This window comes from Leptospira terpstrae serovar Hualin str. LT 11-33 = ATCC 700639 (assembly GCF_000332495.1).
Taxonomy (GTDB): domain Bacteria; phylum Spirochaetota; class Leptospiria; order Leptospirales; family Leptospiraceae; genus Leptospira_A; species Leptospira_A terpstrae.
Genome location: NZ_AOGW02000008.1, coordinates 180344 through 238014, shown reverse-complemented (window position 1 = coordinate 238014; position 57671 = coordinate 180344). Strand labels below are relative to the sequence as shown.

The 57671-nt window shown below is 39.3% G+C and carries 55 protein-coding genes and 1 tRNA gene (2 of these 56 running past the window's edge); 34 read left to right on the top strand and 22 right to left on the bottom strand.

Annotation, left to right across the window (positions count from 1 at the left end; translation table 11 throughout):
- From LEP1GSC203_RS06610 to LEP1GSC203_RS06570, 9 genes are all read right to left on the bottom strand, one after another.
- Window positions 1-87 carry the beginning of a response regulator gene (locus LEP1GSC203_RS06610; protein WP_039937386.1) on the bottom strand. The gene continues 294 nt to the left of window position 1, outside the view, so the window shows 87 of its 381 coding nt (coding positions 1-87); its start codon is at window positions 85-87; its stop codon lies beyond the left edge, outside the window.
- A gap of 1 nt (window position 88) precedes the next feature.
- A complete protein-coding gene (locus tag LEP1GSC203_RS06605; RefSeq protein ID WP_002973136.1) occupies window positions 89-454 on the bottom strand; it encodes a response regulator in 366 nt (121 codons plus the stop codon).
- 1 nt (window position 455) lies between these two features.
- Window positions 456-1712, bottom strand: coding sequence for a hybrid sensor histidine kinase/response regulator (locus LEP1GSC203_RS06600; protein ID WP_002972975.1), 1257 nt, complete (start codon window positions 1710-1712; stop codon window positions 456-458).
- Window positions 1709-2752, bottom strand: a complete 1044-nt coding sequence (locus tag LEP1GSC203_RS06595; protein WP_002973127.1) for a protein-glutamate methylesterase/protein-glutamine glutaminase — start codon at window positions 2750-2752, stop codon at window positions 1709-1711. The genes LEP1GSC203_RS06600 and LEP1GSC203_RS06595 overlap by 4 nt, the downstream gene beginning before the upstream one ends.
- Window positions 2749-4629 (bottom strand): chemotaxis protein CheA, encoded by a 1881-nt coding sequence (locus tag LEP1GSC203_RS06590; RefSeq protein ID WP_002973105.1) that lies wholly within the window; start codon window positions 4627-4629, stop codon window positions 2749-2751. The genes LEP1GSC203_RS06595 and LEP1GSC203_RS06590 overlap by 4 nt, the downstream gene beginning before the upstream one ends.
- A gap of 3 nt (window positions 4630-4632) precedes the next feature.
- Entirely contained in the window at window positions 4633-5136 is a 504-nt protein-coding gene (locus tag LEP1GSC203_RS06585) for a chemotaxis protein CheW (protein WP_002973054.1), read from the bottom strand.
- A gap of 7 nt (window positions 5137-5143) precedes the next feature.
- Window positions 5144-6892: a HAMP domain-containing methyl-accepting chemotaxis protein gene (locus LEP1GSC203_RS06580; protein WP_002973050.1), complete on the bottom strand. Its 1749-nt coding sequence runs from the start codon at window positions 6890-6892 to the stop codon at window positions 5144-5146.
- A gap of 100 nt (window positions 6893-6992) precedes the next feature.
- A complete protein-coding gene (locus tag LEP1GSC203_RS06575; RefSeq protein WP_002973109.1) occupies window positions 6993-8267 on the bottom strand; it encodes a hypothetical protein in 1275 nt (424 codons plus the stop codon).
- A gap of 13 nt (window positions 8268-8280) precedes the next feature.
- Complete coding sequence (locus tag LEP1GSC203_RS06570; RefSeq protein WP_002972993.1) at window positions 8281-9306, bottom strand: hypothetical protein; 1026 nt, start codon at window positions 9304-9306, stop codon at window positions 8281-8283.
- Between the two features lie 19 nt (window positions 9307-9325).
- On the opposite strand from LEP1GSC203_RS06570, the gene LEP1GSC203_RS06565 reads away from it, so the two are divergent.
- The 8 genes from LEP1GSC203_RS06565 to LEP1GSC203_RS06530 are packed head-to-tail and all read left to right on the top strand — an operon-like array spanning window position 9326 to window position 16925.
- Complete coding sequence (locus tag LEP1GSC203_RS06565) at window positions 9326-9667, top strand: hypothetical protein (RefSeq protein WP_002973156.1); 342 nt, start codon at window positions 9326-9328, stop codon at window positions 9665-9667.
- Complete coding sequence (locus LEP1GSC203_RS06560) at window positions 9668-11035, top strand: PP2C family protein-serine/threonine phosphatase (RefSeq protein WP_002973046.1); 1368 nt, start codon at window positions 9668-9670, stop codon at window positions 11033-11035. It begins immediately after the preceding gene.
- A gap of 11 nt (window positions 11036-11046) precedes the next feature.
- The gene (locus tag LEP1GSC203_RS06555) at window positions 11047-11817 is read left to right on the top strand and encodes an enoyl-CoA hydratase-related protein (protein ID WP_002973166.1); all 771 of its coding nucleotides are present in this window, start codon (window positions 11047-11049) and stop codon (window positions 11815-11817) included.
- 4 nt (window positions 11818-11821) lie between these two features.
- Window positions 11822-12286, top strand: a complete 465-nt coding sequence (locus tag LEP1GSC203_RS06550; RefSeq protein ID WP_002973006.1) for a DUF192 domain-containing protein — start codon at window positions 11822-11824, stop codon at window positions 12284-12286.
- 51 nt (window positions 12287-12337) lie between these two features.
- Window positions 12338-14851 carry a glycogen/starch/alpha-glucan phosphorylase gene (locus tag LEP1GSC203_RS06545; protein ID WP_002973115.1) on the top strand — a complete coding sequence of 838 codons (2514 nt, stop codon included), beginning with the start codon at window positions 12338-12340 and terminating at the stop codon, window positions 14849-14851.
- A 49-nt stretch (window positions 14852-14900) separates the two neighbouring features.
- Window positions 14901-15371, top strand: a complete 471-nt coding sequence (locus LEP1GSC203_RS06540) for a response regulator (RefSeq protein WP_002972966.1) — start codon at window positions 14901-14903, stop codon at window positions 15369-15371.
- A gap of 46 nt (window positions 15372-15417) precedes the next feature.
- A complete protein-coding gene (locus tag LEP1GSC203_RS06535) occupies window positions 15418-16431 on the top strand; it encodes a HEAT repeat domain-containing protein (protein ID WP_002972960.1) in 1014 nt (337 codons plus the stop codon).
- Window positions 16428-16925, top strand: coding sequence for an LIC_11959 family protein (locus LEP1GSC203_RS06530; RefSeq protein ID WP_002973186.1), 498 nt, complete (start codon window positions 16428-16430; stop codon window positions 16923-16925). The genes LEP1GSC203_RS06535 and LEP1GSC203_RS06530 overlap by 4 nt, the downstream gene beginning before the upstream one ends.
- On the opposite strand, the gene LEP1GSC203_RS06525 is transcribed toward LEP1GSC203_RS06530, so the two are convergent.
- The gene (locus LEP1GSC203_RS06525; RefSeq protein ID WP_002973116.1) at window positions 16922-18463 is read right to left on the bottom strand and encodes a hypothetical protein; all 1542 of its coding nucleotides are present in this window, start codon (window positions 18461-18463) and stop codon (window positions 16922-16924) included. The two genes, LEP1GSC203_RS06530 and LEP1GSC203_RS06525, sit on opposite strands and share 4 nt — an antisense overlap.
- Window positions 18464-18766: 303 nt before the next feature.
- On the opposite strand from LEP1GSC203_RS06525, the gene LEP1GSC203_RS06520 reads away from it, so the two are divergent.
- Genes LEP1GSC203_RS06520 through LEP1GSC203_RS06505 form a run of 4 tightly spaced genes read left to right on the top strand, consistent with a single transcriptional unit; the run spans window position 18767 to window position 22346 of the window.
- The gene (locus LEP1GSC203_RS06520) at window positions 18767-18982 is read left to right on the top strand and encodes an LIC12298 family protein (RefSeq protein ID WP_002973003.1); all 216 of its coding nucleotides are present in this window, start codon (window positions 18767-18769) and stop codon (window positions 18980-18982) included.
- A gap of 56 nt (window positions 18983-19038) precedes the next feature.
- Window positions 19039-19788: an ABC transporter permease gene (locus LEP1GSC203_RS06515; protein ID WP_002973120.1), complete on the top strand. Its 750-nt coding sequence runs from the start codon at window positions 19039-19041 to the stop codon at window positions 19786-19788.
- A 5-nt stretch (window positions 19789-19793) separates the two neighbouring features.
- Window positions 19794-20996 (top strand): ABC transporter ATP-binding protein, encoded by a 1203-nt coding sequence (locus LEP1GSC203_RS06510; protein ID WP_002973084.1) that lies wholly within the window; start codon window positions 19794-19796, stop codon window positions 20994-20996.
- A 45-nt stretch (window positions 20997-21041) separates the two neighbouring features.
- Window positions 21042-22346, top strand: coding sequence for a UDP-glucose dehydrogenase family protein (locus LEP1GSC203_RS06505; protein WP_002973028.1), 1305 nt, complete (start codon window positions 21042-21044; stop codon window positions 22344-22346).
- 35 nt (window positions 22347-22381) lie between these two features.
- Here LEP1GSC203_RS06505 and LEP1GSC203_RS06500 read toward each other — a convergent pair whose 3' ends face one another.
- A complete protein-coding gene (locus LEP1GSC203_RS06500) occupies window positions 22382-23203 on the bottom strand; it encodes a thioredoxin fold domain-containing protein (RefSeq protein WP_002973106.1) in 822 nt (273 codons plus the stop codon).
- Window positions 23204-23300: 97 nt separating this feature from the next.
- On the opposite strand from LEP1GSC203_RS06500, the gene hisE reads away from it, so the two are divergent.
- Window positions 23301-23579, top strand: a complete 279-nt coding sequence (hisE, locus tag LEP1GSC203_RS06495) for a phosphoribosyl-ATP diphosphatase (protein WP_002972983.1) — start codon at window positions 23301-23303, stop codon at window positions 23577-23579.
- A 26-nt stretch (window positions 23580-23605) separates the two neighbouring features.
- The gene (gene lpxK, locus LEP1GSC203_RS06490) at window positions 23606-24700 is read left to right on the top strand and encodes a tetraacyldisaccharide 4'-kinase (protein ID WP_039937379.1); all 1095 of its coding nucleotides are present in this window, start codon (window positions 23606-23608) and stop codon (window positions 24698-24700) included.
- Here lpxK and mnmC read toward each other — a convergent pair.
- Both mnmC and mnmD read right to left on the bottom strand, forming a co-directional pair.
- On the bottom strand, window positions 24639-25832 hold the full coding sequence (gene mnmC, locus LEP1GSC203_RS06485; RefSeq protein WP_002973157.1) for an FAD-dependent 5-carboxymethylaminomethyl-2-thiouridine(34) oxidoreductase MnmC: 1194 nt from the start codon (window positions 25830-25832) through the stop codon (window positions 24639-24641). The genes lpxK and mnmC overlap by 62 nt on opposite strands.
- A gap of 4 nt (window positions 25833-25836) precedes the next feature.
- Window positions 25837-26583, bottom strand: coding sequence for a tRNA (5-methylaminomethyl-2-thiouridine)(34)-methyltransferase MnmD (gene mnmD, locus LEP1GSC203_RS06480; RefSeq protein WP_002973150.1), 747 nt, complete (start codon window positions 26581-26583; stop codon window positions 25837-25839).
- 257 nt (window positions 26584-26840) lie between these two features.
- Here mnmD and LEP1GSC203_RS06475 point away from each other — a divergent pair, with 257 nt between their 5' ends.
- The 9 genes from LEP1GSC203_RS06475 (at window position 26841) to LEP1GSC203_RS06435 (ending at window position 34598) form a co-directional block, all read left to right on the top strand.
- Window positions 26841-28184 carry an AAA family ATPase gene (locus LEP1GSC203_RS06475; RefSeq protein WP_002973196.1) on the top strand — a complete coding sequence of 448 codons (1344 nt, stop codon included), beginning with the start codon at window positions 26841-26843 and terminating at the stop codon, window positions 28182-28184.
- Window positions 28185-28219: 35 nt separating this feature from the next.
- Window positions 28220-29143, top strand: a complete 924-nt coding sequence (locus tag LEP1GSC203_RS06470) for a MinD/ParA family protein (RefSeq protein ID WP_002973070.1) — start codon at window positions 28220-28222, stop codon at window positions 29141-29143.
- The gene (locus LEP1GSC203_RS06465; RefSeq protein ID WP_002972982.1) at window positions 29144-29617 is read left to right on the top strand and encodes a hypothetical protein; all 474 of its coding nucleotides are present in this window, start codon (window positions 29144-29146) and stop codon (window positions 29615-29617) included.
- Window positions 29618-29719: 102 nt separating this feature from the next.
- On the top strand, window positions 29720-30520 hold the full coding sequence (whiG, locus tag LEP1GSC203_RS06460; RefSeq protein ID WP_039937376.1) for an RNA polymerase sigma factor WhiG: 801 nt from the start codon (window positions 29720-29722) through the stop codon (window positions 30518-30520).
- A 6-nt stretch (window positions 30521-30526) separates the two neighbouring features.
- A complete protein-coding gene (locus tag LEP1GSC203_RS06455) occupies window positions 30527-32518 on the top strand; it encodes a FapA family protein (protein ID WP_002973037.1) in 1992 nt (663 codons plus the stop codon).
- 12 nt (window positions 32519-32530) lie between these two features.
- A complete protein-coding gene (locus LEP1GSC203_RS06450) occupies window positions 32531-32821 on the top strand; it encodes a hypothetical protein (RefSeq protein ID WP_002973164.1) in 291 nt (96 codons plus the stop codon).
- A 47-nt stretch (window positions 32822-32868) separates the two neighbouring features.
- Window positions 32869-33741: a hypothetical protein gene (locus LEP1GSC203_RS06445; protein WP_002973044.1), complete on the top strand. Its 873-nt coding sequence runs from the start codon at window positions 32869-32871 to the stop codon at window positions 33739-33741.
- 12 nt (window positions 33742-33753) lie between these two features.
- On the top strand, window positions 33754-34038 hold the full coding sequence (locus LEP1GSC203_RS06440) for a DUF370 domain-containing protein (RefSeq protein WP_002973197.1): 285 nt from the start codon (window positions 33754-33756) through the stop codon (window positions 34036-34038).
- Complete coding sequence (locus LEP1GSC203_RS06435; RefSeq protein WP_002973143.1) at window positions 34035-34598, top strand: guanylate kinase; 564 nt, start codon at window positions 34035-34037, stop codon at window positions 34596-34598. The genes LEP1GSC203_RS06440 and LEP1GSC203_RS06435 overlap by 4 nt, the downstream gene beginning before the upstream one ends.
- 12 nt (window positions 34599-34610) lie before the next feature.
- Here LEP1GSC203_RS06435 and LEP1GSC203_RS06430 read toward each other — a convergent pair whose 3' ends face one another.
- Together LEP1GSC203_RS06430 and LEP1GSC203_RS06425 are read right to left on the bottom strand one after the other, a co-directional pair.
- Window positions 34611-35261: a periplasmic-type flagellar collar protein FlbB gene (locus tag LEP1GSC203_RS06430; RefSeq protein WP_002973060.1), complete on the bottom strand. Its 651-nt coding sequence runs from the start codon at window positions 35259-35261 to the stop codon at window positions 34611-34613.
- The gene (locus LEP1GSC203_RS06425; protein WP_002973189.1) at window positions 35261-35860 is read right to left on the bottom strand and encodes a flagellar export protein FliJ; all 600 of its coding nucleotides are present in this window, start codon (window positions 35858-35860) and stop codon (window positions 35261-35263) included. Before LEP1GSC203_RS06425 ends, LEP1GSC203_RS06430 begins: the two co-directional genes overlap by 1 nt.
- Window positions 35861-35942: 82 nt before the next feature.
- Between LEP1GSC203_RS06425 and LEP1GSC203_RS06420 the strand changes: the two genes are divergently transcribed.
- Window positions 35943-39089 carry a SpoIIE family protein phosphatase gene (locus LEP1GSC203_RS06420; protein ID WP_002973062.1) on the top strand — a complete coding sequence of 1049 codons (3147 nt, stop codon included), beginning with the start codon at window positions 35943-35945 and terminating at the stop codon, window positions 39087-39089.
- Here LEP1GSC203_RS06420 and LEP1GSC203_RS06415 read toward each other — a convergent pair.
- The 5 genes from LEP1GSC203_RS06415 to murA form a co-directional block, all read right to left on the bottom strand.
- Entirely contained in the window at window positions 39086-40450 is a 1365-nt protein-coding gene (locus LEP1GSC203_RS06415) for a FliI/YscN family ATPase (protein ID WP_002973123.1), read from the bottom strand. The two genes, LEP1GSC203_RS06420 and LEP1GSC203_RS06415, sit on opposite strands and share 4 nt — an antisense overlap.
- 201 nt (window positions 40451-40651) lie before the next feature.
- Window positions 40652-41431 (bottom strand): hypothetical protein, encoded by a 780-nt coding sequence (locus LEP1GSC203_RS06410; RefSeq protein WP_002973013.1) that lies wholly within the window; start codon window positions 41429-41431, stop codon window positions 40652-40654.
- A 137-nt stretch (window positions 41432-41568) separates the two neighbouring features.
- Complete coding sequence (locus LEP1GSC203_RS06405; protein ID WP_002973161.1) at window positions 41569-41883, bottom strand: LIC10235 family protein; 315 nt, start codon at window positions 41881-41883, stop codon at window positions 41569-41571.
- A gap of 178 nt (window positions 41884-42061) precedes the next feature.
- On the bottom strand, window positions 42062-42736 hold the full coding sequence (locus LEP1GSC203_RS06400) for a 4Fe-4S dicluster domain-containing protein (RefSeq protein WP_002973097.1): 675 nt from the start codon (window positions 42734-42736) through the stop codon (window positions 42062-42064).
- Window positions 42737-44041 (bottom strand): UDP-N-acetylglucosamine 1-carboxyvinyltransferase, encoded by a 1305-nt coding sequence (gene murA, locus LEP1GSC203_RS06395; protein ID WP_002973023.1) that lies wholly within the window; start codon window positions 44039-44041, stop codon window positions 42737-42739.
- Window positions 44042-44085: 44 nt separating this feature from the next.
- On the opposite strand from murA, the gene LEP1GSC203_RS06390 reads away from it, so the two are divergent.
- Window positions 44086-45231 (top strand): hypothetical protein, encoded by a 1146-nt coding sequence (locus LEP1GSC203_RS06390; RefSeq protein WP_002973031.1) that lies wholly within the window; start codon window positions 44086-44088, stop codon window positions 45229-45231.
- Between the two features lie 6 nt (window positions 45232-45237).
- On the opposite strand, the gene LEP1GSC203_RS06385 is transcribed toward LEP1GSC203_RS06390, so the two are convergent.
- Window positions 45238-47004, bottom strand: coding sequence for a glycoside hydrolase family 3 protein (locus LEP1GSC203_RS06385; protein ID WP_002973178.1), 1767 nt, complete (start codon window positions 47002-47004; stop codon window positions 45238-45240).
- A 90-nt stretch (window positions 47005-47094) separates the two neighbouring features.
- Here LEP1GSC203_RS06385 and LEP1GSC203_RS06380 point away from each other — a divergent pair, with 90 nt between their 5' ends.
- On the top strand, window positions 47095-48267 hold the full coding sequence (locus LEP1GSC203_RS06380) for a DUF3095 domain-containing protein (protein ID WP_002973038.1): 1173 nt from the start codon (window positions 47095-47097) through the stop codon (window positions 48265-48267).
- Window positions 48268-48274: 7 nt separating this feature from the next.
- On the opposite strand, the gene LEP1GSC203_RS06375 is transcribed toward LEP1GSC203_RS06380, so the two are convergent.
- Window positions 48275-51037 carry a hypothetical protein gene (locus tag LEP1GSC203_RS06375; RefSeq protein ID WP_002973187.1) on the bottom strand — a complete coding sequence of 921 codons (2763 nt, stop codon included), beginning with the start codon at window positions 51035-51037 and terminating at the stop codon, window positions 48275-48277.
- A 302-nt stretch (window positions 51038-51339) separates the two neighbouring features.
- Here LEP1GSC203_RS06375 and LEP1GSC203_RS06370 point away from each other — a divergent pair, with 302 nt between their 5' ends.
- From LEP1GSC203_RS06370 to clpX, 8 genes are all read left to right on the top strand, one after another.
- On the top strand, window positions 51340-52044 hold the full coding sequence (locus tag LEP1GSC203_RS06370; RefSeq protein WP_002973051.1) for an OmpA family protein: 705 nt from the start codon (window positions 51340-51342) through the stop codon (window positions 52042-52044).
- Window position 52045: 1 nt separating this feature from the next.
- A complete protein-coding gene (locus LEP1GSC203_RS06365; protein WP_198008565.1) occupies window positions 52046-53263 on the top strand; it encodes a hypothetical protein in 1218 nt (405 codons plus the stop codon).
- A 117-nt stretch (window positions 53264-53380) separates the two neighbouring features.
- Window positions 53381-54040, top strand: a complete 660-nt coding sequence (locus LEP1GSC203_RS06360; protein WP_002972970.1) for an arylesterase — start codon at window positions 53381-53383, stop codon at window positions 54038-54040.
- A gap of 16 nt (window positions 54041-54056) precedes the next feature.
- On the top strand, window positions 54057-54752 hold the full coding sequence (locus tag LEP1GSC203_RS06355) for a TenA family protein (protein WP_002972961.1): 696 nt from the start codon (window positions 54057-54059) through the stop codon (window positions 54750-54752).
- A 150-nt stretch (window positions 54753-54902) separates the two neighbouring features.
- Window positions 54903-54974, top strand: a tRNA-Gly gene (locus tag LEP1GSC203_RS06350).
- Window positions 54975-55036: 62 nt separating this feature from the next.
- The gene (gene tig, locus LEP1GSC203_RS06345; protein ID WP_002972981.1) at window positions 55037-56383 is read left to right on the top strand and encodes a trigger factor; all 1347 of its coding nucleotides are present in this window, start codon (window positions 55037-55039) and stop codon (window positions 56381-56383) included.
- A gap of 3 nt (window positions 56384-56386) precedes the next feature.
- Window positions 56387-56989: an ATP-dependent Clp endopeptidase proteolytic subunit ClpP gene (gene clpP, locus LEP1GSC203_RS06340; protein ID WP_002972986.1), complete on the top strand. Its 603-nt coding sequence runs from the start codon at window positions 56387-56389 to the stop codon at window positions 56987-56989.
- Between the two features lie 15 nt (window positions 56990-57004).
- Window positions 57005-57671: the 5' portion of an ATP-dependent Clp protease ATP-binding subunit ClpX gene (clpX, locus tag LEP1GSC203_RS06335; protein ID WP_002973065.1), read on the top strand. 614 nt of this gene lie beyond the right edge of the window; 667 of the gene's 1281 nt are visible here — the first part of the coding sequence; it begins with the start codon at window positions 57005-57007; the stop codon falls past the right edge of the window.

The window sequence follows — 57671 nt, the reverse complement described above, 5'->3', positions numbered from 1 at the left end:
GATTACAGTGTGTCCCTGGCTACTTAAAGCTAACCTTACTATCTTTAAAACAGCAGACGAATCATCTACTACAAGAATCGCAGCCATTTTACATTGATACTAGTTGGGAAATCAATTTGATTAGTGATTCATTTGCAAATGGTTTTACGAGCCATCCTACAGCACCAGCTGCCTTACCTTTGTTTTTCATTTCATCACTAGATTCAGTAGTCAACATGACTATTTTCATTGACTTGCCATTCTCTGATTTTAGAGTTTTTTCCGTTAACTCAATCCCTGTCATTCCCGGCATATTCACGTCGAAGATTCCAATGTCGAAACTTGATGTTTCCAACCTTTGGAGTGCTTCCATTCCGTTGGTAGCTGAAGTCACTTCGTGACCTTCTGTTGTTAGCACCAAATTTAAAATCTTTAAAACTGCAGGTGCATCGTCTACTGTTAGTATTCTTGCCATTTTATTTTTCCTCTTCTAGTAATGGGAATCGAATTGTTAAACATACGTCTTTTGTATTTTCATTTCTAAAGTTATTTTCAATATTATAGATTTGAACGTTTGATTGATGTTGGTCCATAATCTTTTTAACAAGTGGTAACCCAAGTCCAAACCTAAATTGTTCAAATTTTGCATAACTATCATCGACTACAGATGAAATTCTGAAAAAAGGTTCAAATACAAAGGATTCAAATTTTTCAGGGATACCGCTAGTTCCATCGTTGTTTTGGTAAGCAGGGTTAATTACTTTTAATTCTAAAAAATTTTCCTTATGGAAGAAGATTAAATAAATTACATCTTTCTCTTTTGAATATTTAATTGCGTTTAAAAATATTTCGCGAATTACGTAGGAAAGTTTTGTTTCATGAAAGCGAATTTTTTTACCCGCAGCAGATGCAGGGATTTGGCTTAGGTTTACTTTTTGAGATTTGATATTGAGCGCTTCGTTCAGAGTTTCCAATTCTTGTTTTATGAGGTCAAGAAGTTTTGTAGGTGATTCTTTATAGTCAATAATAGTTTCGTCGTCTATCACTGATTGTGATATGGACATACTATCGAACATACTTTTTGCAGCCTCATAGTTTTCCGATAAAAGGTCCATTACTGGTTTTGCAACGGAATAATTTTTTCCCTCTTGATCCAATTTACTTTTTGAAATTAAAATACTAACAACACTCATAAGTGTGCCTATCCCACTTCCTTGGAATAAATTAATATTCATTTGGTGGATGATGTCTGCGGCAATATTTTCGTTTTCTTTATGTAAAAGAGATTTTTTCCAATCGAAGATTTCTACCATTCTTTTATATAAATGATTTTCTGCTTCGTTTATGAATTGGGACTTAAGCTTTGTAAGTAAATATTGGAGGGAACGATTTAAAGTGAATTGAAGATGACTTGAGTCTAGCGGTGTTTGTATATAGTCGTAAACGGAATGTTGTTTTAATAAAGAAGCAGTGGTTTCCCATTTCGATGTGTCGGTAATGATGATAATAAGAGTATATGGAAAATTTTTGGTCCATTCGGAAAGGCTTTTTCGAGCGTCCAAATGTTCTATATCGTTTACATGTAAAATTAGAAAATGAAATTTACCATCTTCTAATGTTTTGTGTATTTCCTCTAAAAGGCTAACCCTTTCAAAGGTATAATCTATTTCTTTAAGTAATTCTGCTATTAGTTTTGTGTTTTTACTTTCCAGAATTAAACAATGCGGAATCATAATGCTGCAATTTCCTTGATTTTATCTACCATTTCGTTTAAGGGAACTTGGTAAGTTAATGCTCCTATTTCGTAAGCTACTTTTGGCATTCCATACACAACGCAGGTTTCTTTATTTTGGCCAATGGTAAGGCTACCTTGGTTCTTAAGTTTCAAAAGTCCAGATGCACCATCACTACCCATCCCTGTAAGGATAATTCCTATACTATTTCCGCCTATATCCTGTTCTGTTGCGGATTCAAATAAAACATCAACAGAAGGCCTGTGCCCATTTTTTTTATCGGTTTGGAAGATACGGGTATAATAGTCGGAACCGATTTTTTGAATTCCTAGATGGTAATTCCCTGGTGCAATGTAGACATGTCCAGTTTGTAGTATTTCTTTATCCTTAGCTTCTTTTACCTGGATTTTTAAATCGGAGTTTAGCCTTTGAGCAAACAAGGAGGTAAAGTTTTCTGGCATATGTTGTGCAATAAGAATAGGGGGAAAGGTTTCATCTACTTCATCCAGTAGTTTTCGTAACGCAGTTGTTCCACCGGTTGAAGAGCCAATTAATATAAATTTTCGTTTGAATGTAGTTTTCGAAATTTTTTTGTTAGGTGAATTTGTCTCCTTTTTTGTTGTTAAGTTTAATTTTGTAAGATTGTAATTTAGACTTTCGTATAGTTTTGAAAGTAAATCCTCTTTTGCTTCGATTAAACTTTCTGGAGTTCCGGTGGGTTTGGATACATAGTCAAATGCGCCAGCTTCTAAGGCCTCAAATGTAATATGTGCACCTTCTGTAGTTGAGGAACTAAACATAATGACTGGCATTGGATACTGTGGAAGGAGTTTTTTTAAAAAAACAATTCCATCCATACCAGGCATATGAACATCTAAGGTCATTACCTCTGGTTGTTTTTCCACAATCAAGTCACGTGCTTCATACGGATTGGCTGCTTCCCCAATCACCTCCCAATTTGGATCGGATTCAATCCAACGTTTGATCATACTTCTCACAGATTTTTGGTCATCGACAACAATTACAGTGTGTTTTTTCATATTGTAACCGAGGAAAGGTGTTGGCCGATCAATTTACGTACGTCAAGAATTAAACCCGCATGACCATTTCCTAATATGGTGCAACCAGCAAGTCCATTGATGTTTTTAAAAATAGGTGATATAGGTTTGATCACAATCGATTGATTCCCTAAAATTTCATCGAATACAATCCCCATTTGTTTTTCATGTGATTCGGTAACAATAAGGTATTTTTCTTTTAATGTTCTTTGATTATTTAAATCAGAATCTTTTCCAAATAATAAATTGATATCAACAATTGATATTTGATTGGTTCTATATTGGATACTATGATTATTTTTATACAATTCATTGATAGGTTCATTGGATAAATACATAGATTCTTTTACATCGATAGACGGCAGAATAAAATAAGTTTCTTCTTTTCGAACCACAAGACCTTCGATGATGGCGAGAGTTAAAGGAACACGAATTAAAAATGTTGTTCCTTGGCCAAAAACAGAAAATACATCCACAAATCCTTTTAAAGTAGTGACATTTTTTCTCACAACATCTAATCCAACTCCTCTTCCTGAGAGGTCTGTAACTTCCTTTGCTGTAGAAAATCCTGGATGGAAAAGAAATTCCCATACATCTTTGTCCTCAAGAGACTCAGCATCAGAATGAACAATTAGTCCTAAGGAAACTGCTTTATTTAAAATTCTTTCTCTACTCAACCCTTTCCCGTCATCCCGCACTTCAATCCATACCTCTTTACCCGATTGGTTTGCAGTAAGTTGGATAGTTCCTTGGGGTTGTTTTCCTGCTTCTTTTCTTTCTTCTGGAGTTTCTAAACCATGATCGATGGCATTGCGGATGATGTGGACAAGAGGATCATACATTTCTTCAATGATTGATTTGTCGATTTCTGTATCTTCACCAGAGATGATGAGTTTTACTTGTTTCCCTGTTTTTTTAGCTGTGTCTCTCACGAGGCGTTCCATACGAGAAAAGATTCCCGCAATCGGAACCATACGAAGACTCAATGTTATCTCTTGAAGGTTTCTAATTAGTTTTTTTAATTGTAAGGCAGTTTTATGGAAATTTTCTAACTTGAGTTTACTGATATCTTGATGGTCTGTCACCATCGGTTCGGTGATGACAATTTCCCCAACGATGTCGAGTAGGGAATCTAACTTATCTGTATCAATGCGAATGTCTTTTTTTATGATTGTTTTCTTTTCGTTTTTTAAATTCTCTTCTGGTTTTTGGATTTTTTCCTTTTCTGAAATTACATCCAGTTTATGAAATAATCCGAATTCTTCGTTTGTCTTGGGAATGGAGGCATTATTAAAAAGTCCAAATTCTGTTGTATCTGCTGCTTTCGGTGTATTCGTAAACAATCCAAATTCTTCTTTAGGTTCTGCAGTTTTTGGATCATCACCAAACAAACCAAATTCGACACTTACCTGAGTGGTAGTTGGTTCTTCGGGAGTATTTAACCTATGAACTCGAATAAACTCATTCTTTTGGTTCAATTTGTTTAAAAATTGGATTTGTTCCTCGGAAAAAAAGTCACCTCCCGATGGAGAGGATTCCTCATGTTCTACTAATTCATTTAGGTAATCCAGTGCAGTAATTAATAACTCTAAAGTATCTTCATCTTGGTCCTCTGGATTTTTTCGTAAATAGTCTAGAAGATTTTCCGCAGAATGTGCAATTTTTACTATAGCAGTAAGACCAAAAAACCCCGAACTGCCTTTGATGGTATGGAAATGTCTGAACAGGGTATCAAGGAGATCTCTGTCTACTAAGCTACCATCTAACGTTGATTTTTCGAAATGAAGTAAATCCTTTTCGATGTTTTCAAGTGTTTCTCGTGCTTCTAGTAGGTATTCTAATACATCATCTCTTTCCATGGATTAATTTCCGGGAATGTCCTTAATTAAATGTGTTTCTTCTTCTGTGAGTAATCTTTGTAAGTTGATAAGGATTTTTACCGTATCTCCCACTCTCCCTGTCGCATAGATAAATCTTGAAGATTTTGATTCGCCGATTTTAGGAGCTAAATCAATGTTTTCTGAAGGAATCCTTAATACATCGTTTACTGTATCAACAATCAAACCGAGAGGTAATCCGTCTAATTCAACCAGTAAAACACAAGTTCTTTCGTGATAAGATTTAAATGGCATATCGAATCTCAGACGAACATCCATTACTGGAATGATTTTTCCTCGGATATTGATCACTCCTTTTAAAAAAGCAGCCGTGCCTGGTATCGTTGTGATTGCAGGAAGTGCTAAAATTTCTGTTAGGTGACGGACTTCAAATGCATAGTCTCTATCTTCGAGACTAAAACAAAGATACAAATCTTTCATGGTATCTTCGTCTGCATCCACATCCCATGATTTTAAATGTTGGCTCATTTTTTGCCTACAATACGATTCTTGGTCTTTCTACTCGAGTGAGGGCGGTTGATTTAGAACCGTCTTCTTTCAGTTTGAAACCCATGATGATCGAGCGCATAATTTCTACTTGGCGCTTTAAAGTTTCACTTGATGCGGCAACTTCTTCTGCGGAAGCTGCCGTTGTAGAAGTAACAGTCGTTACCTGGTCTATTCCTTGAGTAATTTGGAGTACAGCTGATTTTTGTTCGTGGATAGAAAGAGCTAGATCTTTGGTTAGGCTGCTAACGTTGTCGGCACTTTCTGAGATTTTTCCGAGCACCTCAGCCGTTTTTTCTGTGGCTTCATTTCCTGATTTTACTTTTTTCATAGAAGATTCAATCAAGAGAGTTGTTTCATCGGCTGCACTCGCACTTTTTTGTGCAAGGTTTCTTACTTCTTCCGCTACAACAGCAAATCCTTTTCCATGTTGACCAGCCCTTGCCGCTTCAACTGCTGCATTCAGTGCTAAGATATTAGTCTGGAAAGCAATGTCATTTATGACTTTGTTGATTTTGGAAATTTGATCAAAGGAATTGCTGATTTCTCCCATAGCAGAAACCAAATCTTTCATTTTAGAATTTCCCTCTATAGCTTGTTTGGCGGTTGATTCTGAAAATTCAGTCATCCTTTCTGCATTTTCTGCATTCGCTAAGAAACTATTGCTGATTTCAGTGAGGGTAGCCGAAATTTCTTCAACTGCGCTTGCTTGTTCACTGGCAGCTTCCGATAAGGAAGTGCTGGCATCGGCTAGTTGTTGAGCACCTAGGTCTACTTCTTGTGATGAGAAATATAACTTTTCCACAACATCGGATAAGTTGATGAGCATTCGTCGTAAACTTAAACCCAGTTGGTCACGTTCTGATTTGAGGGTGACATCAGCGCTAAGATCAGAATTTGCAATACGTTCTAAATGTTCTGCCCGTTCTTTGATAAAAGAGACAAGCTCCATAAACGCTTGTGAAAGTTGTTGGATTTCATTTCCTTCTAAATTTTTAGCATTTGCAGATTTTTTATGTTTAGTATCTAAGTCTACATCCAAATCACCAATAGAGACAGTTTGTGCTACTTCCACAATTTTTTTCATTGGAGCTGCAATGGAATCAGAGAAGAAAATGGCGATGAGAAATACCATAACAAAAGCAAGAATGACAACCCCAGAAACAATCACTAAGGAACTTTTAAATTGTGCTTCTGATTTGTGGTATTCTTCTTTGGCAACCTTCAATTGCACTCGGATCAAATCGTCCAAGTGGTGGGTAAGTGGTTCGAAGATAGGATACATGTCGACTGTGACAAACTTTTCTAGTTCTACTTCGTTTCTAGTTTCTAAAATGATGCGAAGTTGTTTGACTCCAGCTTTCAGTGGAGGAAATTCTTTTTCCATCTGATCAATGATCGCTTTTTCTTCGGGGACAAGATAGGTTCCTAAATACACTTTCCAAACAGCATCAGCTTTCGTTTCTGATTCACGAATGGATTCGAGAGCTTCTTCTATCGTAATTTTTTTTGCACGGACTTTATTGGCTGAATCGACAATTCCAATAAGATAAGCGTCAGATACTTCTTTGATTTGGCTAATCGGTACCACACGGTCTTCAAACACAGTGTGAAGTGAAGCTAAAATTTGACGTGCCGAATAGAAACTGGCACCAGCAACCACTATCATCAAGAGAATGGTTACCATAAACGCTAAAAGTAATTTGACCCGAATCTTTAAATCATGAATCCATTTCATAGTTTTCCCCTAGAGGTGGACGGAAATATATTCAATGCATTAGGTAAGTCAAGTCTTTCCTAATATTAAAATGCAAAAAACCAAATTGATTTTACTTGGTTTAAAAAACTTTGGAATAACCTAAGCTAACATAAAATAAATGGGAAGGGATTTTTTGTAAGGTATAAGCTTCTCTTAGCCAAGTTTTTGCGATGGAATCACCTAGGGAATTCCCAGTGTTGATTTGTTCGATAGCATTTAGAATTGAGGTATTGTACGCACCATAAATCCGAGATGGGTCGGTTACCTTTCCATCCTCGGAACTCCGGTTCCAATGCGCTTTGTTTGGATCTCCCCCTGCATATCCATAATAATTATTTGTATCCCAGAGGTATAAGTCTGGTCGAAAGATATGAGCGAACTTAATAAAAAAATCACCAAAGAAGAATGAAGTTGATGTTGTGATGTCTTGGATTCCGTTCCGATTGTCCACTGCATTGTTTCCCATGGCATAACCAAGATTGAAATGAGGCATAATTCGAAAAAACTGGTCTTCTCTAAAAGTATAGGAACCGCTAAGAGAAAGATAATTTTTACCAGCCAGTAGTCCTCCGTTTTCTGTAGAATATTGTGTGTAATAGGAGATGGTCGGTTTTACTATTTTTAAAAATGGAAGTTTCCAGTGTAAAAAGTATTCATGCCAAACTAGTCTAGTGATTGCATCTGGATTGTTCGCATTGAACGTGTTATTTGGTCCTCCTGATGCATAAGAATTTTGTTTTTGAGTGCCTGGACTCAAAAGAGTGTTTGGAGTTTTTTGAAAAGTATTATAAAACCAAATCCCAACAGCAAAATCTCCAAACTTGCTGGGATCAAAATGATAACTCATGGAAAAAAACATTCCATCCGCTCGTTTGTTTCCGTTTGGCTCTTTTTTTGGACCCAATCCTTGGTTGGGGCTGTAACCTAAACAAGGGTCTGAACCTTCGTTGCCAGTAGCAATTCGATCGTGAAGGGAGCGGACACAGGGGTCTTGGTCATAAGGATCAAAAAACTTTGTTTGTTCTCCCAAGTAGGAAGGGCCCACACCGCCGGGACTTGATTGTAATAGTCGGCGGTCGGAATCCCTATCGTCTCGATTGGTTAGTTGGAAATTTCCAAAAAGAGAAAACTGGAATTTTTTTTCGGGTGACCAGACATTGATGGATGGTTGTAAGGCGGGAGCATAAGTGAAACTTTGGTATGCTGCACCATTCCTTCGACTTTGTCCTTCTCCTGCAAATGAATTTCCTCGCCATAGAAAGTCCGATACAATTTCTGTATTGGTTTCAATGATGATAGGTTTTGGAACTTCTGTTTGTGTTTGTGAACGTAACGGAAAGGAAAATAGAACCAATCCCAGCAGAATCCTAAGGTTTTGCAGGGTAAAAAATGTTTTGAAATAACTCACGAAATCTTCTGCCTCCTTCCTTTCGAATGGGATCTTGTAATATGGTTTCTGAACTCCCGCTTGAAGTTAGGATGACTTTGTATTCTTTACCCATTAAAAAGACATGAACGTATTGTGCAAAAGCTTCTGCATAAGTATCGTCCGCATTGGTTGCTGCATATAATGAAACAAACCCAGTGTTGGTTAGTTTTTTATATAGAAACTTTCCTTCGGGAAATAAAGAGATAGTGGGAGATCCTTGGTAAAATTTGATTTTGTTTCTTTCGGGAAAAAAAGTGGCTTCATATGGTGAATAGGTTTCCGACCACCAGATTCCATCAAAGAGAGGATAGTTTCGAAAGTCTCTATGTGTTTCCGAAAAATCAGGAGCATGTCCTTTTGTTACGGATAAAATATGACCTAATTCATGTAATATGATAAAACAAATCGCAGTTTCTTTCGAGTTCGTACCATCCAAATGAATTTTAATATTATGTTCCTGGGAAGACCGAAAGGCTGTGGATTCTTTTTTGGAAGCCCAATCATTTCCTCCATCGTTTAGTAAATCGGAATCTAAAAATAAAATCCCACCGATGGGTTTGCCTAACTCGTCGCGCACAATTCCAGTAAGCCCTGTGGAACCTAAGTTTGTCACAAAGTAAATTCCATACACTAACGAGTCTGCGAGTGCATTTACTTCCTTAGGTAACGATTTATAAATTTTGTTTAGTTCTATTTTCCAAGGAGAAAGATCCTTAGTGGGGCCCGGAAGATCGCTAATTCCATCAATGGCATTGATTGCAATTAAGGTATCCAGTCGTTTGGAATCTAAAGGATACACTCGCGTATTCCATGTACTTTGTTTGGTAGGATGGTTCTTTGATTGTAATCCAATACTTTCTTTGGCCCATCCTGCGTACGGGTTTTCCGGTATTGAAAACGAATTGGGTGTACAGGCCCAAAAAAGGAAAAGAAGTAAAGATATGAGGTAAGGATTCAATCGCATTTGCCGATTGTATTTCTATATGAAAGGACTTGTCGGTCTATGCTTTTTTTTGCCAGGGATTCTTTTCGCTGAAATCAATCCGTGGAATTTACGACCCGATGTCCGTATTTTAACTAGAAAAGAAGTGTCCCATATTGTTTTAGAAAGAAGGCCCGACCATTTTCGTGTGACTCTCCTTGTTTGTGAACGATTCCCCTACAATTACAAGGCACTTTCTTACCCTTTTTTCTTTCGAATGGAAGACGAGAAAAAAGCATTCGAACTTGCGAATCAAATGGACAAGTATTTGGATACTGGAAAAGCTTTCACCATCACCTTGAATGGATCAGAGATCCAAACTTTGGTATGGGGAGAACCCTGATTGACACGTTCCTTTTATTTATACTTCAAAGAAATCTTTCGAAAACCTACAAGATCAGAATGGGAAATTTTAAAATTAGTAGAAGCCCGTTATGATAAAGAATACACATATTATATTTTTATCACACATATCATTGTATATTCCTTACTGATAGCTCCACCGTTTTCAGAAATCCGAATGCAAATTTTGCCTTACCTACTCGGGGTTTCCATTGCTCGTCTGATCTTACTTTTGCAATTTTATACAAAGAATGTTCCCATTCAAAGAGTGATTTACTTCAGCGGATTTGTTGCTGATGGGCTTGTTTACGTAGTTTTTATTCTGGGAATCCATTCCTTCCCCTCCCTTGGAAGTTTTTATCTATTAAATTCCTATTTGATGTCTTTTATTTTTCCCATTCTTTTGTATAGCACAAGGCTTGACCCAAAAGCTTGTATTACGAGTGCATTTTATTTTTCAGTTTTACATATCCTTTATATTTTGAATCTTCCTACAGTAGTTTCAGATCAGTTTTCTTTTTTTAGTAAATATTTTTTAATCTTAGTGTATTGGGGAAGTGCAGCTCTTGGAACTGTATTTGTTCTCAATAAAAGAAAAGACACTACGGATATGTACAATCTGTCCGAAGAAAAACGGTATATGTTACATGAGTTGGAGCTTGCAAAAAAAGTACAAGATGCACTCTTCCCAGGGAATATCAAAATACCAAGCCTTGCTTTTACTTATTACAGAAAAAGCCCTAATGTCATCGGTGGAGACTTCTTTGATTTCGTACAACTCCGGGAAGGAAACGTAGGTGTGTTTTTAACTGATGTTGCTGGGCATGGAATTTCTTCCGCCATGGTTGCTTCCATCATGAAGGTACTTGTATCTACCATTCCTTATCGTTTTAAAACAGCACCGGCAAAACTTATGGATTATTTAGATGATCGTTTGACAAATGATCTAAATAAATACCACGCTTCGGCAATTTATTTATTCTTTGATTTCATTGAGAAAAAACTGACTTTAGGAAATGCAGGACATCCTTATTTAATTTTAGCACACAAAGACGAAGACTACCAAGAGTTAGAAACTCAAGGTGCCATCCTAGGATTTAATATAAAGATTCCACCCATTACTGAAAAAACAATGCCCATTGCACCAGGAGATCGTTTTTTTATTTATACTGACGGACTCATTGAATCCACAGATTCGGATGGGAATTGCCTCGGAACCGAAGGATTACTCGCGCTCCTTAATCGGCATAGACAAAGTGCAAACATCAAAGAATTAGAAATGAATCTACTCACTGAGCTAAAATCCAACTACGGACTTGATAGTTTTTCTGATGACACCATGTTTCTAATATTGGAAGTAGAAGAATAAGGAGAAATCATTTGTCTTTTTTAGAGATTCAAATTAAATCCAATTTTGCGCTGGTCACCATCAAAAGACCAGAAGCCCTCAATGCACTGAACGATGTAGTCATCACTGAAATTGGAGCCATGGTGGACGAACTGGAATCCAACCCGTCCGTGCGTGGATTCATTTTGACTGGCGAAGGGAAAGCATTTGTCGCTGGTGCGGACATTGCCAAAATGAAAGAGTTCAATGTCCGGGAAGGTCAGGCATTTTCAGAACTGGGCCAGACTGTTTTTCGTAAGATGGAATTATCTAGTCTCATCTCTATCGCTGCCATCAATGGGTTTTGTTTGGGCGGAGGAATGGAATTGGCTATGGCGTGTGATATTCGTTATGCGGTTGCTTCTGCCAAATTAGGACTTCCAGAAGTTACTTTGGGTTTACTGCCTGGATTTGGCGGGTCACAAAGACTTCCAAGACTGATTGGAGTAGGACGTGCCACGGAACTCATTTTGTCTGGTGATATGATTTCCGCTGATGAGGGATTTCGTTTGGGACTTATCAACAAAGTCACAGATCCTGCGGAGTTATTAAACGAATCTGAAAAAACTTTAACTACGATCCTTTCCAGAGGACCTAATGCGATTAAGGCGGCAAAAACTGCCATTCGTCAAGGATTGGAAACCAATATGGAAGGTGGTTTGGAGTGGGAAAAACAACTATTTGGTGGCCGGTTTGCAGACGAAGAAACCAAAGAAGGTCTTTCTGCCTTTTTAGAAAAAAGAAAACCAAATTTTAAAGGTTAATGCAATGAAAACACGGATTGGAATTCTTCTTGTTCTTTTTTCTCTTTCTGTTTGTAAACAAGCAGAATCCTTTCCGTCCCAAACCAACACTCCTGAGATTTTATTTGGGAGTGTAGCCGACCGTGCTTTAAAACTGGAAATTGCCAACTCACCTTCCACAAGAGCCACGGGACTAATGTACCGAACGAAACTCGGAGAAGATGAGGGGATGCTTTTTGTTTTTCCTCGCCCTGATTATTTGAGTTTTTGGATGAAGAACACTCTCATCCCTTTGTCGATTGGTTATTTTTCAGAAGATATGCGACTTTTAGAATCATTCGACATGAAACCAAACCAAACAGAAGAAGTTTATAATGCAAGAAAACCTGCGATGTATGCTTTGGAAGTCAACCAAGGATGGTTTGCAAAACACAAAATCGGTAAAGATGCCGTTCTTACTTTGGAAAGAAAGGTCTCAGCAAGAGATTAAAAAATTTCTTTTTACTTGAATCTATAACTACTTTGATTACCATTTTTTACCATGGTCGTCACAAATCCTCGTTTAATTTCCCTTTTATCTGAAGAACAAAAAGCCGACTTGGCTTCGATGGAAAAACAATTTGCTCACCATCTAGAATATACCATTGGTAAAAACAGGTTCAATCTTAAAAACGAAGATATATACAAAGCTCTCGGTCATACCATACGCGACTTTCTCATCGATCGATTGAATGTCACGCACGAACGCTACAGAAATGAAAATCCAAAGCGTGTGTTTTATTTTTCCTTAGAGTTCCTTATGGGACGAACCCTTATGAATGCCCTCATCAATCTCGGGTTATACGAGACCATCCAAGTGATGTTACGGGGGATTGGATTTGAGTTAACCGATGTTTTAGAATTTGAAACGGATGCAGGACTTGGAAACGGGGGACTTGGCCGACTGGCGGCTTGTTTTTTAGATTCCATGGCCACTCTCAATGTTCCTGGGTTTGGATATGGAATCCGTTATGATTATGGAATCTTCAACCAAATCATTGCCAACGGAAGCCAATTAGAAATGCCCGACCATTGGGATGCGGATGGGGTTCCTTACGAAGTGGTGCGTTCTGATATTTCGTTTTCCGTTGGATTTTTTGGCCATACGGAAACTCGGGTCTCTGGAAAAGGAAAAATCCAACACGATTGGGTTCCCGATGAAACAGTGCTAGCTTCTGCACATGACTATCCAATTCCAGGATTTAACACGAGTACGGTGAACTATCTAAGACTCTGGGCCGCCAAATCCTCAGAAGAGTTCAATTTGGATTATTTTAATCACGGTGACTATATGAAAGCCGTGCAGGATAAATCCATTTCCGAAAATATTTCTAAAGTATTGTATCCCAATGACACCACCGAACAAGGAAAGGTGCTGAGACTCAAACAACAATACTTTATGGTTTGTGCTTCTCTCCAAGACATCTTAACACAATATCGGGAATCCACTTACAATTTGAAAGAACTTCCCAGTTACGTTGCCATCCAATTGAATGATACCCATCCAAGCATTGGGATTGCGGAACTTATGCGAATTTTTATGGATAATGAGGAAATGGATTGGGAACCCGCTTGGGATATCGTAACAAAAGTGTTTTCGTATACCAACCATACCGTTTTGCCGGAGGCGTTGGAAACATGGAGGGTTGAGCTCTTTGAAAAACTATTACCTAGGCATTTAGAAATCATTTATGAAATCAATCATCGGTTTTTGTCTGAGGTTAGAAACAAAGGGATTTTATCTGAGGCCGAGATCCAAGAAGTCAGTATCATCGAAGAAGGTAATGAAAAAAGAATCCGAATGGCAAACCTTGCGGTCATTGGATCCTTCCGGGTGAATGGTGTAGCTGAACTTCATTCGGAACTCATTAAAAAAACTATCTTCCAAGCCTTTACCAAAGTTTTCCCTGAAAAATTTAATAACAAAACCAATGGAATCACACCACGCCGCTGGTTACTCCAATCAAACCCTAGTTTGGCGAATTTGATCTCCAAACGAATTGGAAATGATTTTACCACTGATTTATACAAACTAAAAGCTTTAGAATCATTTGTAGATGATGCGGATTTTCATAATGATTGGAAAATTGTTAAACAAACTGCCAAAGAGGAATTGGCAAAACTCATCAAAAGTGAAACGGGAATCGCCATTGATCCAAAGTCTTTGATTGATGTACAAATCAAACGGTTTCATGAATACAAACGCCAACTTTTAAATATCCTGCGAGTGATTGCATTGTACAGAAGGATCAAAGAAAATCCATCTCGTGTGGTCACACCAAGAACCGTGATTTTTGGTGGAAAAGCCGCACCCGGATACTACATGGCAAAACTCATCATCAAACTAATCAATAATGTAGCTTGGGTAGTGAACCGTGATCCCGATGTAGCCGACAGGTTGAAAGTGGTTTTTTTACCCAACTACCGTGTGAGCCTTGCGGAAAAAATCATTCCTGGAAGTAATTTATCCGAACAAATTTCGACAGCAGGAACCGAAGCCTCCGGAACCAGCAATATGAAGTTTATGTTAAACGGTGCATTGACTATTGGAACCTTGGACGGTGCCAATGTAGAAATTTTAGAAGAGGTGGGAGCGGAAAACATTTATATTTTTGGTCTCCATACAGAAGAAGTTTATCGTTTGAAAGAGGCGGGATACCAGCCAGCGGATTTCATTCGTCGCAATGAAGACCTCCACCGCGTTTTACTCATGATCCGTGAAAATTTATTCTCTATGGGGGAACCAGGAATTTTTGGTCCTATTTACGATAGTCTCTATTATACAGACAATTACCTTCTGATGGCTGATTTTGATGCCTATGACGAGACCCAAAACCTTGTGGCGAAGGATTATTTGGACGAAACCACTTGGACCAAAAAATCCATTTTGAATGTGGCTAGGTCAGGTAAATTTTCATCCGATCGCACCATCAGGGAATATGCGAAGGACATCTGGAAGGTTCCCCTTCTTGACACAGTTCCTCCCAAAACTATCTATAAATTGCCACAAAACTGAATCGACATAAAAGAACTAAGGTTGTATCGTTCCAAGGAAAGGGTCCCAAATGAGTAAAGGTTATATTATATGTGTCGATGATGAAGTATCGGTATTGGAAACGCTTGCAGAACAACTTCTGGCTCGATTTGGCGAATCTCATATCATCGAGACCGCAAGTAGTGCCGAAGAAGCACTTTCCCTCATCGACGAAATCATCAGTAGCAACGACATCGTAGAGTTGATTGTTTCTGACCAAGTGATGCCTGGAATGAAAGGGGATCGATTTTTGGAGCAGGTACACCACCGACTTCCGGATGCGATCAAAATCCTACTCACCGGTCAGGCGGGACTTGATTCTGCAATCTATGCCATTAATAACGGGGGACTCAGTCGGTATGTCGAAAAACCTTGGAACATTGACGAACTATCCAAAGACATCAAAGACCTACTTGATAAGTTTCGGCAGAATTTGGAAAACCAACACCTCATCCAGGCTCTCAACCGTCGCATCATCGAATTGGAATCTCAGCAGCAGTAAAAACCTTTCTATCTTCCTAATACTGATTTTTCTTTCTCTTTCTCCAGTGTTTGGAAAAGAGAAAGAACTCACTCCCGAACAAATTTCCAAAAAAAAAGATGTTCTTTCCAAAATCATTCGTTATGGCACAAGCCAAGAGAGAAAACAAGCGTTAGGTGAGCTAACTCGTTTTCCCAAAGAGAGTGCGGGTGAACTCTATATACTCATTGGGGAACAATTAAAATCAGAAAAAGATATGGGGATGAAAATTGTCCTCTTAAAAACCATAGGTGATTTGGATCTAAAGGAAAACAAAGAAACCATCATCACACTTTTTGAAGATTCGAATGAAGATGTCGCCAAACAAGCAGTTACTTCTGCCAAAAAAATGAAATTAGCGGAAGCGACAAATCCCTTATTGGAAAAAGTAAAAAAGGAAGATTTCACAAAAAATTCCAATTCCCTCAGTTTGTACATCACGGCCTTAGCCGACTTACCGGAAGGAAAAGTGGCAGCACCTTTTTTAGAAACCAAATTTCGGGAAAAGTTCAATAATGCAGATATGCGTGGACAAATTGCCTTATACTTTGGAACCGTTTTGTATTCTGAGGCAGAATCGGCCCTTATGGAAGTTGCCTTTGATGAAATCCAACCCACAACTTTAAGATGTTATTCGATGAATACACTTGGTAAGTTGAAGTCTGAAAACGCCAAACCAAAGTTATATGAACTTTTGGACTCCCTAAAAAAAACTGCCGGCAAGTTGGATGCCAAAAAAGCCCAGTCATTGAAGATTTATGCGATTGGTGCCCTTGTGACTATGGGTGACAAAGAAGTATTCCAGGAATTGAATGAATTTGCCCGTGACGATGATAGTATGGTGCGACTTCGTGCGATTGAATTTATGGGCAGTTTAAAAGATCCCAAAGCATTAGAACTTTTAGAATACAAACGTGACCGTGACCCAAGTCCCAAAGTACAGAAAGCTGCCAAAAAAGCCATCGACCAAATCAATGGAAAAGACAGTCCTGTGGAAGAGGAAAAGTCTACTGAGGAAAAACCAGAAGAAGAACCCAAATGAATTTTAAGGTTTTTGTTTCCATCCTCCTCTTTTGCTCTATTTTTGTTACCATATCCCTTTTTTCAGAAGAGGACGGAAGATACACAGGCCCCCTTCCTCGTTCCGAAAAACGAATCTTAGACGGGAAATCAGAATTTCAAAAATCAGGAATCTTTCCTTTAGAATGGAAGTTGTTTTATAAAGGGAAACAGGGGGATTTTGTTGTTTTTTATGACTTAAATGGAGATGAAATCCATTACCGGTATAGAAGGAATAAATTTGATTTGGATGCTGAATTTTTTGTAAAAGATTTGTTTCCTGGAAATCCTTACCGTGTGAAAGGTGAGTGGATAGGATATTATTTTTATTCTATAGATGAAAGAGGAAAACGATCTTCTCTACCCACTCCCAAAAAACTTCCAGCAGAGCCCAAAGAATTTGTAGATAAACAATCGGTTCCTATTTTTAAATTAAAAGAATACATAGAAGTTCGAACAGATGATCTCCTCTACTAAAAATCAATTTTTTGTAATAACTGAAAATTAATAAATAAAATGGGATTTGGATCATTTTCTTTTTCCGAATAACTTACGTTTAATGAGATAAAGGGACTTACCCATTTCAGTTTGATGATTTCCGCTCTATCGGTTAGGTTGATATTAAAGTCAGTTGCATAGGTCCAGTTTTCAAACCAAGCCCTGGTTTTTGGTTGGCCTTCTCGGAAAATCGCACTGAATTCGAGTAAGTTTCCATTATCTATGGGGATGGCAAGTTTCCCTTCCCACTGTCCTCCATTCTCTCTAGCTTCAAATCCAAAAGACACAACGGCTTTTTCCTTTCTCCATTCATAAAAGGCGGCTCGACCAATTTCATTCCATTGGTAATTCCCCGATTCGTTGTACTCTCGATAACGGTAGAGTAGGTTCCCCCATTCGGATAGAAAGAAAGGAAAAAATCCCGACCTTCCACTTTCCTTTCGATGGCCTTCTAAGGAATTTAAATATTCAAAACCAAGGAAGTGTTTAAAACTTCCACGAGTGTAACCTAAAATTTGTGGAATTTCTGGCCGCACTTCTGAAGGCGAAACCACTCCATATAACAAAGGGGAGTCTCTGTAAACAGTTGCATCTAAAAAGTATTTGGATTCGGGAGATTCTGATTTTAAATAAAAAAAACCAACAGATTCCTTTTGATTCAATATGGACTCTGACTGAACTCTATGGTTTCCCCAGTCTTTGGAATTCCAATTGTCATTGATATAGAAGCTGGACTTGTTTTCTCCTGCTGACCAAACTGCCGAATAAGATTTGTTTGGTGATACAAAGTAAATTCCAGGATAGACAGAAAATGCATTCGCATGATAGATTCCCCATTCGTATTCCTTTCCTTCTTTAAGAAACCTGTAGCCAAAAAAATGGGATTGTAAAATGGGTTGGGGGAGGGGTGAATCCGTTCTTTCAAGTTGTGAATAGAAATTTGGATCTTTGGCAAAATAAAAATGGGGGATGGGTTTGTAACGACTCCCGGAAGTAAATCGAAACTGTTGGGAGGTGAGATTGGCTCCGTAGGAGAGGTCTTCATCACGTTTTTCCAAAATCCAAATTTGCCCTTTTCCCCTCCCACCGATAAACAGAGAGGAATGGTTTTTTTCCTTCCTTGGCAAATACCTGACATCCAAGTTTTGGTAACTCATTCCCAAAAATAGTTCATACAGTGAATCGGAACCTTCTAGAGACTTGGTTGGGATGTCTTTGGATTTTATATCTTTTGCATATTTAAAGGATTTTGAATTTGGTGAATCATTGCCATGAAACCGTTGTTTGCTGGTATATAAGTTAATTTCCTGTTCTTTCCAAACTCTCGAAACAAGGTTTGCTTCTTTTCCTTTTAGCGACCTTTTCCATTCTAAGAATTTTTCTGGGGATAGTTTGGCCTTTGTTTTCCAAGTAGCAGCCAAATGAGGGGGAAATCCTGCTTGTAAAAGTTGGGGAACCGAAACCTGGTCAGGCGTTTTCTCTACAGCATTCAGAGTCTGTACGAGAGAAATCCACAAAATTACCCCAATTTTCTGCCAATCCACCAGGATTGGGGTTTAAAATTTTGTTTTTTTGCCCTAAGTCCGGTTGCTTTTTTTTAGAAAGGGACATATTCTTAACCTCCCATTAAAAAAAATCCATTTGGGGGCGGGTTTTGTCCCAGAGGAATGCTAAATTTATATATAGAAACCGATAGAAACGTGAAAAAAATATTGACTTAACTTCTCATATGTTAAGTAGTGTAAACAAGCGTTTAGTATATTATTGGTATTATTTTTTAGTTTTATGTCGTCTAAAAAGATGACGGGGAGGAAAAACCTATGATCGTTCGATCCATCCAACAACCCGCTTACAACCGCCACAAAGACCAAGGCCTCGCAGGGCAAGGTCCGAAAAAGGGATTTTCCCAGAACCAAACTGGGAAGACCTTTGAAGAATATCTAATGGAAGCCTTCCAAGGGGAAGTGGTTCAGAACGGAGAATGGGTATCCCCCGGTCTTTCTGATCTTGGCCAAAAGAACCTGAAAAGGATGTAGTTCCAAAATCCTGGCTTCCGGTCTAGAACTGGGAGCCACAGGCCGACAATCAAAGTATGGAGAAAGTATCCATACTTTGGGCTCTCGTTCGGCGTGACTATGCTCTGCAATATGCAGGATCCTTTTTAGGCATCTCCTGGATGTTCCTGCAAAATTTAGTACTCATCAGTTTGTACGCACTGGTTTTCCTGGTGCTCAATTTAAAAAACCCATCCACTCAGGAAGACTTCACAGCCTATCTTTTAACTGGTCTTTTGTATTGGATTCCCATCCAAGAACTCCTCGTTCGTGGTACAGGAATTCTCACAGACAACCGTAGTTTGCTCAAACGATCCAGTCTGGGGATCGATTTGTTTTTATGGATTCCTTATGTTCAATTTCTCATCCATAGCCTAGTCACATCCATCCCTGTATTTTTTTATTTGGCTTATTCTGGAAAATTAAACCTATCTGGGGTTTTCATCGGATATTTGATCTTAATTTTTTCTGGTCTTTATTTGATGTTACTTCTGCATTATCTTTCGAGATTGAATATTCTATTAAAAGACATTTCACCTTTGATCCGTTTGGTGAGCCAACTTATATTTTGGGGGATCCCGGTATTGTATTATCCAACGGGTTATCTAAAAGAGTGGAACCGATTGAATCCGTTTACCATTCCTTTAGATATCTTTCGTACGTCTGTGATACCAGGATACACTCCTCAGTTTGATTGGATTCAAATTTTGCCTTTTCTCTTTTTTTTCTTCCTTGTCTATTTACTTGCCAAACGTAAATTTCAATCGGTGATCTTGGATCATCTTTAAATTTTATGACTTCTGTTGTTTTAGAAAATCTTTCTAAGGACTACCATGGATTTTCAAAACCCTGGAAACGAATCCTTGCAGGACTTAGTTTTGGATATTTTGGAATTGATTCTAAGTTTACCGCCTTGCGCTCGTTAAATCTAACTGTAGGATCAGGGGAAATCTTAGGTATCATTGGCAGAAATGGCGCCGGAAAATCGACACTACTTAAATTGATTACTGGGGTTATCAGTAAAGATAAGGGAAACCTGATTGTGAATGGATCGGTTCGTGCCCTTCTTGAACTCAGTGTAGGTTTCAATCCAGAACTTTCTGGAGAAGAAAATGTTTATTACAATGGACTTGTTTGGGGTTATAAACCTTCTGAGATCAAAGAACTCACAAATTCTATTTTTGAATTTGCAGAGCTAACAGAGTTTCGAAATTCCCCTTTAAAGAATTATAGTTCTGGAATGGCAATGCGACTAGGCTTTAGTCTTGCTACTGCAAAACGTCCAGATATCTTAATTGTTGATGAAGCCTTGGCTGTCGGGGATGCGAGTTTCCAACAAAAATGTCTGAAAAGAATCAAAGAATATTCAAACCTTGGATCTTGTATTTTAGTTGTGAGTCATGATTTAGGACTTATCTCCTATTTCTGCACAAGAGCTATCTTACTCAATCAAGGGAACTTGTTATTTGATGGAAATCCAAAACAAGCCATCGAAGAATATATGCATGTGTTAGCTGGTAACCTAGAACCTTCATTTTCTTCGCTGACTTCGGAATCCATAAAGGACATTCATATTTCCTTAAGAAACGAAAAAGGGGTAGAAACTCGTCATCATTTTCTCGGTGACAAAGTTACAGTCCGGATCGAATTCCAAACAAAAAAATCAATAACGGACGGAACCATTGGATTCCATATTGATAGCGAAAAAGGAATTCGAATTTTTGGAACAAATTCCTACCATTTAGGTAAACAAAATTTATCAATAAAAGAATCGGAACGTTCTGTCGTAGAATTCCAATTTCCCATTCAATTTAGCGATGGGAAATACAGCCTAGGCATTTCCATCCATAAGGGCGAATCCCATATCGAAGGGAGCTATTTTTGGGGCGAATCTGTTTTGGATTTTGAGGTGGAACGAGGAAAAGTTGAAAAATTTGTCGGAGTTTGCCATTTACCCACGGAATTTGCCTTCCAAACCCTTTCCAAATCAGAATAGAAAAACAGTTTCCCTCAAAGGAAAAACCTAAATTCTGGAAATCCTATGAAAGTTTGTGTGGTCGGAACCGGATATGTAGGCCTCGTTGCAGGAACCTGTTTTGCTGAATATGGCAATGAAGTTATTTGTATTGATAAAGACGAAAAGAAAATCAGTGACTTAAAACAAGGGATCATTCCCATCTATGAACCTGGGCTCTCCGAACTTGTGGAACGAAACCACAAAGAAGGAAGACTCCATTTTTCTACTTCTTTAAAGGAAGGGGTTGAGTCTTCTGAGTTTGTTTTCATCGCAGTAGGTACTCCGACCTCCGATAACGGATCTGCTGATTTACGATTTGTTTTTGCTGTAGCAGAAGAAGTCGGTAAAGCAATGAACGGTTATAAAATCATCGTTGATAAATCAACAGTTCCAGTGGGAACTGCAGACCAAGTCAAAGCAATTATTGCAAAAAACACAAAACACCCGTTTGATGTTGTTTCGAATCCTGAATTTCTAAAAGAAGGTGCGGCAATCGATGACTTTATGCGACCAGAGCGCGTTGTCATTGGTGCTGAATCAGAAAAAGCCGCTAAAAAAATGAGCGAACTCTATTCTCCTTTTGTTCTCAATGGAAATCCTATCATTACAATGAGCATTCGGTCTGCTGAACTTACTAAGTATGCCTGTAATGCATTCCTTGCCACAAAGATTTCCTTTGTGAATGAAATCGCAAATCTTTGTGATGCACTTGGTGCTAACTATGATGATGTTAGAAAAGGGATGGGAACAGATTCTAGAATCGGACGTCAGTTTTTGTATGCTGGGATTGGATATGGCGGATCATGTTTTCCAAAAGATGTAAGAGCACTTCTTCGTACTGCAGAAGAAGTCAAAGCTCCCATGCATATCATTCAATCCGTTGAAGATGTAAACGAAAAACAAAAAACTCGTTTAACAGATAAAATATTTGAACATTTCAATTCAACTGATATGAAAGGAAAAACTTTCGGAATTTGGGGGTTAGCATTTAAACCAGGAACAGATGATATGCGAGAAGCTCCATCCATTCCTCTGATTTATGAGCTACATAAAAATGGCGCCAAAATCCAAGTGTTTGATCCGGCTGCTGCGGAAACTTCGAAGTATTATTTTGATGGAAAAGTAGAATATAAAAAAGATGCATATTCGGCACTTCAAGGCGCCGATGCTATGTTACTCTTAACAGAATGGCGAGAATTCAGGGAACCTGACTTTAATAAAATTAAATCGCTATTAAAATCTCCCCTTATCTTTGATGGAAGAAACCAATACAAACCAACTCTAATGCAAGAGTTAGGTTTTACCTATTATTCAATCGGTAACAGATAATCTTTTTAGTCCAACCTGAGGGAACTTTGGTTGGACTAAAATCCTCTTTCTATTTCAGACAACGCTTCATTACACATTGATTTATCGGTTTCAGTGGTTAATTGCGGCTTAATTTCGGTAAGAATTGTTTTTGCAAGTTTTGATTCCCCCGCATCCTTTAATGTCAGTCCATAATACAATTTAGCGGTAGTTTTGCGACTAGATGTTGGATACAATTCCAAATATTCTTTCCAAGATTTTACTGCAGATTCTTTGGATCCATAAATCGATTTGACTAAGTTTAAATTAAAATGTGCATTTTCTTTCAAAATAGGGAAGGATTTGGATTTTTGAATGGTTTCTGTGAATTGAAACTCCGCTTTTTCATAATCTTTACTCTGGAAGTATAATAATCCCAAACGAAAATGTATGTCTGGGCTACTTAGATTCCGCCTAAGTTCTGTTTTGAGATAGGATTCTAAGTTTGGTTCTTGGAGGATTCGTTTGGAAACACCCAATATATCTTCTTTTGTAGCAAGTCCAGAAATCTTTGTTACATAGTTTCCGTCTCCGTCTAAAAAAAGAATCGTAGGGTATCCTTCTATATTGTATTTTTTTCTTAGATTGGGAAATTCTTCCCCATCTAACCTAACTCTTACGAAGCTATCTAATATTCTGCTGACTTCAGGATCCGGAAAAATCTCTTTTTCTAAAACCAAACAATAAGTGCACCAATCTGCAAATACATCGACTATGATATACTTTTTGTCTTGTTTTGCCGTTTCGAATCCCTTTTGGATGGAACTTCCCCAAGGGGATTCAGAAAACAGAGCACTAGTGAATAGAAAGAAAAAAACAGGTAGTAACTTACGAACCATCCTCTGAATTCTATTGTTTTCCCCTTTGTTTGAATAGTCAATTTTCGCTTTTTCGAAATGGAATGGGTAGTTTCCATGGTCGCTAGAAGGTCAAAATATGGATTTTTTACTGAAATTGGAAGAACTGCTCCGCAAACGTAAGGAAGAATTACCTGAAAAGTCATATACAGCGGAACTCTTCCGTGATGGAGTTGACCGCATTTTGAAAAAAATTGGTGAGGAAGCAGGTGAGGTTATCATTGCCGCAAAAAATACCAATGAAAAAGAACTCATTCATGAAATTGCCGATTTGGTATTTCATTTAGAAGTACTAATGGTGGAAAAAGGAATTAGCCTTTCAACCATTGCAAAAGAATTGGAAAAACGACACAGCTAAAGTAATTGTTTCCCATTGGAAACTAAATGAAGATATTTTTATACTTACTTTATCCTTTCAGTTTGGTCTACCGTTTGCTCTTTTGGTGGTCCAGACGAGGGATCTCTCCATTTCGCATACCAAATGTTTTAGTCATTAGTGTTGGTAATCTTACTGTAGGCGGAACAGGCAAAACTCCTTTTGTGCAGTATTTAGTCCGCTACTTTCAGAAAACATACTCTAGTTATGCGATCACAATTTTATCCAGAGGTTATAAGGCTAAAAAAACGAAAGATGGGGCAATCCTTCCCAGTGGTCTTGAACCTAAGTTGTATGGAGACGAACCAAGCCAACATAAAGAAATGTTTCCTGATGTGCAGGTAATTATAGGCAGAAATAGAAAAAAATCTTTTCTGCAATACAATCAAATTAATTCTCAAAAACATATTGTAATCCTTGATGATGGATTCCAACACAAAGCTTTACATCGAGATTTCGATTTTGTACTGCTGGATGCTAATTCTCCTTTTGGAAATGGATTTACAATTCCATTAGGTTTTTTGCGAGAACCGATAGGCCATGGTAAGAGGGCCAATGCAGTCGTCTTTACCAAGTTAACTTCTAAAAATAGACAATATTTGGATCATTATAAAAAAGCCTTAACTCAAAGTGGTGTTACAATCCCCATTTTTCATACTAGTTTTCAAACTGAGATAAAACAAATTTTGCTGAATCAAAATTTATTACAAAAAACTTGGAAACCGGAACCTGATTCTGAATTGAAATATTTGTTGGTGACTGGAGTTGGTAATCCAAACAGTGTTTATGAAACAGCAAAATCAGTTTTGTTCTCGGAATCTATCCGAACTAAATTTTACCCCGATCATTTCGATTATGGGACTAGTTCTTTGTCATCTTTGTTAAAGGAAATTCAAACCGATGAAATCCTGGTCACAACAGAAAAGGATTGGATTAAGATGCGTGGTGATATTGGTTTTATAGGGGAACTAACAAAAAAAAATGTTCGAGTCCTTATATTGTTTATCCAAGTTTCCGTCGAAGAAGAAAAAGAAATGCAGTCTATATTAGCTGGTCTCGTTTCCACATACGAATTAAAAAACGATCGGGTATTAAAGATTTAAAAATTGTTTCCGATATTGGGATAGTTTCTTCTAACATGGAAGATACTAGTATCTCTCCAGAATACAAAGAATGGGTGAGTCCTCGTGATCCAAGTCCATTGAGAATACCCACAGATTTATAATAAGGAATATTCATTTTTTTGTTCGCATTTCGAAGTAAATTTTGGTATTTTACAGTTAAATCAAGTTTTGAGATATTCGGCAACTTCCCAACAATGGGATGACGGTCTTGTGATTGTGTTCTATAACTCACTCTAGTTGCAAACAAACGAGGGTTTTCTGGTTCCCAATGATTCGAAAGATTTGGTAATCGATTGAATAATTCTTTCCACATGGATTCAGATTCTTCTAGCCTTGGTTCTTCTTCTAATTTGAATTCATCAAATGTGGCACCTAAAACCTGATAACCTTCAATAGCTGATGTGATATAGTCGCCATATAAAATTCCAAAGGGATTTGCGGGTTTTTGCTCTGGAATTTTTAGAATTTGCCCTCTTACTTTTCGTAATGGAAGCCATTCCAAATGGGGATCGTCTGCAAATTGGTATCCTTGGGTTAAAAATAAATAATCACATTCAATTTCACCAATAGATGTTTGGCAGAGAACTTTGGATCGATTCTCTTCTTCCTTCCAACTTAATAATTTACAGGAATATTTTGTTTCTGGATTAGATAAAAAAAGGATTTGTTTAGTAAGATCTACAGGGGAAATTGATTTTCCTTCGGGAAAAAAAAGGGCAGGGGAACCAGAAAATGGTTCTATACTTTCTTTAGCAATGTGGTTTTGAATTTGATTGGAAATAATAGCATTCGAATAACGATCGTAAGATTCTTTTGTATCCATTAGAAAATAAATTCCGTCTACATGTGGGACAAGATTTTTTAAATGAAATCTTTCCCAAATGGATAAAAAATAGCGAAAAGCATCTAATGAAAATTCTGATTCGGATGTTTTGTGTTTGGTGAGGAATGGATAGACCACACCTATAGGATTCCCACTTGCATGTTTTGCAGGTCCCGTGTCTGAATCTATTAAAATTGTTTTGATGTTTCTTTGTTTTAATGCAAGGCAAATACTTGCTCCAGCAATTCCTGCTCCAACAACAACGGCAATTTTTTCCTTATGAGTCATGGTTTTATTTTAAAAATCCGGAAATCATCTCACGTTTACGACCGAATCCTTTTTTCTTTTCTACAACAAACCCGAGCTCTGTGAGATTTCTTCTTACGAAACCTGCAGAAGAAAAAGTTGCAAAACTAGTTTTGGGAACAGATTTTTCTCGCATCAAGGTTAAAGATTCAAAAGACCACATATCAGGATTTTTACCAGGTGAAAATCCATCTAAATACCAGGCATGGATTTCAGGAAAATTAGGAAGGCAGTTTTTTATATCTCCAAAAAAAACATGCAATGTAAATGGATTTTGATTGTTAGGATGATCCCATTGGTAAGTCCATAAGTTATCCGTAGGATTTTTTTTCCATGATTGGATTGCAGATTCATAGGAAAGAGTTAATTTTTCAAACCAAAGGTTTTTGTTCGGATAACTTTCGTTTAATGATTGTAATATGTTGATTGCCAATGGATATCCTTCAAGGCTAACAAACTCAACGGAAGTTGGGTTTGCAGATAATTTCCAAGTATCTAATGTTACGAACGCATTGAGCCCGGATCCAAACCCTAATTCACCAATCCGAAAAGGGGAATTTTCATTTTCCTCCCACTTTCTTTGGATTTCATTTCCTTCTAGAAATACAAATTGTGATTCTTCCCATCCACCTTGTTTGGAAAAATACACGTCATCGAATAACAAAGAAACCGGCACCCCATCTTTGAATTCAATTGCATTGTCTGGAAATTTCTGAATCGGTTCTATTGTCATGGGGGAGATACCCCCATCTTTTGTGATCCTACTAACTCTGGAAACTCAATCTCTAAATCCCTTGGGTGAAATTGGTAACTCACTTTCTTTTTCTAGCGATTTTCGATTGAACTAGGTTTTCAATTTCCACTCCTTTCCCGCACTCTGCGGCCGACCCCTTTTGAGTGACTATTGCCTCGAATTTATTATGTCTCATAAAAAAGACTTTCCAAAACGAGGGTACTCTTCATATTTTTCCCAGGTTCGGGGGATATTCTATGGATTTTGTAAAAATCCGAGGTAAAGACTTACAAGACTGCATCATGCAGATGAAAATGAAATACGGTCCAGAGGCACATCTCTATGACCAACGAGTGATCACAGAAGGTGGGCTCTTTGGCACTGGGCTTATGGCCCAACGTATGTATGAAATCGATGTGGGTGTCCCTGAAAAACAAAATTCCAAAGAGAGAATTGAACGTAAGTTAAAGGATCTCAAAGAACTCATCAAACAAAAGCAGAGAACCGATTCCATTCCTGAACCTGGCCTTGTGGGAATTGGATCCAATCAATCTGGTTCTTTAACAAATGGAGGGAGCCTTTCTCTTCGCAAAAAGAATATTGATGCTGTTCGTCCTTTTTCAGAGCGTCGTCGTAGACAGAACCCCCCAGTTTATGAAATCGAAGGCCATGAAGAAAGACCTGTTGGGCTTTCCTTATCCGAAGCCAAAGATTCTATCTTAGAAATAACACCCACTTCAAAACCACAAACACCCGATCGCCACCCCCATATCCAAAAACTCGTGGATCGTCTGTTCAACGAAGGTTTGTCTTCTGGATTTTTGGAAGAGATGGCAGTCGCTTTAGAACGAAGATTGTCCGCAGTGGATCTCACTCGTTATGCGAATGTGACTGATAAAGCGGTCACTTTTTTAGAAGAAAGAATCCAAATTGATTCCGATCTTTTTAGCGGCACTCCCCGAGGAAAACGTAAAATCATATTTTTTGTTGGTCCGACTGGGTCTGGCAAAACGACTTCCATTGCAAAACTTGCTGCAAAGTACAGTTTGCATATGGGTAAAAAAGTTTCCCTTTATACAACGGACAACTACCGCATAGCTGCGATAGACCAACTAAAGTTTTATGCAGATGCTATGGGATTGCCTTTCTATGCTGCCAAGGATTTGCGCAAAATGAAAGAGACTGTCTTACGAGATGGATCGGAACTCATCTTAGTCGATACGGCTGGGTATTCTCACAGAAAGTCAGAAAACCTGGAAAAACTTCAGGAATTCTACCAAGTATTTGGGGAAAAGGATTATATCGAAACGATCTTAGTGCTTTCCTCCACTGTATCGAAAGACAACGCACTTGCTGTGGCAAATGCCTATGAATCGGTAGGATACAAAAGAATTTTATTAACTAAGCTAGACGAAGCAGAATTTTTAGGTTCTGTAGTGGAATTAGCCGATACTATTCACAGGGAATTCGCATTTTTAAGTGTAGGACAGGATGTTCCTTTTGATATCCTGAATGCCTCGAAAAAACTTCTTGCCGAATGTGTAATTTTTCCGGAAAAATTGAAAGGGATAGCGGGGGAGGTCTTCGAAAAGACCGTGTAACCAATATCGTTATCCTTTAATGTCTAGGGGTAACGATGGACCAAGCTGCAAATCTTAGAAAGCTCACTGAAACTGGTACTGGATTAAAACTTGTTCAACCCCAGGATACAGTCAAAAAAACCAAAATCATCGCGGTAGCTTCCGGCAAAGGTGGTGTGGGAAAAAGTACTGTATCTGTAAACCTTGCCATTTCCATAGCAAGAACCGGACTCAAAGTTTTGATCTTTGATGGTGACTTGGGTCTTGCCAATGTCAATGTCCTACTAGGAATCATTCCGAAATACAATTTATACCATGTGGTGAAAGGCCACAAATCTCTCAAAGACATCGTGATCTCCACACCCGAAGGTGTAGACATCATTGCAGGTGCTTCTGGATATTCTCAGTTAGCTAACCTGAATGAAACACAAAGAAATAATCTCATCAAAGGATTTGCTGAACTGGATCGTTATGATGTAATGATCATAGACACTGGTGCTGGTATCTCTGCCAATGTCATTGGCCTTGTGATGCCTGCCGATGAAGTGATTGTTGTCACCACACCGGAACCTACTTCTATTACCGATTCTTACGGCCTAATAAAATCCATTGTTTCCCAATCCAAAGACAAAAATCTAAAAATCATTGTGAACCGTGTGCGTTCTGCTATCGAAGGGAAAAAAGTGGCTGACCGCGTCATCGATATCTCTGGTCAATTTTTAGAAGTCCAAGTAGAGAACTTAGGATTTATTTTTCAAGATGAAGAAGTAGAAAAGTCCATTCGTGAACAAAAACCATTCATCATTGGAGCTCCTCGTTCCAAAGCAGCAGCTTGCCTCACAAGAGTCACACATACCCTCTTACAAACCGAAGGCGGTTATACAGATGAAGAAGGACTTACAGGTTTCTTTAAAAAATTCTTCAGCTTCGTAGACTTTAAAGAGAAGGAAATGGAAGAGAGGATGGAGGAAGATAACTAAGTGCAGATCGGGTTTGTACTGGGATTTGCGGTACTCGGAGCCATTATCAGTTCCGTCTGTGGGTTTCTCGTGGGAAACAGGCTAGGTTATATCTTATTTGTCTCTCTTATCTCCACATTTGCTTTTGGTGGATTGGGCTTTGGAATTTTTTCTGTCTTACAAAAGAAAGTCCCTGAGTTTTTAGAGTTTCTATCGACTTTTTCCATTGGCGGATTCGGTGGGGAAAGCCATTCCGACGATTTTGACCAGGAACATGGGGGAATGGAACCTTCTCGATCTGAGTCTATGGGGTCTGATGACTTTGGTGTCCAACAAGTGGGGGACAATGCTATGGATGCAAAACTTGCCATGGCCAAGTCTGGAAAATTTGGAGACCACATCATTGTGGACAAAATTGCGATCAAAAACGAGCCAAAACTCATGGCTGAGGCCATTCGCACCATGATGGCGAAGGATGATACCCAAGAGGGTTGAAAAATTACCGTTTTTAGAGGACATAAGAAAAAATCCTCTTGTAATTTCCTCTTCTTTACGATTTTTTCTATAAAGTAAAGAGATTCCGTACTTCGGTTCCCTATGTCAAGATTGCTAGACAAATACAATCAGTTTGATGAGACAGATCTTTGGAAACAATACCGCGTCACAAAGGATGCGGAAATCCGAAGTTACCTTGTTGAAAAATATTCACCTCTCGTCAAACACGTGGCTGGGCGGATTGCGATTGGTATGCCTCAAAATGTCGAATTTGAAGACCTCGTCAGTTATGGCGTTTTTGGTCTGTTAGATGCGATTGAAAAATTCGACCCTTCTCGCGAAATTAAATTCAAAACTTATGCTATGACCCGGATTCGTGGGTCCATTTTTGACGAACTTAGAAGTGTGGACTGGATCCCTCGTTCGATTCGCCAAAAAGCAAAACAGTTGGAAAATATCATTGCCATGCTTGAGAACAAGGAAGGCAAAAAAGTGGATGATGAAGAGATCGCAAAAGAACTCGGAGTCTCCATGGAAGAATACAACTCGCTCCTTGCAAAACTTTCCGGAACCTCTCTTGTCTCTTTAAATGATATTTGGTTTCTCGGTGATGAGAACGATGAAGTTTCCTTTATGGAAACTCTAGAATCTCCGATGAATATGAACCCAGACAATATCATCGAAAAAGAAGAAATCAAAAATGTAATTGTAGAAGCCATCCAGTCTTTACCTGAAAAGGAAAAGAAAGTCATCGTACTCTATTATTATGAAGACCTCACCTTAAAAGAAATTGGTGAAGTTTTGGAAGTTACAGAATCTAGAATATCGCAACTTCACACAAAAGCTGTCGCAAGACTTCGCAGTAAACTCTCTAAAGTAAAATCCGCGATCCAAAAAAGGTAAACTGATATGTCTCTCACTGAATTTCTTACAGAGGAACTGAAAGAGTTCGACCGTAAGGAAAAAGAACAAGTGGAAGTCATTGCCGATACCATTGAAGAATGTTTGGCAATTGCATCCCAGCACCTAGGTCGCAAAGTCCATGAAATAGATTATACAGTTCTAAAAAGAGGAAAGAAGTCTTTATTCTTTTCTGAACCCTACCATATTCGCGCCTCTATCATTCCTGACGATATGCTTCTCGATGAACTCAGTCTTTTGGATGAGCACCTAACGGGCGGTAGCGGAAAATTAGTTTCCAAAGATTTAAAAGAACTTGTCACTCCTAAAAATAAAGATGGCCGAGTGACTGTTAAAATTTACCGCACAGGTGTTTTCGTTACTGTTTATCCACCAAGTGGAGAAGGCCTTGCAATGACTATTGCGGATGTTTCTAAAAAACTTTCGTTTCGTGGTGTAGCCGGTGTTGATCAAAATCTAATCAATAAAATCCTTAAAGAAAAAAAAGGGGAACCGGTTCTCATTTCGAACCAGAAACCAAAAGCAGGAAATGATTCTAGCTGCAACGTAGAAATTGCACAAGAGAACATGAGAGCCTTTGTCACTGTCTATCCGGCAAGACCCGGTGGGCGAGATTTAGAAGTTTCTGATATTGTGGCAGCTCTTAAAGGTATGGGTGTGGCTCACGGTTTAAAAGAAGAAGAAATCAGAAAAAGTTTAGAAGAAGACATTCATAATAAACCATTCATCGGGGCGGAAGGTGATTTCCCTGTGAATGGTAAAAATGCGGAAATCAAATACTATGTTCGCACGGAAAAGAAAATTAACTTCAAGGAAGACCAGTCGGGTCGAGTCGATTACAAAGACTTAGATATGATTGAAAACGTTGTTGTGGGACAATTGTTAGCTGAAAAAATTCCTGCAGAAAAAGGAAAGTTTGGACGCAATTTATTTGGTATGGTGCTTCCGGCCAAAGATGGTTTAGATACAGAACTCAAACAAGGAAAAGGAACCATCCTTTCTGAAGACAAAATGCGTCTTACTGCTGAAGTCAACGGACAGGTGTTATATGCTGCAGGAAGACTCTCTGTCGAAACAGTTTACCGCATCAATGGAGATGTGGGAGTTCGTACAGGTAATGTTACTTTCTTAGGTTCAATCATTATCACAGGAAACGTAGAGGACAATTATTCTGTCAAAGCTGCGGGTAACATTGAAATTTATGGAACTGTACAAAAGGCAGTCGTCGAAGCGGATGGAGACATCATTGTCCGCCAAGGGGTAACAGGAAGGGAAGAGGCACGAATAGAATCCACAGGTGGAAACATCGTTGCTAAGTTCATCCAAAACGCCACTTGCATTACAGAAAAAGACATCATTGTCCAAGAAGGAATTTTACATTCCCATTTAATGGCTGGAGGCAAAGTTTCTTGTAAAGGGAAACGGGGACAAATTGTGGGGGGAACGATCCAAGCAGCCCAACTCATTTCTGCCAAAATCATTGGTTCTCAAGCGAACCCCCAAACCGACCTCATCGTGGGAAACAATCCTAAAATCTTAAAACAGATTCAGGAATATGAAGAGAAGAGAAAGGAAAACCAGGACAAACTGGACCAACTCACAAAAACCATGCGCACCCTCAAAGCGAGAAAGGATGCCGATCCTGCGAGTTTTACAGCCGAACAGGACGCTCATTTGCAGAAATTGGACGCAGGTACTAAGAAACTCGAAAAACGCATTGCTGAGGCTGGAAAAGACATCCAGACACTTACCGAATACATGGACGAACAAGCTGCCACAGGCCGTATTTCAGTCGAGAAGACCATTTTCCCGGGTGTTACGATCCGTATCCGCAATGCAGAGTTCAAACTCCGCCACGAGACCAAAGCAAAGACTTTTTACGAAGAAGAATCCCAAGTTCGCAGTGCTCCTTACGAAGATCCGGACGAACAGAAAAATGACTGGAGAAAAAAGAGAGGGCGTGGTAAGTCTAAGAATTAGGAGGGACTTCCGATGATTCTAAACGAAAACTTCGCAAGTATCGCCCACCACTACGATTTTGCACGTAGGGCACAGGCAGAGAATCCCTTCACCCACCAAAACCAGGTGGTGGAATTGCAAAAGGTTGTGATCCAGACCCAAAACCGAGCCCAAACAGTTCCTGAGTCAAAATCAGGGAACCAAAGTTCGGCGGCGAAACCGAAACAAGACAAAGAAAATTCGGTTTATGCTTATTCCAAAGAAGGAGTCATTTATGACCGTCCTAGTTTGGAAAGAGGATTTCGTTTTGATTTAAAAGCATAATGCACTCACTCCGGAATGTTGTTGGAAATGTTCTGTAGGAGATTGGCATGGAACTCTTTTCCCTTGTTCTAATTAATTTATTATTTTGTGGGATGATGTATGTATTCATCTCAGCTAAAGTCCAAAAAGCTGTCGGGGAATATTACGACAAAAAATTAAATCGTGCCATTGATATGGCCACTTCGGAAACCATACGAGAGTTAGATGCCACTGTTGCTGTCATCGAATCGAAAATGGTGGCTCTTCGATCTATGATGGAACGAGGAGAGGGCCTTGTCAAAGAATTTAAACATTATCAAAATTCCGGTCTTTCTATGAAATCGGAGTTAGTTCCTGAGTCGATTCTAGAAGAAGAACCAGTTCTCGATTTAAAAGAACAAAGAACAGGGATTGGGAAAATTTACCAAGCCAATCAAATTCCAGTTCCAACAGATGCTGAAACCACAGAAGGTGCTGTGAACCAAGCCTTTGGAAAACTAGGAAAAGCGGTGAAAGGAATTTTTGGAATGGAGTCTATGAATTCTCCTTCCCCAGAGGCACTTGATAATTTAGAATTACAAACTTTCCAACCTAAGATGAATTATACGGTAGGTGGAAATCCTTTTACAGAAGAAAAACCTACAGAAGCCATTCGTAATGAACTTGTGGAAGGATCTAAAAAAAGAGATTTTTTAAACGAAGTATCAAAAGCGAATGATCCTGCCTTTGCTTCCTACCAAAAAATGAGTATGGAGAAAGTGGATCTTTCGATTGAGTCTGCATTAGAAGAACTTCCATCGTCTGCAACAAAGATTGATAAAGTGGTGCATCTCATCAAAAAGGGATACAAACATGATGAAATTTCAGAAGCAATGAACATTGGCATTCATGAAATTCATTTAATTGAAACGATTCGACTTGATCGATCTAGAAGAATCTAAAAATATGTTTCCATGTCTTCGTTTCCGGTACTCAATGTAGGTTTTTCGAACGTAGTCTTTGTTTCGAAAATTTTGACTATCCTCCAAGCAGACTCTGCTGGTGCCAAACGACTTCGTTCTGAGGCCAAATCAGAAAATAGGCTCATTGATGCCACTGGGGGACGAAAGACAAGATCTGTTCTTGTTTTAGATTCAGGACATATCCTTCTCTCTGCAATCCGACCAGAAAGTTTATCCAAACGGTTAGAATCCGGGGACAATCATTTTGCGGAAGGGGAAGAGGAGTCTGAAGATTGAAAGCAAATCCCAATTTGTATATTATTTCTTCTGTAGCTGGTGGTGGAAAGTCTACCATCATCTCTGCTTTACTTGCCGAGTATCCCGATTTCTATTTTTCCATTTCTTGTACAACAAGAGATCCGAGACCAGGGGATATCGAAGGCAAAACCTATTATTTTTTATCCGTTCCTGAATTTAAAAAACGAATTGCCGATGGTGAGTTTTATGAATGGGCGGAAGTGCATGGAAATTTTTATGGAACTCCCAAAGGTCCAATCCTTGCTGCCATTCGGGAACATCGCGTAGCACTTCTCGATTTGGATGTACAAGGTGCCAAGTCTGTGAAAGACCTTAGGCCAGAGTCTGTGACTATTTTTATTGAACCACCGAGTAGAGAAATTTGGATTGAACGTTTGATCCGCCGTGGAACCGATTCCAAAACCAGTATTGAAAGACGGATCGAAAATGGAATCAGAGAATTGGATGAAGCACCAAGCTTTGATTATGTGGTAGTGAACGATCATTTAGATGACGCCATTCGAGACGTCAAAGCCATACTCTTTCGAAAAGAATCTTAAACAAACTGTAAATTACGGCTCGTCGTTATCCTCATCAATACTTTTCCCGTAATTGGGAACGTTCCTTGCTCCTGCATCTAACCATTTATTTGAAATCACAGACCTTCGTTCTGCAGGAAATAAAGTAAGTAGATATGTGGTGATGGTTTGCCTTCCATCTTCTTCGGCATCTCTATCCATTTGTTCAAATACTTCAATGATATCGTAGTCTGGCCAATTGATTAACATATCTCGGGCTGATTCCGGTGGCATGTTGGCCACTTTGTTCGCAAGGACCTTTACTTTTTCTGCACGGGCATTGTCTTTTTTTAACTTGTCCGCCATTTCTTTTTCTTTTCGTTGGATCCCTTCTTTAAGTTCTTCCAAACGTTCTTTATCGGCATGGAGGAAAGAAGATTTTTCTTCTAACTCACGTTTCATTTGTTCTAGTTCTTCACGGTCAGCAATGAGCCTTTCTTTTGCTTTTTCCATCTCCAACTTTTCGAGTTCAGTAGGAGAAAGCAGGTCTTGGTTTACAAGCCCTGCTTGTTTTTTGAGAAAGGGTAGATAGTCCTCTGCGTTGATGACTTGGAAGTAATCAAAAACAAAGAAACCAATTGCGATTAAAAAGAAGATGAGAACGATTAAAAAGAAAGATCTTGTGCTATCGGTTACACTTGCCATTACGATTTCCCTTGTCCTAGATAGTATTTTTCATAAAAATCACGAAGAGTTTTGAAGTCGGATGTGAGTTCGTCACCCCCGTCCTCACGATTCAAAATTTTGAAAGTCCGCGGAATCTTTTTAGATTTTGCCGGACCATAACTTTCTGTCGAATCGAATAATGATTGTTTGCTTAGTTGAAGGTTAAATTCTTCTACTTCTCTCCGTTCCATTCGGTTTCGTTTTTTCTTCCATTCTGCAAATCGTTTGTCTTTTAAAACTTCGATCACCTTTTTATTCATTCGGGCAACCATTACGTCTTTGCGAACCAAATTGACTTCGTCATTTTGGGTTCTAATTCGTTCTTCCAATTCCTCATTGCGTCGCATTAGGCCCTGGATGTATTGTTCGATGGAAAGGTAATCGGAAAGGCTTGTCCCCACTTTTGAGGAAGCAAGGATCGCTTCATAAGAAGATTCAATTTCTTTTTCATTGGAATCTTTTTCTCCAATGAGGGAATTGAGTTTGGAGACAACGAGAGAAAGCCTGCGGATTTCTTCTTCTTCCCGCCAACCTCGTAATTTGAGTACTGTCTCTAAACTAAAACGAAATCGTTTCACACCTGTCTATTTCTTCGGTTCTGAATAATTTTTGTACTCTTTTTTACTCGTATTTTTAAAAAAATGAGTAAAACTTGCAATATTGTCCTATAAACACTTACATTTGATTGGTTTGGCGTTTGTCCTCTTTTGCCTAACGGAACTTCCGTTGTTTGCGACTTCCCCAGCTGAGATCGTGCGAAAAAGTCAGGGAATTCCTGTCCACTTAGAAGGGGAATGGGATTTTTATCCCCATACTTTCCTCTCGGAAACGGGCGAAGTGCCTGAGTCAAAACTCCAACTTTTGGTTCCTGGGATTTGGAATTCAGAACTGGGGACCGGGAATGGGTATGGAACCTACAGGTTGGTTTTGGAAAGACCAGATGGAACTGATCTAGACACAGTGTACGGAATCAAACTTGTTGATTTAGCTACGGCTTCACGAGTGTATTGGAATGGGAAACTCCTTGGATCCTCTGGTGTGGTTTCCAAAAATCCCGAAGAATCAAGTCCTTCTTACCAATTTCAATTTTACCCTCTACCTTGGAAAGACGGACCTAACGAACTTTTGGTGGAAATTTCCAACTACCACCATGACAAGGGTGGGATGTGGGAACCGCCTTATGTAGGTGAGTGGAACAAACTATTTAAAGAAAATGAAAAAGATTTAGCTTCCTCTTTATTTTTAGCAGGAGCTGTCTTTATTATTGCCTTGTATCATTTTGGATTATTTTATTTTAGACGATCCGATAAAGGAAATTTACTCTTTGGTTTTGCGGCACTTCTTTTGTCCCTTCGCACCTTATTTACTGGCGAGAGATTTGTGTTTAATGAATTGTCTCCCTATATCTCTTGGAACTTCTGCTTACGAATTGAATACCTAACGTTTTATTTATCTCCTTATTTATTCTTCGCGTTTTTTCGCGAATTTTATCCAAACTTTTATCCGCGTTGGATGGATAGACTTTTACTTTTCCCAACCTTAATTTTTATCAGTTTTCTTTTGGTTTTACCAACGCCCGTTTATACAAAGTTAAATGGATACTTCCATATTGTTTTTTTATCGGGTATTCTTTTGATTTTGCAAGGGGTGTTACGTGCAGTAGTAAATAGAAAAGAAAGTAGTTTGTTATTTGCGATAGGGATTATTTCTGTAGCGATAGCTGCCTTTATAGATTTACTGAATGCCTACCAGATCGTATATACAGTGGAAGCAATTCCGATTGGAATTTTTGTATTTATTTTAGTACAATCCTTAACCCTCTCCAGACGATTCAGCCGAGCTTTTTCTGATGTGGAATCTCTATCCAAAAGACTTCTTGCCTTAGACAAACTAAAAGATGAGTTTTTAGCAAATACTTCTCACGAATTAAAAACACCTTTAAATGGGATTATTGGTATCGCCGAATCTATGTTTGATGGAATTGGGGGAAAGCTCAACCAAGAACAAAGACAGAATTTAGGAATGATTGTGAGTTCTGGAAAACGTTTGTCTTCCCTTGTAGATGATATTTTGGATTTTTCCAAAATGAAAAATAGAGATTTAGATTTGGATCTCAAGGCCATAGACCTCCACCAAATTTGTGATTTGGTTCTTGTAATCTCAAGACCTCTTTATGTAACCAAAAATCTAACGGTGCGAAATCATGTTCCTATGGATTTTCCTCCGATTTTAGGTGATGAAGCAAGACTCCAACAAATCTTATTTAATCTTATTGGGAATGCGATTAAATTTACAGAGAAGGGTCGCATCGATGTTTCTGCAGAAATTATGGAAAGGATGTTAGTCCTTTCCATAAAGGATACGGGAATCGGAATTCCTCAGGATAAATTTGCAGATATTTTTAGATCTTTTGAACAAGTGGATGCATCCACCACACGTAAGTTTGGTGGAACGGGTCTTGGTCTTGCCATCTCCAAACGATTGGTGGAGTTACATGGCGGAACCATTTGGGTAGAATCTTCAGAAGGAGAAGGTTCTACTTTTCGATTCACTTTACCTTTGGCAAGGGAAGGGGAAATCCCGATGGAAAAACCACCTACCAAAAAAACCGATTTATGGTTTGGTGGTGAGTCTCCCGAATTCGAACCGATTGAAGAAACCACTGAGGAATATGATGGAGAGAAAATCAAAGTCCTTGTTGTTGATGATGAACCCATCAATCGGCAAGTCTTGAAAAACCATCTAACACTCATTGGTTGTGACGTTCATGAGGCATCCAATGGCGGAGATGCCATTCGTATGGTACGGGACGATGGTCCATTTGAGTTAATGCTCCTCGACATTATGATGCCAGGAATGAGTGGGTATGATGTTTGTACTGTGCTACGAGAATCTTATTCTTTATACCAACTTCCTATTTTGTTTTTAACTGCTAAAAATCAAATTACCGATATCATTGCCTCTTTAGAGGCCGGCGGAAATGATTATTTAGCAAAACCTTTCGACAAACGAGAGTTAATCTCCCGTGCCAAGAACTTAATTACTTTAAAAAAGGCAGTAGAGGAACAAAACAAATTCATTGCCTTTCAAAATGAGTTGGGGCTTGCAAGAAAACTCCAAAGTTCTATTCTACCGGAAGAAGCGCCCAATATTGTAGGCATCAAAACAGAGTTTTATTATGAACCAATGGATAGTGTGGGGGGAGACTTCTTTGATTTTCACGCGATTTCGGAAACAGAACTGGGTGTGATGGTTGCCGACGTATCGGGGCATGGGATTCCTGCTGCCCTCATTTCTGCCATGTTAAAGATTGCCTTCTCTACTCAAATTCGTTTGTCTAGAGAACCTGCCCAACTCATGACCCAAATCAACTCCACCTTACTCGGAAAAATGAAAGGTGCTTTTCTCACTGCGTCCTATATATATATAAATTTAGAAACTAAAGAAATGATCCATGCACGTTGTGGTCACCCTCCACTCATTATCAACCGTGTAGGGGAATCCAAATCAAAACTTAGTTTGCCACAAGGGAAACTCATTGGTTGGATCCCAGAGTTGGATATCCAAGAAGATGTAGTATCCCTTCGTTCCGGGGATCGGATTGTGTTGTATACTGACGGGATTACAGAAACGACAAACGCTGAAAAAGAAATGATAGGTCAGGAAAATTGGGAAAATATTGTACAAAGATACAGTGGGTATCCAATTTCTGAATCCAAACGATTGTTACTCGAAAGGATCAAAGAATTTACAGGCAATCGTTCTCCGGATGATGACGTGACTCTAGTGATTCTAGAAATAGATTAGAAATCGTCGTCGTTGCGAGTGGAAGATTGTAAGATTTTAGTGAGTCGGTTTGTGGCATCGTTGTAACTAGACTTTTCTTCAATCCTTTGTCTCAGATAGTCATCAATCTGTGACTTTTTATCAATGGCCATATCTACTTTTTCATCGGCACCACGAACATAGGCATTGAGTAAAATGATATCTTCAGAGTTTTTGTATTTGGAGATCAACTCTCGCACAATCGAGGCACGCATATAGTGGTCTTCGTTTACAATTTTTTGCATGAGCCTAGAAAGGGAGGCTGGAACATCAATGGCAGGATAGTGACTTTGTTCAGCAAGTTTTCTTGTGAGAACTATATGTCCGTCAATAAATCCTCGCACTTTATCTGCTACAATATCATCCATATCATCTTCTGCATCAGTTAACACTGTATAAAATCCGGTTATGGAACCACCGTTATGTGAGGTTCCTGCTCTTTCTACAAGTTTTGCCATTTTGGTAAAGACACTGGAAGCATATCCCTTTGTCACGACTGGTTCCCCAATCGATAGTTCTCTCAGTGCTTCCGCATAACGAGTGAGGGAGTCCATATACAAATTGACTGACATTCCTTTTTCTCGAAAGTATTCTGCTGCAGAACAGGCTAAGTTGGCACAACTCACTTGTTCCATTTTGGATGAGTCAGAGGTGGCTACAAAAACTACTGATTTTGCCAATGCCTCTTTGCCAAGTTCTACATGTAGAAATTCATTTACCTCGCGACCCCTTTCGCCGATCAGAGCCACGACGTTGACATCAGCATTCGTATAACGAGCGATCATTCCGAGTAAACTTGATTTACCCACACCAGATCCAGAAAAAATTCCAATCCTTTGGCCACGTCCCACAGTCAACATTCCATCGATAGCACGTACTCCCGTTTCCAACACATCAGTGATCGGAGGACGATCCAGTGGATTTAAAAACCTTGGTTCGGAAGGTCTTTCTTCTTTGGTGATAAGGATTCCTTTACTATCAATTGGTTTACCAAGACCGTTTAACACACGACCTAAAAGTTCAGGCCCAGCATTGAGAGTGATTTGTCTACCAGAAGAAAATACAAATGCATGAGGGAATATTTGTTGCGTATCGCCTAATGGCATTAAGGTGTATAAATGGTCTTTAAATCCTACAAGGACACAAGCCAGGTATCCTTTATCCGAACCACGTTCCACTTCTAAGATTTCACCTACTTTCGAATCAGGTGGTCCTTGGGAGTAAATGACATTGCCCACAACGGATACAACGACCCCACTTTTGCGAATGGGTTCAATTTTTTCGACGACATTCAGGTATTTGGAAATGGCATCGATATGTTCCGTAAATTTCTTTTCAATCATGGGGGCTTTTCACTCATCCAATCATGTGACATAATTAAATCAAGTCAATTGAAGTCTGGGAAGTGGGTTCGGTTTTCACTTGGTTTCGGCAAGTGTGGAAGGAAAAGGGGAGGAGGACATCTATGTCCGTCCCTTTCCCTAAATCAATCAATTTGGTCGTTTCTTTCCAGTGGAAGGTTAAGCGAAAGAAACCGACCCTGTTTAGCGGCAGAGTTTGATTTTGTCGATATTGGAAATTTGTCGGGGTGCCGGTAGCTTTTTCCCAAGAACCACATTTCCACCTTCGCCTATACTTGCCGATTCATAAGCCCATTTACCGAAGTTTGTCGAAACGGTAAAACAATCGGGAAAGGATTTGGTTTCTTGGATTTCTTTTCCTGACCAAACCAAAATGCGATCGGGAGTTCGAAGATAAAGTTTTGTTCCATCTTCTGCCCAACGAATTCCATACAAAGGAAGGGCCGTCCAAAAATTGATGGGAAAACTTTGGATTTTTTTGTCGGAGAGTTGGATGAGATTCAATTCAAATTCTGAAAATTCTCCTTCCGCAGTGGGACTAGCTGTGACTAGAGCCACCAAGTTACCGTTAGGAGAGGGTGCCATTTGGAAAATAATGCGTTTTTCGGGAGTTGCAGGATAAGAAAATGCGCCGCCGGTTTCGGGATATAAAGAAAGAGTTTGGTTTAAAGTTCCATACTCATCATCCTTTCCATATAACACAAATAAAGTGGAAGAACCTGTGTGGTAAAAAATACCATCGCCAAGTGACCAAGAAGGTAGATCCCATTCCTTTAAGGGCTTTCCACCTGTCGGTCCATTTTTCATTAATTTGATTTTACTCTTATAATTTCGTTTGTCGGTGGTTCCATTCATCGGATTCCATGAATCTTTTTCTTCATACCCAACTGTTAGGATTAAATTGATATTAGGGTCGTTAGTCGGAGAGACTTCCTCAGGCAATTGTGCTTGGCGCCAGATCATTTGAGAACATCCGATTAGGGTTAAGGCTAAAATTGGTAAGAGTGACTTCATGACAAAAAAGATATGCGGTTGGAGTGGTCTGTAAACAAAAAAGGGGACCAAAGTCCCCTCTTAGTTAGAAAAATGCGGAGAAAGGTTTATTTCCCTTTTTTTGCTTTTGCTTTTTCTTTATTTTTTTGGTCAATTTCCGCTCTGTGAGTGTCACAAAGTCTGTAAAGAATTCCAGTAACAGGATTTTTGCGAGTTACTTTAGTTCCACAAACGATGCAAAGACCTTGAGCTCTTCTTCTTTTATAAAGTTGTTGAACTCTCTCAGCGCCGGAAGCTTTGTATTTAGAGATTTGAATTCTGAATCCTTTGAAAAGGTAATTTCCAATGGATTTTTCAGGATCTTTTTTCAAATCCTCTGCAATTTTGTCAATTTGTCCTGGGCCTACTTTTTGTGGTTCCATAGCTTTCTTTTCCTTTAAATCTAAATTTTATCTTTTTTTTGACGAGGGAAATTCCCTTGCTCTAACAAGGGTATCTCTCTTCTCACTCAAAAATTCAAGATATTTTTTTCACCGAATAACAATTTTTTGATGTTTTGCGACGATTTTAGATTCTAAAACGATTGATAGGCGATCGTTATTATTTTTTAAATTTGATTTGAATGGCTTTGGGAAAACTAGGGCATGATTCAACACAAAGCCCACATCCTGTACAAGATGATGATGCAAAAGTTGGCAAATTCCCTTTAAATTTAACAGTTTTTTCGATAGGACAGGTAACGATACAAACATTACAAGTCGATTCCCCTGTTTTTTCGTTAATACAATGTTCTGTGATGGCTTTCGCCTTACCAAAATTTGGTTTTTCACCGGACAGTTCGTACGGTATAAGCGCTTCTTCAGGACAAACACTAATACAAGGCCAATCGGTGCAAAGATGGCATGCCTTTGCATTAGGATCAAAATGTGGATAAGATTTTCCCGATTCTGGAATGGATACAGGGAATAAAACAGCATAAGGACAAGCAAAGATACATTCGTTACATCCAGTACAAAGAGAAAAGAAATCAGGAGAAGCACCAGGGGGAAGAGAAAGAGTTTGGAACATTTTAGTTTTCCGTTTACGGACAACTGTTGGCTTTGAAACCGACTTTTCAATGCTAGATGGTGGTTTTTTTTTGCGAGCGGACTTTGGTTTGGGAGTTTTTTCGTCTTCCCAAACTTCTTTTATGGCTTCCGTTAGTTCATCCGCTTTCGTAAAGGTAAATTGAAAGACAGACTTAAATCCTTCCCGGAAAAGATCCTTTCGTTTCATTTAATCGGAGACTCTTTCGATCTGAGCACCCAACGAACGCAACCGGGTATCAATCGATTCAAAACCTCTATCTATCTGAACAATGTTATGAATTTCGCTTTGGCCTTCGGCACAAAGAGCAGCAATGATCATCGCCATTCCGGCGCGGATATCAGGGCTTGCGACTCGTTGCCCATACAAACGATTGGCACCAATCACAATGGCTCTATGTGGGTCACAGAGAATGATTTGGGCTCCCATCGCTATGATATTGTCTACAAAGAAGAGCCTAGATTCAAAAAGTTTTTCGTGGATGAGAACAGTTCCTTTGCACTGAGTCGCCGTGACAAGAGCGACAGAAGTCATATCTGCAGGAAATCCAGGCCATGGGGCATCATCAATTTTAGGTGTGGCTCCATGGTAATCGGGGATGATTTCCATCTTTTGGTCGGCAGGAACTAAAATTCCAGTTTCAGTGGGTCTCACTTCAATGCCAAGACGTGAATAAACCATACGAATCATACGGATGTCTTCTGGATTGACATCAGTGATATGGATTTCTCCTCCTGTGACGGCAGCAAGACTAATGAAGGATCCAATTTCTAAATAATCGGATCCAATTCTATGTCGGAGTCCACTCGGTGGGGAAGAGAGCGAACTCACACCTGTAATCGTTAGGTGGTTTGTTCCTACTCCTTCGATTTTAGCACCAGCAGCAATTAAAAAACGACAAAGACCTTGGACATGGGGTTCGGACGCAGCATTACGAATGGTGGTAACACCTTCTGCATATACAGCTGCCATAACCGCGTTTTCTGTTGCGGTTACGGAGGCTTCATCCAAAAGGATGTCTTTTCCCACCAAACGGTCCGTAGTGATCATATACCCATCAGGGAATACTTCAATTTTGGCACCGAGTGCTTCTAATGCTAATAAGTGTGTGTCCATCCGACGGCGACCAATTTTGTCACCACCAGGTTTCGGTAGGAATACCCTTCCTGTGCGAGCAAGGATGGGTCCTGCCAGTGTCACGGCCCCTCGGAGTTGGGAACAAAGTTCGTAAGGAAGATCCGATTTCACTGGATTTTTTTTCTGAAAGAGGTATGATCCTTTTGTATCTAGGGCAGTGATTTCCACTCCAATTTGGCGGAGGACTTCCATGAGTTTGAGAACGTCTGCGATTTCTGGAAGGTTTTCTAATATGACGTCTCCTTCCCAAAGAAGGAGGGCTCCGAGAAGCGGGAGCGCTTCATTTTTATTTCCTTGGGGAACCACTGTCCCGTTGAGAGGATTTTTGCCGATAATTTTGAAGTAGGAAGAACTCACCTTGCTTCCATTCGACACAATACGGATATGAGGAAAAGTAAATTATGAATTTTATAGCACAAGTCGTTTGGATTTTTCCAAAATTTGATATTATCTACCTGTTTTACATCTTTCTTATGGGAGTTGCCGCCTTTATTTACGTGAAGGTGATGAATTATTTACAAAATAAACAAGCTAGTGTCGTAAACCACTGGGTTGAGTTTCAAAGATATGCGATCGCAAGAAAATGTAACCAGGTTGAGCTGAATATTCTCCATGCGTTTTATGACCACCTGAGTGAAGAGGAACGCGAAATTTATCTTTTGCCTGAAAATCGAAACAAATTAAAAAATGCACTCTATCGATACTTTCTAAAATCTAATGCCAATACGACGGAAAAGGAAGTGGATCTTTTTGATAAACTCTTTCGTTCTGGGGTAGAATTCAAAAAAGAAATCCTTTCCTTAAACGATCTGACAGTCGGCGAAGTTGCGGCATTGGAAGCCGATGGACGTGAAGAACTTACCTATGTGATGCAAAAAACAACCGATGAACTCCTTCTTTCTATCAAAGGTCTTTCTAAGGATTTATTAGTTCCAGGTAAGGAAGCAAAATTATATGTATTTCGACCCAGTAGCGGCGGTTATCTTCTCGAAGGTAAAGTGATTCGAACCAACGAAAGTGGAGCCATTTTTCATTTTAACGGAAGGATAGAAAGAAAAGGGGAATCTCATTTGATGTTAACGGATAAAATATCCATCACTGTTTCTCCTTGGCCTCCACCTGATGAAAAAAAACAAGTATTGGAGTTGGATAAAAATAAACTATTACTTACAGAAGAAAATATTGATAAACAATTAGAAGTTTTAAAAAGAATTGCAAAGGATCAAAAAGAAAATAACGAAAAACGATTTGAAATGAAAGATACGCCAACGTCCTTTATTACTCTTTCGGAAAAGTTGTCGGACCGAGGAATTGTGTTTACGTTCCCTGCAGGGATTTCGCAAGAAATTTGGAAACAACAAGACTTGTGGGAAGTCAGTTTTAGTTTTGAACACGGTCCCATGTTTCAAATCCGAGCCAAAATGATGCCCACCAAACAAAAGTCAGATTTGTATTTACTTCGTTATGTTGATGCGGATGAAACAGTGCGGAAAACTTTATATGAAGAAATCCGCAAACGTGGTGGTATCAGAGAAGCATTGGCTTAAAACAAATTACAATCTTTCAGGGAAGGCACCTTTCGAAGGTGTCTTTGATCCTTTTGGTAATAAAATCAAATCTACTTTCGGGATTTCTTTGCTTGAGGTGAGTTTCTCACCTAACGCTTCCCAAGATCCTTGGGTCAAAGAAAAAGATAGTAAATACTGTAAGTTAGGAAGTTCGGGAAGTTTGATAAACGGAGTTCCTCCATGCAAAATGATAAATCGTTTTGTAGGATTTTTTTTCGCGAGTGTAGCAACGGAAAGCACTTCGGTTTCCGAAGTGGAATCAAAAAGATAAGTGGTGAAGGTTTTGTTTTTTACCTGCGTTTGGAAGGATTTAAAAGGAACGGAATCGATTTTTTTTGTTTTGAGAGTCTCTTTCAAACGATTGTTTTTTATAAACGAAATTGTTTCTGTTGGTAAGATGTTTGAGGTCAAAACTGATTTTGGGTAAGAACGAATCGAGTCTTCGTTGATTTCCTTCACAAAGTTTTTAGACTGACTGAGTTTTGTATATCTTTGGTTTCTTTCTAAATTCCAATTGGTTAAGAATTCTTTTTGTTTTAGGTTTTCTTCGTAAACTTTTGGCAGGATAGAGTTTTCATCATAGAGGCCTAGTTCTAGTTTTTTACGGATTTGTTTTTGGACAGCCTCTTTTAATTTGTCATGTTCTTTACCGTCTTTGTCTACATAACGAAATTCCCCGTTTTGGTAAGCATCACTCAGTTGGGCTTTGAACTTTCGAGCTGTTTCTCCCCAACTAGTAAGAAGTACAATATTGGCACCAGCAAGTAAGGTCAAAACTCCCGGTCTGTCCTTTTCATAATTTTTGGAGATGGCATGCATTTCCATCGCATCGGTGATGATGATTCCATCAAAATTTAAATTTTTTCGTAAAACATCGGTTAGTATGGTTTTAGAAAGTGTGGCTGGGAACTGTGGATCAATTTTGGGATACATAATATGAGCGGACATCACTGCCTCAGCTCCTCCAGCAATGGATCTTTTAAAAGGAACCAGTTCCAATTGTTCTAACTCTTCTAAACTTTTGTTGATGATAGGAAGGCCTAAATGGCTATCCACTGTGGTATCCCCATGACCAGGAAAGTGTTTGATGACGGGAAGACATCCTCCGGCCCGAGCTCCTCTTTCATAAGCCACCGCAACATCCGATACTCGTTTGGAATCAGAACCAAACGAACGTGTGTTGATCACTGGATTGAGAGGGTTGTTGTTGATATCAAGAACGGGAGCAAATAAAAAATTGAGACCAAGGCTACGGAGTTCATAAGATGTAACAAAGCCAACTGTTTCTCCCCATTCGGTATTTCCTGTTTGGCCAACAGCCATGGCACCAGGATATGGTGTGATTCCATCTTGGACTCGGAACACTCGTCCACCTTCTTGGTCTGTGGATATGAGAAAGGGAGAAAGCCCTTTGTCTTTAGCAGCTGATTGTAATCCATTTGTGAGAGAGAGGATTTCTTCCTTTTTACCTAAGTTCTTTCCGAAGAGAATGATTCCTCCCGGCTTCGTTGCCGCAATTTCTTCTAAAGCAATCGCATCTACTGTTTTTTGGGGAATAGCTATGTGTATGGTTTGGCCTACTAGTTCCGATTCCGTCATGGAATTGGTGATGGCCCAAGCTTTTTCCTCTAACCAAACCTTTCGTTCGTTGGCGGCAAGTTCGTTTAAATAAAATCCAAAACAATAGGAAGAGCCAAAAAATCCGAAAAGGAGGAAAAGGGAAAAGGATGTGCGAAGAAGAACTTTGTTCATAAGGTATGATAGTACGATTTACGGACGGCTTTTCCGAGACAACCAAGAAAAATATCTACTTTGTATCTGAAATCCATCGTCTGAGTTTCTGTGGATGATTTTTATAAAAACCTAAAGCCAAGTCCCGACTTCAAAAATTTGTTTGATGGCAATATGCCCACAAAGGTACCTGATGATTGGTTCATTCTCATTACCGATATTGTTGGGTCCACTAAGGCCATTGAAGAAGGTCGTTATAAAGATGTAAACACAGCCGGAGGACTTACTGCCATTGCTGTTGCCAATGTTTATGGGCATATGGACTTTCCCTTTGTATTTGGTGGGGACGGAGTTACTTTTTTATTACCTATCAATTTATTATTCCCCATTCGTTCTGCGATTGCTGATACCATCTCCCAAGTGCGGTCTGCCTTTGGTTTGGAAATGAGGGCAGGGATTGTGCCGGTGCAAGAGTTGTATCGTGCAGGAGCCGAATTATTTTTAAGTAAATTTCGTGCGTCTGACCACTATGTCCAATGTTCTTTGTTTGGTGATGCCTTACCCTTGGCAGAAACTTGGATCAAAGAAGGAAAAGACGAATCATACCTAGTTCGCGAAAATGAAAAGATACTGCCCGCCGATTTTACTGGTTTTACCTGCCGGTGGAAAGATGTTCCGAGCGAACGAGGCGAAATTGTTTCTCTTATAGTCAAACCCATCCACAAAGATTTTGAAGTTTGTAAAAAAACAGTCACTCGTGTTCTTAATTTCATTCGTTCTGAATATGGCGAGGAAGGGGACTATCATCCATTGCGAGTGAATCAGATTGAACTTGATTCGGGCCCTTACTTACGAAACGAAGCGAAAGCCCGAGTGGGTAAGGCCAGTGGATTTAAGTTTTATCTAACACTCACTCAAATTTGGATCGAAAGAACAGTGATGGCCATTGCGATGCGGTTTGGAATTCCTCTTCGATCAGGACATTATTCGTTGAACCAATTGAAAGATTACCAAGTGCTTTCGGCTGACTTTCGTAAGTATGACGGAACTTTAAAAATGGTCATTGATGGATCTCCTAAGCATAGGGAAGCTCTTGTTGAGTTTTTGGAAAATTTAGAAAAAGAAGGCCTTCTTTGTTATGGAATTTATGTATCCAACAGGTCTCTGATGACCTGTGTTCTGAAAGTCGCCTCGTCTGAGGAAGTTCACTTTGTGGATGGAGCGGACGGCGGTTTTGCTATGGCCGCCAAGTCATTGAAAGAAAAGTTAAAGGTATTGCACTAATGTTTTGTTATTGTTCTACGCAGATCAGTTTTTTCTGTAAATCACATCTTCTCTCTGCGCTCGAAACGGAACCTGCACCATTTCGTACCCAAATTTCTCCATAGAAATAGGTTGCTGCATTTGTTGTACAAGTTTCATAGTTGAAGCCATGACAGTTGTGGCGATACACTAGAGTTCCATCGTTACAAGCAGTAGAATTTGGAGTGCTTGTCTGTGTCGCTGGAGTAAGCGTGTTGGTCATTCCTGTCCAAAATTCATCGGCTGAAGTCGTTGAAAAATCGCGGGACATAGACGTTGGGTTAAATAGTGCAGAACCGTCGGTAATAAAGAGTCTAGTATGTTCATCACTACAGACAGAATATCCCGATCCCGTGCATCGGAAGTAATAGTAGCTAGGTGAAAGAACCCAGTTGATTCCACCTGGGACTCTATGATTGGCAATGGAAGCATCGCCAACACTATTGCTGACAATTAAAGCTTTGTAGGTTCCAGAAACTCCGGTCGGTTTGTTGTTATTGCAAGTAAGGTCAGCGCCAAAAACTCCATCGGTTCCCATTTCTCCCTTATATGAGTTGGATGTTGCAAATATTTTCTTTCCTGTTGGCTCATCGTCTTCATTAGTAATCGAATGGTCAGAAGGATTAGTTGCATTTTGGTAATTCGTATCTGTATTGGCAACCATAGCAAATCGAATGTCAAATGTCTGGTTCCCATCGGCAAATGTATCATTAAGACCACTTACCGTGAATGATTGTTTGTTTGCGGAGTTGGCACAACCTGCATCTGAAGCATTCATAGTTTCTACTTCGCTGTTCACTGGAAATGTAATAGGTGATGTTGTGATGGTTCCACACTCTCCAAACGCTGCTTCTCCAGACGTATATGTTTTGCAACTTATATTCAATACAACTGGTTGCGTTGGGTTATTACCTCCCAAACAAACGTGGACTGTTGCTACATTTGCTGTTCCTTCTCTGGTAGAACCCGTGTGTGTCACATAGAAAGCTTTTTCATCATCTGTAGTGGCTGCAAAAATATCAATGGCGTCATAGCTTAAACCACCAGTGGAAGTAGCTGTGGTAATCGTCCAATTTTGTGTTAGATCCACTAGAGCATCATCCACATGGGCCAATGCAATTCTGTTTGTCGCTCCTGTTTCCATAGCATTATAATTACTGGAATCGATTGTTACATTGGTAGGTACTGTTCCCTCCGTTGTGTCCGTGGAATTGAGGCCAACGGTTACTTGGGATGCAGGGGATGTTTGTGTGATGAGCCAAATTTGTGTAGCCCCACCTTCCTGTGCACTGAGTCGACCGCCTGTAGTTCCTAAAGGAGAACCAGAATAATTACAAGGTTGGATGAGATGTGTTCCGTCATTATCGCAGGATCGAATCGAAAAATTTGGTTTGTATACGGTGGTGCTATAAGTTGAATCTGAAGAGCTTACAGTAAAGGAAACTGTATAGTCTTGGTTTCCGGAATTCGCAGAATCTGTGGTTCCAATCGCTCTAAAGGTTTGATAAGCATTCCAATTAGTCGTCGTAAATGTCAAAGTTGGGGTTTGGATTGTACATTTAGTGCCACAATTGGATGTGAAATTCAGTGTGACATTGTTAGTTGGTTTGGAGCGTAATCGAATTTGAAAGTTTGCATACTTATCTCCCAATTGATTATTTTCATCAGTGGCAAATCCGGAAATTGTTGGAATGCTTATACTTGCAGAAGAGATGGTAGAACCACCATTAAACTTGAGGACAGTAAATCCTGGAACACTCTGGTCTAAGTTGTAAACCACTACATTCCTTGGTTTGATTCCATTGTATTCAGAATCAGTACTCGTTGTTCTTCCAAGCTCTATTGTATAAGTTTTTAATCCATCCAGTTCCAAATCATCCACGGAAGAAACTGTAACGGTTTGGTCAGTTCCCCAGTTTCCTGTTGTAAAAGTTAAAGTTGTTGGATTCGTAGTTCCTTCCCTGTTGCCGACATTCACTGCATCATAAATATCATTGATGGGAATTGTTACGTTGGCTGTTGGAGCTGTTCTTAGTCTAACTTTAAAAGTCCCATTAGTGGTTGTGGCCGAGGGTCCAGGTTCTTCCATAACCCGAATATTAGAAACTCTTAGACCAGGTGCTTCATCGTCTTCTAAAGATACTGCAATATCGCAAGCATCCTTTCCAGAATAAGTTCCCGATGTGACATTGCCACTTCCATCCTTTTGGATCATAGTACCTAATGCAACGGTCATTGGATCGACAACAGGACTTCTATCCGTATCGTTCACAACTGTAAATCTAAAACACTGTCTTGCTGCTAATCCATTTGCAGTAAAAGTAAGTTTGGTTGGAATTGCCGCAGGCCCAGGAACTGATTGAGTAGAAGTGATCCTTGAACCAAAGTTAGATGTTACCGTGACTGGAATTTCCACAGATCCGCTAAACGGTGAATTGGGATAAATACAAGTTTCGAAACTACTATACCCCCAATCGTTTTCAGTTGGAGCAGGGGTAATTCCAGAGTCCTCTGTCGTACTAAAAGTTGCGGATACATTCCCATCTTCCACAAGTGACACTGCTTTTGTTGTTAGAGTCACATCAGTAGAACAAGCCACAGCTGCTTCGTTTCCAAACAAACGATCAAACCTTTCACTGAACCCAAACAGGAAGGTATCACCCGCGGTGACCTGTCCGCTACAGCTTGGGAACAAAAATAATGAGACAAAGAGGATTAAGAAAGAAGCTCGAATTTGTTGATAATAGTTCATAAATAATTTCAGGCCACCAGTTGTTTGCGCTAGTCCAATTCTTTGTTTTTATCCATTCGGAGCAACGAAAAACCATTATGGATACAATTTTGGACCCATCCTCCAGACAAGAGTTAGTTGGTGATGAATTACTAGGCAATTTGTAGCGATTTTTCAGAGCTTGTTTTAGTGGGTTCTCCTAATCTATATGGCAAGTTTATGTTATCAGAGCAGAACGACATCCTAAATGGTGTTAAATTTAGAGTATAGAATTTATCAATTGATTTCAGCGGTCGTTTTCAAATATAAGGATTGTTGGCTTTATGCGTAAAAGAATAAACTTATCATTCCTAATTCATTCCACCTTCCTTTTGTTATTTGTTATCAATTGTAATAGTATTGTAAAACAAGAATGGAAGGATTCAGTTGCTTTTCAAAAATTTTGCGGATGTGTCACTCCGAAAGAGGAGAAAGCCGGCGACTATTTGGGGAGTTTACCAGAAGGTTCTTTGGATAAACTGGGAACTTCGGAATATTTGGAGAAATTGTATAAAGGACTTCGCAGTGATTTTGAACACTCCGGAACTCCATTTGAAGAAGTCGGTGGAAGTCTTGTGGGAAAAGGGGTCGAACTCAAACGTATTGAAGATGATGAAAAAAGGTTACGAGAACTTTTAATTGTGATCGATGGAGACGTAGCTTTCCCCTCTGGAAAATCAACTCTCACTCCAAAAGCAAAAGAACTCATCGCCAAAGTTGGGGACGCCATGGAAGCATACCCTGAAACCAATTGTCGAATTGGTGGACACACGGATAGTGTGGGTGCATTCTCAATGAACCTTAAGTTAAGTAAGGAACGTTCTCAATCCGTAAAACTTGAATTAAAACTAATTCATAGAATTGTTGAAGAACGTTTTAAGGAAGTGGATGGTTTCGCTGATTTACACAAAATAGTAGATACAATGCTTGCGGAAAAGAAAAACCGTAGAACAGAAGTTTACGTTGGGACGGTTCGCATTGTTTACTAAAATGAAAACCATTCTCTTACAGAAAACCTTTCGTATTACTTTTGTATTTATAATTCTTATTTCTGTTTTTCAATTTTCTTTGTCTGCAGAAGAAACTTCAAAAGAAGTCAAAAGTCCAGAAACTAAACAAGAGGGAACAGATTCTGAAAACAAAACATCTGTTGCTCTGGAAGACCGTGAAGATAATAAAACAAAGATGGATATCTTCAACCAAGTATATGAACATCGATTGATGTTTCGTGGTGGTTGGGGGATTGGAAAATTATCTCCTGCCATTTTGAATGAAACTGGCCCTGCTTGGTTTCAAAATTCACTCTTCCGTCAAATTTCAGAACCAGGTGCACCTCTATCCATTCCTTACAAACCATCCAAAGATTTAGGAGTCAATTCTCAGTTTTGGGACATTCGGTACGGTTATAAAAATAAATTTGAAATTCAATTTGCAGAAGATACCTCACTTGGTGTTTATAGTCGCGACCTTCCTGCCTCCAATAACTTTTTTTCACCTCGAACCGATACTTATTGGGCCAGTACTTTTGAAGGAAACCGATTGTTACGATTTGAAGGTGTAAGCCAACACTTACGTTTTTCTTATACACATCCTTTTTCCAAAATTTTTATGATTGGACCTTCCATCAACTTCCATCGTTATACGGAACGAAACAATATATCATACGGTTCTTATTCCACAAGTCGGCCAGAAGCATCGGTCCCGAATAAAGTGACTTGGTCGATTGGAGGAGATGCCAACGCCGAATATTCTATGAAAGGAATTTTACCGGGTATTTTTGCTAAATTCAAACTTCGGGATTGGTGGGAACTACGTGCCCGTGTGGAATTATTAGATAGAAAAGGAAACTTTTCTGTGTTAGGTTCTCAAATCATCCAGGAAGTTTTTACTGACGGAAGTTCCCAACTCAATGGAGTGGTTCCAGCTTATGGTGGCAAGGTGAGAGATAAGGGAACCATTTTGAATTTAGAATCTTCTTTTCAATACTGTCGGTTTACCTTGGACATTGGTATGATCCGCCAAGATGTAAAAAGAACTTACGAATCTTACTTAGGTGACACAGTGGGTAATGTTCCCAGAAGCGATTATTCCGCAAGAAGTGTTTATATTGGATTTTCAGAAATGTCGGCTTCTATCAAACATACTGTCACTGAGTTTTATATCATGCCAGGAGTTTCTTTTTTCTACGACGCAGATAAAATCTACTAATCCCTTAATTTGCCAGAATCCATTCATGGGCACGCTGGCCCGCCAATGGATGAGTTGGTTTTTGAATCGATTTAAAAATGTTTGATTTTTCATCCAATCCTAACAATCTAATGGATGATGCCTTACTTACTATTTATCAGTTTTTTCCTGTTTTTCGCCTGTGGAAATTCTTCTGACCAAACGAATGCAAACTCAGCGGCTACCCAAGAATTGAAAGAAACCAAACGGATTATCTACTTTGGTGATTCTCTCACAGCAGGGTATGGGCTCCTTGATTTTGAAGATGCTTGGCCCCATGTTTTAACGAAACGCATCCAAGCGGAAGGTTATTCATATAAAATGACAAACGCTGGAGTCTCTGGTGATACTACCAGTGGTGGTCTTGGTAGGTTAGAATGGGTTTTGGCAGAAAGACCATCTATCTTTGTACTCGAGTTAGGTGCCAATGATATGTTGCGAGGGATTAGCCCCACGGTAACAAAAGAAAACCTTCGGTCTATGATTCGCCAAATCAAATCCCAATACCCAGGCACCAAAATATTGTTAGTTGGGATGTATGCTACTCCTAATATGGGGAAAAAATATGCGGCTGCTTTTAACTCTTTATACCCTGAACTTGCGAAAGAAGAAGAAGTTCCCCTAGTGCCTTTTATTTTGGAAAAAGTAGCTTCCATTCGTAAACTAAACCAAAAAGATGGAATCCATCCTACCGAAGCAGGACACAAATTGGTAGCGGACACTGTGTATCCTTTCCTCAAACCCCTGCTTATAAAATAATGTATCTGGAGTCAATATGACTAGTCCCTTTCCCATTCCTAGTTTTGCAGAACGCTGTAAGATTTCCGCTAAACAATCATTTGGTGCCTCGTTTTCTCATCCTTTTGTAGTAGCTCTTGCCGATGGAACTTTGGATCCAAAAATCTTTCGTTTTTACCAAATCCAAGATGCCAAATACTTAGAATCTTTCTCGGATGCTTGTGCCATTCTTTCCACAAAAGTCACCGATCCGGAAGACAAAATTTGGCTCATCGATGCGGCAAGAATGGCTCTTGTTGTAGAAGGCCAACTGCATATTGGATATGGAAAAACATTGGATTATGATGCAAAAACAATAGCAGAAACAGAACCGACTCCGAACAATTTAGCTTACCAAAACCATATGATCGCCTCGGTGATGAAAGGATCCGTGGTCGAGGGATTTGCGGCGATTGCTCCTTGTCCTTGGCTTTATATTGACCTAGGCCAACACCTGCTGAAAGAAAAAGGAACGATTCCAGACGAACATCCTTATGCCTCTTGGCTTCGTATGTATTCTGATCCTGGGTTTAACGAATACATGACAAACCTCCTGGCCCGATTGCAAAAGTATGCCGACCTTGCCGATGAGGATTCTAAAAAAAGGGCAGTAGTGGCCTTCCAACAAAGTTGTAATTATGAGTGGATGTTTTGGGAACAAGCCTGGACAAAACAAAGTTGGCCGTCCCGTTAAAGCTTTGTTAGTTGGTTTAGTGGCTTTTCTGAACTGATAACATTTGCATGGGGAGGTTTCCTTGTGAACCTCCTATTTTCCTTTGCAATTTTCGGTCTTTTTTCCTTGCCGATTTGTCCCGATTCCAAATGATGGTTTCACAAACCTTCTGCGGGAATAGCTCAGCGGTAGAGCATCTCCTTGCCAAGGAGAGGGTCGCGGGTTCAAGTCCCGTTTCCCGCTAATGAAGGTACGCTTCTTTTTCTTTCCACTACACTCTCTTTTTTTACACTGGATATAATACGATGGAATTTACGGCTAAAAAAAATAACAACGCAACTTGTGACCTCAGCATTCAATTTAGCGCTGAAGAAGTCCGCTCTGCCTACTCTAAGGCTTACAAAAATGCATCTGAAAAAGTAAAAATACCTGGCTTTCGCCCTGGAAAAGCTCCCCTAAACATGGTCGAAAAAGTTTTGGGTGATTCTGTTATGGATGATGCTGCCAACATTATGTTAAACCAAGCGATGGCAGACCTCTTTGATAAATTGGAACACAAACCAATCCGTTTGCCACAGTTCCAAATGGAAACTTTTGATAAAAATACAGGTGCCAAAGCCAAAGCAACTTATGACACTAAACCAGAAGTCACCTTACCTAAGTTAAAGAAAATCAAAATCCAACCTAAAGAAATTAAAATTTCAGATGCAGACATCCAAAAAGAATTGGAAGGAATCCAAAAAAACATGGCTCGTAACTCTTTGAAAGAAGAGGGAGAACCTGTGGAATCTGCAGATTTACTCGAAATCAATTATAAGTTTAAAGAAGTTGGAAAAGAATATCCAGAACAAGGCCAAGTAGGTAAATTCCAAATGGGAGCTCCCCAAAACCCACCAGGTTTTGAAACGAATCTTCTTGGAATGAAACTAAACGATACCAAAGAGTTTTCGTTTACCTATCCAGATTCTTACCCTCAGTCCCCTGAGTCCGCTGGAAAATCCATTACCTACACTGTCACAGTGTCTGCGATTTATAAAGTAACCTATCCTGATATCAATGATGATTTCGCATCCGAAGTGGATGGTTCTGCCAACTTGCAAGAGTTAAAGGAAAAAACAAAAAAACAATTATCTGAAATTTTTGCAAACGCTCTCACCAAACGTGCCACAGATGATGCGTATAACGAAATTATCAAAGAATCCAAGTTCATCATTCCTGAATCTTTGATTTACGAAGAAACAGAAACAGTTTTCCAAAACTTTATGCGTGAATTTGGCCTTCCTGTCACAAGCCTGGCTGACTATGCAAAACGTTTGAACAAGGAAGAAAAAGAAGTCCGAGAGTCTTTCTCCAAAGCGGCAGAAAAACGCATCCAAACCTACATTTTGAAGCAGAAAATCGCGGAAGACCACAAAATCCAGATTTCTGACGAAGAAGTGGAGGCCGGATACGAAAAAGAGGCCACTCAGCAAGGAATTCCTGCCGAAACTCTGAAAAAAGAAGTCCAAAAACAAAAGGCGGAAACCTTCTACCGTGACAAATTCCTGTTTGATAAAATCGACGAGTTTGTATACGCTGAGGTAGAAAAGAAGTCGCCTAAGACAATTTCAACGGAAGAAGCAGAGAAAATTCTCAGCGGGAAAGAAGAGTAAACTATGTCGACACTCATGCCTTATGTAATTGAACAAACAAGCCGTGGCGAACGCCAATATGACATTTTTTCACGGCTTTTGAAAGATCGGATCATTTTTCTTGGATCTGCCATTGATGAAACCTATGCCAATGTCATTTCGGCACAGCTTTTGTTTTTAGAAGCAGAGAATCCTGATCGCGACATCTATCTTTATATCAATAGCCCTGGTGGTTATGTGAGTTCTGGTCTTGCCATTTACGATACCATGCAACTTATCAAACCTGAGGTTCGTACCCTTTGTATTGGGCAAGCGTCGTCTATGGCTGCACTCCTACTTGCGGGTGGGGCCAAAGGGAAACGTTCGGCACTTCCTAACTCAAGAATTATGTTACACCAACCTTACGGTGGTGCAGGTGGACAAGCCTCCGATATCGAAATCTCTGCAAAAGAAATCATAAAGATCAAAGATAAACTCATCGATCTTTATGGTAAACATACAGGAAAAACTTCTGACCAAATCCGCAAAGATACAGAAAGAAATTTCTTTATGAGTGCAGAAGAAGCAAAAGAATACGGTGTCATCGACAACGTCATCCAAGAACGCAAACAGATGCCACAAGCCTAAAGGGGGGCTAACTCCATGACCAAACGTGCAAGCCAAACGGGTAATCCCAGAGAAAAATTACATTGTTCTTTCTGCGGAAAGGCCCAAGACGAAGTAAGAAGGCTTGTCGCTGGTCCTGGTGTATATATCTGTGATGAATGTATTTCTTTATGTAATGAAATCATCGCAGAAGAGCCGCAAGGTGGTGAAAAAACTGCCATTGTTGGTGACATTCCAAAACCTACGGAAATCAAAAAAATCTTAGACCAATACGTCATTGGTCAAGAACAAGCCAAAAAAGCTTTGGCTGTTGCTGTATATAATCATTATAAAAGAATTTTTCATAACGAACGTAAGGCGGGAGATGTGGAATTGGAAAAATCCAATATCATGCTTATCGGCCCAACAGGTTCTGGAAAAACTCTTCTTGCACAAACTCTTGCTCGCATTCTAAAAGTTCCATTTGCCATTGTAGATGCAACAGCCCTTACGGAAGCTGGGTATGTGGGAGAAGATGTGGAAAACATCATCCTCAAACTCATTCAAAATGCGGACAATGATGTCAAACGTGCAGAGATGGGTATTATCTATATCGACGAAATTGATAAAATTTCTCGTAAGTCGGATTCAGCATCGATCACTCGTGACGTGAGTGGAGAAGGGGTCCAACAAGCCCTACTCAAAATCATTGAAGGCACAGTGG

Excerpts from the sequence above, each read along its gene's own strand:
- LEP1GSC203_RS06605 (WP_002973136.1), bottom strand. The coding sequence starts at position 454 with ATGGCAAGAATACTAACAGTAGACGATGCACCTGCAGTTTTAAAGATT.
- LEP1GSC203_RS06600 (WP_002972975.1), bottom strand. The coding sequence starts at position 1,712 with ATGATTCCGCATTGTTTAATTCTGGAAAGTAAAAACACAAAACTAATA.
- LEP1GSC203_RS06595 (WP_002973127.1), bottom strand. The coding sequence starts at position 2,752 with ATGAAAAAACACACTGTAATTGTTGTCGATGACCAAAAATCTGTGAGA.
- LEP1GSC203_RS06590 (WP_002973105.1), bottom strand. The coding sequence starts at position 4,629 with ATGGAAAGAGATGATGTATTAGAATACCTACTAGAAGCACGAGAAACA.
- LEP1GSC203_RS06585 (WP_002973054.1), bottom strand. The coding sequence starts at position 5,136 with ATGAGCCAACATTTAAAATCATGGGATGTGGATGCAGACGAAGATACC.
- LEP1GSC203_RS06580 (WP_002973050.1), bottom strand. The coding sequence starts at position 6,892 with ATGAAATGGATTCATGATTTAAAGATTCGGGTCAAATTACTTTTAGCG.
- LEP1GSC203_RS06570 (WP_002972993.1), bottom strand. The coding sequence starts at position 9,306 with ATGCGATTGAATCCTTACCTCATATCTTTACTTCTTTTCCTTTTTTGG.
- LEP1GSC203_RS06565 (WP_002973156.1), top strand. The coding sequence starts at position 9,326 with ATGAAAGGACTTGTCGGTCTATGCTTTTTTTTGCCAGGGATTCTTTTC.
- LEP1GSC203_RS06550 (WP_002973006.1), top strand. The coding sequence starts at position 11,822 with ATGAAAACACGGATTGGAATTCTTCTTGTTCTTTTTTCTCTTTCTGTT.
- LEP1GSC203_RS06545 (WP_002973115.1), top strand. The coding sequence starts at position 12,338 with ATGGTCGTCACAAATCCTCGTTTAATTTCCCTTTTATCTGAAGAACAA.
- LEP1GSC203_RS06540 (WP_002972966.1), top strand. The coding sequence starts at position 14,901 with ATGAGTAAAGGTTATATTATATGTGTCGATGATGAAGTATCGGTATTG.
- LEP1GSC203_RS06530 (WP_002973186.1), top strand. The coding sequence starts at position 16,428 with ATGAATTTTAAGGTTTTTGTTTCCATCCTCCTCTTTTGCTCTATTTTT.
- LEP1GSC203_RS06520 (WP_002973003.1), top strand. The coding sequence starts at position 18,767 with ATGATCGTTCGATCCATCCAACAACCCGCTTACAACCGCCACAAAGAC.
- LEP1GSC203_RS06515 (WP_002973120.1), top strand. The coding sequence starts at position 19,039 with ATGGAGAAAGTATCCATACTTTGGGCTCTCGTTCGGCGTGACTATGCT.
- LEP1GSC203_RS06510 (WP_002973084.1), top strand. The coding sequence starts at position 19,794 with ATGACTTCTGTTGTTTTAGAAAATCTTTCTAAGGACTACCATGGATTT.
- LEP1GSC203_RS06505 (WP_002973028.1), top strand. The coding sequence starts at position 21,042 with ATGAAAGTTTGTGTGGTCGGAACCGGATATGTAGGCCTCGTTGCAGGA.
- LEP1GSC203_RS06500 (WP_002973106.1), bottom strand. The coding sequence starts at position 23,203 with ATGGTTCGTAAGTTACTACCTGTTTTTTTCTTTCTATTCACTAGTGCT.
- hisE (WP_002972983.1), top strand. The coding sequence starts at position 23,301 with ATGGATTTTTTACTGAAATTGGAAGAACTGCTCCGCAAACGTAAGGAA.
- lpxK (WP_039937379.1), top strand. The coding sequence starts at position 23,606 with ATGAAGATATTTTTATACTTACTTTATCCTTTCAGTTTGGTCTACCGT.
- mnmC (WP_002973157.1), bottom strand. The coding sequence starts at position 25,832 with ATGACTCATAAGGAAAAAATTGCCGTTGTTGTTGGAGCAGGAATTGCT.
- mnmD (WP_002973150.1), bottom strand. The coding sequence starts at position 26,583 with ATGACAATAGAACCGATTCAGAAATTTCCAGACAATGCAATTGAATTC.
- LEP1GSC203_RS06475 (WP_002973196.1), top strand. The coding sequence starts at position 26,841 with ATGGATTTTGTAAAAATCCGAGGTAAAGACTTACAAGACTGCATCATG.
- LEP1GSC203_RS06470 (WP_002973070.1), top strand. The coding sequence starts at position 28,220 with ATGGACCAAGCTGCAAATCTTAGAAAGCTCACTGAAACTGGTACTGGA.
- whiG (WP_039937376.1), top strand. The coding sequence starts at position 29,720 with ATGTCAAGATTGCTAGACAAATACAATCAGTTTGATGAGACAGATCTT.
- LEP1GSC203_RS06455 (WP_002973037.1), top strand. The coding sequence starts at position 30,527 with ATGTCTCTCACTGAATTTCTTACAGAGGAACTGAAAGAGTTCGACCGT.
- LEP1GSC203_RS06450 (WP_002973164.1), top strand. The coding sequence starts at position 32,531 with ATGATTCTAAACGAAAACTTCGCAAGTATCGCCCACCACTACGATTTT.
- LEP1GSC203_RS06445 (WP_002973044.1), top strand. The coding sequence starts at position 32,869 with ATGGAACTCTTTTCCCTTGTTCTAATTAATTTATTATTTTGTGGGATG.
- LEP1GSC203_RS06440 (WP_002973197.1), top strand. The coding sequence starts at position 33,754 with ATGTCTTCGTTTCCGGTACTCAATGTAGGTTTTTCGAACGTAGTCTTT.
- LEP1GSC203_RS06430 (WP_002973060.1), bottom strand. The coding sequence starts at position 35,261 with ATGGCAAGTGTAACCGATAGCACAAGATCTTTCTTTTTAATCGTTCTC.
- LEP1GSC203_RS06415 (WP_002973123.1), bottom strand. The coding sequence starts at position 40,450 with ATGATTGAAAAGAAATTTACGGAACATATCGATGCCATTTCCAAATAC.
- LEP1GSC203_RS06410 (WP_002973013.1), bottom strand. The coding sequence starts at position 41,431 with ATGATCTGGCGCCAAGCACAATTGCCTGAGGAAGTCTCTCCGACTAAC.
- LEP1GSC203_RS06405 (WP_002973161.1), bottom strand. The coding sequence starts at position 41,883 with ATGGAACCACAAAAAGTAGGCCCAGGACAAATTGACAAAATTGCAGAG.
- LEP1GSC203_RS06400 (WP_002973097.1), bottom strand. The coding sequence starts at position 42,736 with ATGAAACGAAAGGATCTTTTCCGGGAAGGATTTAAGTCTGTCTTTCAA.
- LEP1GSC203_RS06390 (WP_002973031.1), top strand. The coding sequence starts at position 44,086 with ATGAATTTTATAGCACAAGTCGTTTGGATTTTTCCAAAATTTGATATT.
- LEP1GSC203_RS06385 (WP_002973178.1), bottom strand. The coding sequence starts at position 47,004 with ATGAACAAAGTTCTTCTTCGCACATCCTTTTCCCTTTTCCTCCTTTTC.
- LEP1GSC203_RS06375 (WP_002973187.1), bottom strand. The coding sequence starts at position 51,037 with ATGAACTATTATCAACAAATTCGAGCTTCTTTCTTAATCCTCTTTGTC.
- LEP1GSC203_RS06370 (WP_002973051.1), top strand. The coding sequence starts at position 51,340 with ATGCGTAAAAGAATAAACTTATCATTCCTAATTCATTCCACCTTCCTT.
- LEP1GSC203_RS06365 (WP_198008565.1), top strand. The coding sequence starts at position 52,046 with ATGAAAACCATTCTCTTACAGAAAACCTTTCGTATTACTTTTGTATTT.
- LEP1GSC203_RS06360 (WP_002972970.1), top strand. The coding sequence starts at position 53,381 with ATGCCTTACTTACTATTTATCAGTTTTTTCCTGTTTTTCGCCTGTGGA.
- LEP1GSC203_RS06355 (WP_002972961.1), top strand. The coding sequence starts at position 54,057 with ATGACTAGTCCCTTTCCCATTCCTAGTTTTGCAGAACGCTGTAAGATT.
- tig (WP_002972981.1), top strand. The coding sequence starts at position 55,037 with ATGGAATTTACGGCTAAAAAAAATAACAACGCAACTTGTGACCTCAGC.
- clpP (WP_002972986.1), top strand. The coding sequence starts at position 56,387 with ATGTCGACACTCATGCCTTATGTAATTGAACAAACAAGCCGTGGCGAA.